Here is a 55,598-nt window from a genome sequence, read left to right as displayed (position 1 = left end):
CCAGGGTGACCGGCTTGACGCCGCTTTCGGCGGCGGCCTTCATCACGGCCACGCCGGTCCGGGTCGAGCCTGTAAAAGACACCTTGGCGATGCCGGGATGCCGGCTGATGGCCTCGCCGGTGACGGGGCCGCTGCCGTGCACCACATTGAAAATGCCGGCCGGTATGCCGGCTTCGACGGCAAGCTGCGCCAGCCGTACGGTGGAAAAGGGCGTCAGCTCGGAAGGCTTGAGCACGATCGCGTTGCCGGCCGCCAGCGCCGGTCCGGCCTTCCAGCTCGCCATGCTGAGCGGAAAGTTCCATGGCGTGATGGCGCCAACCACGCCGTAAGGCTCGGACAGGATCATGCCCAGGTCATTCGACCGCGTTGCCGCGACGTCGCCGCCCAGTTTGTCGGCCCACTCCGAGAAGAAACGGATGCCTTCGGCCACGCTGGCGACATCGCCGCCGACGGCCTGCGATATCGGGCGCGTCGATCCCAGGGCTTCCAGCTTGCCCAGCTCTTCCTGGTGCTTTTCAATCAGATCCGCCCACCGGCGCATGGCCCGTGCGCGTTCGCGCGGCGCTTGCCTGCCCCAGCCGCTGCTGTCCAGGGCATGCCTGGCGCTGGCGACGGCGCGATCCACCGTATCCGCGGTACCCTGCGGCAGGTCGGCGTACGGGATCAGGTCGGAGGGGCGGGCAACCGTCAGATGCTCCCCAGCGTCGTCGACCACCTTGCCGCCAATGTAATGCCCGCGCTCGAACGGCACAGAGTCGGGATCGAAACCGTCAGCCTGTGTCATCGCGCTCACTCCACGATCACATAGATTTTGCGCAGCGTTTCGATGGTCTTCCACGTGCCGATGAATCCGGGCTTCATCACGAAGCTGTCGCCGGCGCGATAGGTAACCGTGTCGCCCCCCTGTTCCGTGAGCTCGACAGCGCCCTCCAGAAGCAGGCAGAACTCATACTTGGAGCCCTTGATGGATTTGGTGGTGCCAGGCGTCGCTTGCCATACGCCGGTGTGGACCTTGCCATCCTTGGCTTCGTCCTGATTCCAGGTGGTGAAGCTGGGGGATCCTTCCAGCAGGATTTCCGCCGCCGCCGTGGATAGGGTGCCTTCGCCAAGGTCCGTCGTACGTATTGTTTTGAGCAGCGACATTTTTTCTCCGGTGGGGTGTGCAAGGCGTCACGGTGCGCGGATGGCGCAAGAGTGCGCGCCTCAAAAGCGTTCACTAAATTGCAGTATAGGTCCTCACTATGTTGAACACAACGAATAGGGATGCGTGGCCCGCTGGCGTTTACCCTGGATCGCTTATGAAGCGGATTTCCCCTGTTGAGCCGCGTTGCGCCCGCTTCATACGCATGCGAATCGCCGTGGCGGATTGAGCGTGCGGTCCGTACCGATGTACTAATATAATGAACGCGCTCCTGGCCACCGGTTCCACCGATCTGGCTTACGGGGCAGTATCGGCAATCGGAAAAACATGGCGCGCCAAACCAACGCTCGTGCTTCATTGGCAAAGGATATGTCCAGGGCGGAAGATGAAAACGCCAAGCGGCTCGGCGACCGGCTGCGGGCGTTGCGCAGCGACCGCGGTTTCTCCACGCTGGAGCTCGCCTCCCGGTCCGGCGTGTCTGCAGGAATGATCAGCCAGATCGAGCGCGGCAATTCGAACCCGTCCATCAAGACGCTGCAACGGCTGCGCAGCGCCCTGGGCATCAGTGTCTGGCAATTTTTCGACGAACCCAAGGCCGATGCGTCCGCCACGCCGCCTTTCGTGCTTCGCCGCGGCCAGCGGCCGATGATGGAGCTGAAGGAATCCGGCCTCGTCAAGGAGCTGCTGTCGCCGCAACCGGCGGGCGATCTGCGTGTCATGTTCATCGATATGTCGCCGGGCAGCGCGACAGAGGACGTTTTCGTCGGCGGGGGGCAAAAGGCCGGATACGTAATCGCCGGCAGCGTCCAGTTATCGGTAGGCGATGTGACCGCCACGCTCGACGTGGGCGACAGCTTTCAATTCAATAGCAATGTCGAGCATTCGTTGGCGAACCCTTCCGATGTCGAGGCCAAGGTGCTCTGGATCATGAGCGGCGTCGATACGCATCTGTAGCGCGGGAAATTCCGGAAGCGGTCGCGGTCCGGCACGTGCGCGAGCCGCTTCCAGCGCGCCCTGGCGAGGGCCTATGCAGCCCCAAGCGGCCGATAAGGATGGTGTTCCATCCAGTGGCGGGCGATATCCACGCGCCGGCACAGCCACACATCGGGATGCGCGGCGATATGCGCGAGGAAGCGGGACAGGGCCGTGGCGCGGAAAGGGTGCCCGGCGACGCGGCAATGCAGGCCGATGGACATCATCTTCGGCTCCGTCGCGCCTTCCTCCCATAGCGCATCGAATTGCTCGCGCAGCACTTCGAAGAAGTCGGAGCCGGTATTCAACCCACCGCGCAGGAACTTGGCATCGTTCATGACCTGCGTATACGGCACCACCAGGTGCGGCCGATCGTTGGCCGTTACCCAATAGGGCAGGTCGTCGTTATAGGCATCGCTGTCGTACAGGAAGCCCCCATGGGCAGCCACGATTTCCCGCGTATGCACCGTGGGCGCGTAGCGGCAATACCAGCCGGCCGGAGGCGCCCCGGCAAGGGCGGCGATTCGGTCGTAGGCGGTATGGATGGCGCGGGTCTCGGCTTCGGCGCTCAGCGTCTGGTGACGTTCCCAGCGCAAGCCGTGGCCGCACACATCGTAGTCGCCGGCCGCCACGCCGTCGCGAATGACGGCGGCGATGGCGGGGTTGCGCTCCAGCGCCAGCGAACAGGCAAAGAATGTGGCGGGCGCGCGGTAGCGCTGCAGGATTTTCCACAGCCGCCAGAAACCCGCACGGCTGCCGTACTCGAACATCGACTCGGCGCCGAGGTCGCGGCCAGGGAAGGCGCGTCCGCCGGTCTCGATGAGCCCGACCTCGCTGTCGGCATCGCCGTCGGGCACCGAGGGTTCGGAGCCTTCCTCGACATTGATCACGATATTGACGGCTACCCGCGCTTGCGCGGGCCATTTCGGGATGGGCGTCGATTTTCCGTATCCGGTCAGATCGCGCACCGGACGATTGCTATTAGCCATGAGCGTGCGGCTCCGCAGGGTTGATGGAAAAGGGCAGGGTGATGGTCTCGGTATCGCTACCGTCCGGAATGCGGCGGACCATCGAGACGAGCGCGGCATCCATGCCGTCACCCATCATGCCGGTATGCCACACACCTGGATGCCAGGCGAACCCCCATCCCGCCGGGATATGGAGGACGGCCAGTTGTCCCGGCTCGGTGGGCGGCTCGCGGCCGGACGCGGTGACGGCGACGAGCCGGTATGCGCTCAGCGGGACGAAGGCCTGCACGGAATGCGGGTGCCGCTCCATGCCGCGGATCGAGCCGGTCGCCTGGCTGGAGCGGGCGCGTATCACCGTGGCCGTGAAGACGCCGTGCCCGGCGGCGCCCGGGTGCTCCAAAGGTATCGGTATGCGGTCGTCGCCCGGCGTGACCGGAAAGATCACGCCGTAGGGGTCCAAGCGGGCGTCCCCATCAGGCCGAACGACGATGTGCTGCAATGGCATGAGGTTCTTTCTCCTTGTCGATGCGCTCGCCCCTGGCCAGTTCGGTTCGCGAGAAGGCCCAGGTCAACAGCGCGCCCAGTATCACGAAGCCCGCGAAGATGGCGCCCGTGGCGGCGAAGCCTCCGGTGACGTCGCGGCTCCAGCCCAGCAGCGGCGGCGCGATGACGCCGCTCAGGTTGGCCAGGGAGTTGATCAGCGCTACCGCGGCAGCGGCGGCCGTACCCGTCAGCAACGAGGTGGGCAGTGTCCACAGCATGGTGTTGGCCGCGTAGACACCGGCCGCGGAGACGATCAGCCCGATCAATGCCGCGGTGTGATTGCCCAGCACGAAGGTGGTGAAGATGAAGCCCGCGCCGGCCAGCGCCAGGGCGGCGCCCAGGTGGCGTATCTTTTCGCCCTTCATGTCGGAATGGCGCGCCCACAGATACATGGCGCACACCCCCGCCAGAAAAGGCAGCACGCTCAGGAACCCAACCGCCGTGTTGGAGTAGCCAAAGCTCTTGATGATCTGCGGCAGGAAAAAGGCAATACCGGTTACGCCGAATACGATGCAGAACAGAATGCCGGCGAGCAGAAGTACGCCGGGCGAGGTAAACGCCTCGGACAGTTTGTATTTCCGTACGGCCTCCAGGTTGCGGCGCTCTTCGGCCAGGATCGTCTCCAGGCGCTCGCGTTCGGACGGCGTCAGCCAGGCTGCCTTGGAAGGCCGGTCGGTCAAAAGCCAAAGGCAGGCAACGCCCAGCACCACGGCGGGCAGCGCCTCGATGATGAACATCCATTTCCAGCCCGCCAGGCCGCCGACGCCGTTCAAGCCGTCCAGGATGTAGCCGGATATGGGGCTGCCGATCAAGCCCGATACGGGAATCGACATCATGAAAATGCTGGTAAAGCGCGCCCGATAGGACTTCGGAAACCAATAACTGATGTACATGACGATGCCGGGGAAGAAGCCGGCTTCCGCCACGCCCAGCAGGAAACGCAGCACATAAAAGCTCTTCTCGCCCTGCACGAAGGCCATGCATGCGGACACGATGCCCCAGGTGATCATGATGCGCGCGATCCAGCGGCGCGGGCCGACCTTGTCCAGGATCAGGTTGCTGGGCACCTCGAACAGGAAGTAGCTGATGAAGAACATGCTGGCGCCGAAGCCATAGACCGCATTGGACAGCCCCAGGTCGGCATTCATCTGCAGGGCCGCGAAAGAGATATTGACCCGGTCCAGGTAGGCCACTACATACAGGATCATGATCAGCGGAATGAGCCGTCGCGCCGCCTTCGCGATCAGCGCCTTGTCGTGGGGCGGGATGGCGTTGCCGCCCGGGGAGTTGTTGCCGTTGTGAACCATGATTGAACCCCTTGGATTATGTGCCGCGCCGATCTGTCTCGACGCCGGGTGGATGCTATGCTCGACCCCTACCCGCAACAAGCCAGATTTCTCGGAATCCGGAATTTTTCTTCTCAAATTTGGAAAGCCGCATGGCCGCCATGGATGACGCCCCGATAGATAAGACACTGATCATCATGGAGGCCGTGGCCGCCTCCCGGCGCCCGCTTTCGGTCACGGAAATTGCGGAGCTGACCGGGCTGGCGATGCCCACCGTGCATCGCCTGGTCGTCCAACTGATCGACCGCAACGTGTTGGCGCGTCATCTTTCGTCCAAGCGCGTCATGCCCGGGGCGCGGCTGACGCGCCTTGGCATCGACGCCGTGCAGACATCGCTGAACGCGGATCAGCCGCACGCCCTCTTGAAGTCCTTGACGATTTCGCTGGGGGAGTTCGCGCAGATCAGCATGGTGGTGGACGGCGAGCTGGTCTGCGTGGATGCCGCGGCGGTCCGCCGGCCGGGCGGCCTGCATCTGGAGCAGGGCAACCGGGGGCCGCTGCATTGCACGTCCATTGGCAAGCTGCATTTGGCGCATATGCCGGAAGAGGCGTTGGCCCAGTGGTTCCGGTCGTCGACCCGCCGCAAGTTCACCAACAAGACGTTGACCGGCGAAGCGCGCCTGCGCGCCCATTTCAACGAGATCCGCGCCCAGGGTTGGGCGTCCTGCAACGAAGAATGGAATGCGGGCGTCGTCGGCGTGGGGGTGCGCATTCCGCTGCGCAGCAATGCGTTTATCGGTTTGTGCGTATCGGCGCCGACGGCCCGTATGAACTACGAGCAAATGGTCGGTAACGTGCCGACCTTGCGCAAATTCGCCGCGGACATCGCCTTGGCGTTCGAGGCATCGAGCGGGGGCTGAGCGGGCGCGGTGCTATCCGATCCCGCCGCATCGGCTACGGCCGCACGACGGCGCCGGTGCGTGAGCCCGTGCTGGCGCCATCGCGCCAGGCCGGCACACCATTGACGAACACGCAGGATATGCCCTTGGCCTGCCGCGTCGGCGATGACCAGGTGGCGGTGTCGGCGATGGTTTCGGCATCGAAGATCACGATGTCGGCATAGTGCCCCGTTTTCAGCAGGCCACGCTCGGGCAGGCGAAAGTAGCCGGCCGTCATCCCGGTCATTTTGTGCACGGCCTCTTCCAGCGTAAACAGTTGCATCTCGCGGCAGTAGTAGCCCAGCACGCGCGGGAATGTTCCCCACAGGCGAGGATGCGGCGCGGGATCGTGCGGAAGGCCGTCCGACCCGATCATCGTGCCGGGATAGGCAAGAATGCGTTCGACGTCCGCCTCGTCCATGATGAAGTAGATCGCCCCGGCCGGCTGCAGGGCGTCCACCGCGGCTTCCTGCGTTACGCCCATGTCTTCCGCGATCTTGTCCAGGTCCCAGCCCGCGTATTGGGGCAGCGCTTCGGACTTGGTGACGATGATGCGGCTGGAGACGGCCAATCGGTCCTTGCGCAGGATGGTCGAGCCGGCGACGTAGGGGTAGGCATCCAGCCGGACCGGCTGGCGTGTCGCGGCTTCGGCGATGTGGGCCAGCGTCTGCACGGAACGGCCGTGGTTCCTGGGGCCGATCAGCTTGTGGTGAGAGACCAGCACGGGCGCCTGGCCCGCGGCACCCACCGCGAAGGCCTCGTCCAGCGCGGCGAAGATCTGGTCGGCTTCGTCGCGGATGTGGCTGGCGTAGATGCCGCCGTAATCCCGCAGCACTTTCGCCACGCCCATCAGTTCTTCCGTGGTGGCCGGCATGGCGGTGGGATAGGCCGTGCCCGTGGACAAACCGATCGCGCCGGCCTCCATCGCTTCGCGCAGCAGCTCCTGCATGTGGGCGATCTCGGCCTCGTTGGCCGGACGGTCCAGGTCGTCCATGGCGGCGGCGCGCAGCGACGTGTGGCCGACCAGGCATGCGGCGTTGACCGCGGCGGGATGGTTGTCCAGCTTTTCCAGGTAGGCGCGGAAGGTGGCGTAGGGGAAGTCGGCCGTGTCCGTGCTTAGCAAATTGATGGGCGCGAGGACTTCCTTGCGCTTGCCCGGCAACCAGGGCGCCTGGCTCAGGCCGCAATTGCCGGTGATGACCGTGGTCACGCCCTGGCTGAGCTTGGCCGGCATTCCGGGGTCCACGATCAGGTAGCGGTCGTCATGCGTGTGGGAGTCGATGAATCCCGGGGCGACGATTTTTCCGGCGGCATCGACAACCTGGTCCGCCGAGACGGCGGCGAGGTTGCCGATGGCCGCGATGCGCTGGCCCGTAATGGCCACGTCGGCGGAATAGCGCGGCGCGCCGGAACCATCGATGATCGTGCCGCCGCGAATCAGGATGTCGTAATGAGGCTGTGCTGCACGGGTCATGGATTTATCCACAAAAAACGCCGCCGGGACTGGAATGCCGACGATTGAAAGGTTTCGGCGACTCGATCAATCGACGCTGACTTTCGCGTTCTTGATCACCTTGGCCCACGTCGGGCGCTCTTCATGGGCGATATCGAACAGCGCCTGACGCGGCTTGATGATCGGTACGTAGGCCAGGGTCTTCAGCTTTTGCTGCACTTCCGGTTCGGCCAGGGCCTTATTGATGGCTGCGTTCAGCCAGTCCAGGATCTTGGGATCGACACCGGCGGGCGCCACGTAGCCTGTCCACGCTACGGCACGGTAGCCTTTCAGGCCCAGTTCGTCCAGCGTGGGCAGGTTGGGCAGCAGGGGATCTCGCGTCGCGCCGGTCACGGCCAGCGGAATGACCTTGCCTTGGTCCATGAACGTCGCGATCGACGAGATGTTATCGAACACCAGGTCGGCTTCACCGCGCAGCACGGCCAGGTCGGCCTCGACCCCGCCCTTGTAGGGCACGTGCATCATCTGCACGCCCGCCATCGTGGCGAACATCGCGGCGCTCAGGTGGCCCGTGGTGCCGTTGCCGCCGGAGGAGTAGACCAGCTTGCCCGGCTCTTTCTTGCCCAGCGCGATCAGCTCGCTGACGCTCTTCACGCCCAGGCCGGGACGCACGGCCAGCACGTTCTGCACGGAGCCGGTCAGGGCGACGGGCGCGAGCTGCTTGTCGGCATCGTAGGGCAGCTTGGCATACAGCGACTGGTTGATGGCCAGCGTCGCCACGTTGGCGAAGCCCAGGGTATAGCCGTCGGCCGGCTGGTTGGCCACGTATTGGGTGCCGATGATGCCCGAGGCGCCCACCTTGTTCTGCACCACGAAATTGCCGCCCGTGTCCTTGCTGAGGACCGACGCGAGCAGGCGGGTCACGATGTCCGGCGTGGTGCCCGTGTTGAACGGTACGACGATGGTGACCGGGCGCTCCGGGTAGGCGGCGTGCGCGGCGACGGGAAGGGCGGCGGTGATGCAGCCGGCGGTGAAGACGCGCGCGATGCGACGCAGGTACGAGGACGGCATGGTGAATTCTTTCCTTGGACTGTTATAGAAGTTTTGGGTGGCGCGCCCCCAACGAATGGCACGCCGGTGAAACACAATGTGCTGCGAAAAAAAACGGCTTAGATCGGGAGACCGGGGTTCAAATGCCCTCCTGCGCGATGCGCGTCAACAGCGGCAGATCGATGTTGCCGCCCGACAGGACGATGAGCGTGTCCTTGCCTTGGGTGGAAATGTGGCCGGCGAGCAAGGCAGCCAACGCCACGGCGCCGCCCGGCTCGACTACAAGGCGCAGCTCTTCCAGCGCGAACCGGATGGCGGCGGCGACTTGCGCGTCGGTCACCGCCACGGCGGCATCCAGGCGGCGGCCGTTGATGGCGTAGGGAAGTTCGGCCGGAATGGCGGCCATCAGCGCGTCGCACAGCGTCTTCGCGCCCGGCGCGTTGGCCTCGCGTTTGCCGCTGGCCAGCGAGCGCACGGTGTCGTCGTAGCCGGCGGGCTCGGCGGCCACCAGGCGGGCTTGCGGCGCCAAGGCCTGCAGGGCCAGCGCGCAGCCGGCGGCCATGCCGCCGCCGCCGCAAGGCGTGGCGAACAGGCCGAGGTTTTCCAATGCGTCCGGCGGCAGATCGCGCAGCGCTTCCAGCGCCAGCGTCCCTTGCGCGGCCAGCACGTCCGGATGATCGCCCGGCGGCACCAGCGTCGCGCCGGTTTCTTCCAGCAGGCGCATGCCTATGGTTTCGCGACTCTCGCGCTCGCGGTCGTACTGCACGACCTGAGCACCGTGGCGGCGAGCCTTCTCTACCTTGTTAGCCGGCGCATCCTCCGGCATGACGATGGTGGCTGGAATGCCGAGCGTGCGCGCGGCCCACGCGACGGCCTGGCCATGGTTGCCGGTCGAATAGGCGACGACGCCGCGGGCGCGCTGCGCCGGGTCCAGGTTGAGCAGGGCGTTGAAGGCGCCGCGGGCCTTGAAGGACCCCGTCACTTGCAGGCTCTCCAGCTTCAGCCAGACCGGCGCGCCCGCCAGCTCGTCCAGCTTGGGCGAGCGCAGCAGCGGGGTACGGCGGACGTAGGGTCCGATGCGGTCAGCAGCGGCCAGCACGTCCTCGTAGCCGGGCACGCGCAGGGTGCCGAGCATTTCGTGTTCGATGGTGGCGGGAAGGGCGGTCAGATTCATGTTCGGTGAAGCGCTTGATGATGGGTACGCGGCTTGGGCCTTTGTCTTCATGCGCGACGGCGCACGTGGGGATGTCGTCCTGCCCTCAGTCCTTGGTCGGTTTCCACACGGGCGGCGCGCTGCTGCCGACCTGCTCCACGATGCGACCGTAGGCCTCGGGCCGGCGATGCTTCTCGAAGTTGAAGACCGTGGAGCGTCCCAGCTCGCACATATCCAGATTGCAGTCCGCGACGATCAGTTCGTCATCCCACGTGGTCGCCATGGCGATGATCTCGCCTTGCGGGTTGACGATGATGGAGTGGCCGAAGAGTTCGAAGCCGTCTTCCTTGCCGGCCTTGGCCACCGCCACGCCGAAGCAGGCGTTCTGGTAGCAGCCGGACTGTATGGCGAGCTGCGAGTGCAGCACGCGCAGGTGGTGCGCCTCGAAGCCGCGATTGTCCTGATTCACGGCCGGTGTGTTGTAGCCCAGGAGGACCAGTTCGACCTGCTGCAGGCCCAGCACGCGCCACGCTTCCGGCCAGCGGCGGTCGTTGCAGATCAGCATGCCCAAATTCACTTCCAGGCCAGCCTTGCCGACCGGGGCGCGCACGACGGGGAAGCCCAGGTTGCCCACCTCGAAATAACGCTTCTCCAGATGCTGCACCTTGCGGTGCGTGGCGAATTCGGCATGGCCGGGCAGATGGACCTTGCGGTACTTGAGGATGACCTCGCCATTGGGCGCGATGATGACGGCGGTGTTGAAGCGGCGTTTGCGCACCACGCCCTGCTCGTCCGCTTCGTGCGCGATTTCCGCGTAGCCCAGGTAGATCGTCAGCCCATAGCGGCGGATCGCATCGAACAGCGGCTGGGTCGCCGCGGAGGGCAGGGTTTGTTCGTACCAGTGGTCGGCCTCGTTCAGATCCTCCGTGTACCAACGCGGGAAGAACGTGGTCAGCGCCAGTTCGGGGAACACGACGACTTCGGCGCCACGCTGATGGGCGCGGTCAAGCAGGCGCAACATGCGGCCTACGGCGACGTCGCGGCCTTCCGACTTCTGGATGGGACCCAACTGGGCAGCGGCGACGGTGACAGTGCGGGACATGAAGGGGTTCCTGATGAGCGTTTCTTGCGTTATCGCCATGAAGAATGGCGCCTCGCCCAACCCCTGTAAATGTAAGGGTTAGCCCTGGTGCAATGCAGCAATTCCGTGGTTGATGATCTATAAATCATTGATAAATAATCGGATTTTTTCGAAGATTGCAGGGTCCCGGGAAAACCCGGGTGTGCTTTTTGTTATAGGACCTGAGCAAATCCGCATGCGGGTGTGATGGCCGGCCCACACCCGTGGCTTCGATCTGGCGCGCCGGCCGGCCGGGTGCCGCGGGCGGGCGCAAGCATCGCCCGCCTGGCCAGGGCACTCCCCGCGGGCTCTACAATCTCGGACCGTTATCCGCTTCCATTTCCCTATGGCTGGACAAGCTCGCCAGGGTGCCGCGCTGAGCCTGCGGCAGATCGAGGTCTTTCACGCGGTGATGCTGACCGGCTCGCTAAGCGAGGCGGGACGCATGCTGTTCGTCACCCAGCCGGCCATCAGCCGCATCCTGGCGTCGGCGGAGAATCGCTTGCGGTATCCCTTGTTCGTGCGGGTGAAGGGGCGCCTGCAGCCGACGCCGGAGGCACGGCGCCTGTTCGCCGAGTGCGAGCGCATCTTCGATCATGTCGGGCGATTCAATGCCCTGGCCACGGGCTTGGGGGCGGGTGCGACGGGAACGCTGAGCCTGGTAAGCAGCCCCAGCTTCAGCGAGTGGCTGATTCCCCGCACCATCCAGCGGTTTCGGGAGAAGTATCCCGGCACGACGATACGTTATCGGCCGCTGGCGTTCGACATGCTGTTGCCGCATATCCTGCTGGGCCATGCGGACTTCGGCATTGCATCCATGTCGCCGCCCGCCAATACCAACGTCACCGCCGAAGAAATAGGCGAAGGGTGGCTGGGTTGTGCGATCCCGCACGGGCATCCGCTGGCGTCCCGCACGCGCATCCGCGCGGAGGATCTGCGCGGGCATTTATTGATCGGGTACGAAGCCGAGACACCTTTCGGCCGCCTGGCCGCGCGTTTCATGAACTCGGGCGAGAGCCCCTTGCAACCCGACATCGAAATCCGCGCCACGCCCGAGGCCCTGGCGCTGGTCCGGCAGGGCGTGGGCGTCGCGTTGATCGAGTCCTTTGGATATCACCCCGACTTCCAGCGCGACTTCGTCCTGCGCCCAACGGATCCCGTCCTGCCTCACAAGATTCAGCTACTTCATGCGGCAAACAGCCCGCTGTCCACGACCGCCCGCCGCTTTGCCACGGCCTTGCGGCAGGTCATCAAGGAAGTGCCGGCGGCGGCGCACTGAATCCGGCCGCCCAGGTCCAGGGGATTGCCCCTTTCAACCGATTCAGATACGAGCGAGCGTATCGGCAAGCAGGGCGATGCCGGGTTCTATGCGTTCCATACCGATCGCCGTGAATCCCAGGCGGAAATGGCGATCGGATGGTTCGGCGTCGAAAAAATTGGGGAAGCCCGGTTCGATGAGGACGCTGCGGCGCGAGGCCGCCCAGGCGAGTTTCTGGGTACTGGTCGACGGCGGCGCGTCCAGCCAGATGGCGCCGGCCCCGTTGGCCTGCGCATAATTGCAATCCGGCAGATGACGCTCGATCGCCTGGCATAACTTTTCGTGCTTGCGCGCGTGTTCGACCCGGTAGCGGCGCAGGTGAGCGTCGTAGTCGCCCTGGGCAAGGAAACGCGCGAGCACCCGCTGGTTGTTCAGGGGAGCATGGCGGCAGATCAGCCGGCGCAGCGCGCGCAATTCGCGGATGAGTTCTTCGTCAGCGACCAGGTAGCCCAAGCGCAATCCCGGCGCCAGGCATTTGGAAAAACTGCTGAGATAGATCACGCGGCCTTGACCGTCGGCGGCCTTCAGGGCCGGTGGCGGATGGCTGGAGAGGTCGAGGTCGGCCTCGTAGTCGTCCTCGATAAGAATCTGGTCGTAGCGGAGGACCTGCCGCCACAGCGCCTGGCGCCGCGATGGGCTCATGGTGACCCCGGTCGGCACCTGGTGGCTTGGGGTGACGTAAATGTAGCCGCATTGAGCCAGGCGTTCGTCGAGCACGATGCCTTCATTGTCGACGGCGTGCAGCGATACGTCCGCGTTCTGCAGCTCGAACACATTCCAGGCGTCGCGGAAGCCCGGATTTTCGATACCCACGCGCACGCCAGGCCCCATCAGCAGCGCGGCCAGCAGATAGAGGGCGTTCTGCGATCCCAACGTGACCAGGATCTCGTCGGCCGAAGCATGGATGCCGCGCTTGGGCAGCACGCGCGTACGCAACTGCGCGATCAGCTCCGGGTCGTCCTGGTCCACCGCGTCGTTGAGCCAGGCGGCGCTGTGCCCGGGTTCCAGGATGGCGCGGCTGGCGCGGCGCCACGCCGCGATGGGAAAACGGTGCGTATCGGCCTGTCCATAGGCGAACGGGTAGTCATAGTCGCGCCAGTTGCTGGGGCGAAGCACGCCCTGGCGCATCTGGGACGACAGGCGCAGCCGGCTGCTCCAGGACGGTGCATGGGTCGGCACGAGGCCGGGAATGGATGCGCCATGGCGGATCACGGCAGGCTCCGCTGACCTGCCGCCGTCGCGATAGTCGTCATGCAGGTAGTAGCCGCTGCGCGGACGGCTTTGCAGGAAACCCTTTTCGACCAGGCTCTCGTACACGACCGCGACGGTATTGCGCGATACCCCGATCTGCCGGCCCAGGTCGCGGCACGAGGGCAGGGGTTCGTCCGCGGGAAAGGTGCCTTTGAGGATGGCGTCCAGCAGCGCTTCGCGGAGCTGCTCCTGCAGGCCGCGCGTGTGCTGCAGATCGAGATGGAAGTAATGATCGATCATCGAAGCCTCCGAAGTGGTGCCTCGTCAGCCAGCAGGCCAGGCTGCACTCCACGGATGAAATGAAGCAACGACCATGCCAGTTTTGGTCGCGGTGTATCTGGCCCATGGCTTGCACGCAACTGTCCTATGGGACACCCGGTAGCTGCCCATAAGATGGTTACGCTGGTCCACGGCCGTTCGGCAACGGCGAGCCCGGAGGCCGGACACGAAGTCCAATGACGAAAAAGGGGAATTCCATGCATAGCACTTCTGAAGCGGCCCTGGCCGCAGTCGGGGGCGGCGTTCGCCGGCGTGCCTTGGCCCGCGCGGCTTGCGCCCTTGCCGCCTGCCTGTTTGCGGTGTCCCTGAATGCACGCGCGGATCTGGCGGACATCGAGAAGCGGGGCACCATGAAGGTCGCGACGGAAGACGATTACGCGCCCTTCAACTTCATCGTCGACGGCAAGGCGGCGGGCTTTCATGCCGACCTGCTCGAAGACCTGCGCAAATACGCGACCAAATTCAAGGTGCAGCAGGACATTCTGCCGTGGACGGGCCTGCTGGCCGCCGTTTCGGCGGGGCAGTACGACCTGGCTTTCACCGGCGCGCTGGTCACGGACGACCGCTTGAAAACGTTCGATTTCACGCCGCCATTCGCCTCGGCCCAGCACTACTACGTGAAACGCGCGGGCGACAACCGGCTCGGCGACGTCGCCAGCCTGAGCGGCAAGACCGTGGGGGTACAGGCGGGGAGCGCCTTGCTGGCGCGCTTGCCGGAGCTGGAGAAGATGCTCGCGAAGACCAACGGCAAGCTGGGCGAGGTCGTGCAATACCAATCCTATCCCGAGGCCTATGCCGATCTGGCCAATGGGCGGCTGGACTACGTCATCAATGCCGTCATCTCCGTGAACGACCTGGTGAAGTCGCGTCCCAAGGTGTTCGTGAAGGGCGTCGCGGTGTCGGGGAACGGGTTCGCCGCGTGGCCGATTCCCAAAGGTAATCCTGAGCTGCTGAAATTCATGACCGGGTTCATGGACCAGATCCGCCAGAGCGGCCGCCTTGCCGAGCTGCAGAAGAAGTGGTTCGGTGAAAGCTTTCCCGATCTGCCCACCGTGCCGATTACCAGCGTGGACCAGTTCCACAAGCTCGCGGGCATGGAATAGGCAGGAGCGAGCGTGGACGCGCAAGCCTGGCGCATGCTGTTCGAAGGAGCCTGGGTGACGGCATGGATCTCCGCCGTCTCCATCTCCATCGGGGTGATCCTGGGATTGGGGCTGGCCTTGTTGCGGCTGGCGCGCATCCCCGTGCTGGATCAGTTGCTCGCCACCTGGATCAGCCTGGCCCGCGCCACGCCGATGGTGACGCTGGCACTGTTCGTGTTCATCGGTCTGGCGGCGGTCAATCTGGGCGTGAGCCGTGAAACCGCGGCCATCCTGACGTTGACCATCAATACGTCGGCCTTCAATGCCGAGATCTGGCGATCGGCCTTCGCGGGTTTCTCGCGGGAACAGAAAGAGGCGGCCCTGGCCTGCGGCATGACGCCCTCGCTGATGTTCCGGCGCATCATGTTGCCGCAGATGGTGGTAAGCAGTATGCCCGGGCTGGTCAACGAGATGTCTTCGCTGGTCAAGAGCACGCCCGCGATCGCCATCATCGGGTTGGTGGACCTGACCCGTGTCACCAACCGCATCGCGGCGGTGACCTACGAGCCTTTGCCGCCGATCCTGGCTGCCGCCGTCATTTATATGGTTTTGATTGCGTTGTTGGTGCGCCTGCAGGCGCTGGCCGAGCGCCGCGCACGCCGTTTGGCGATGTAGAGGAAAGGGCGGCGGAATGAACGACGGGCAGACTCATTGGCGGATCATCTGGGAGGCGCGCGGCGCTTTCGCCGCCGGCTTCGCCAATACCGTGATGCTGGCGGCCACGGCATGCGCGATCGCCTTTATTCTGGGTTGCGCGATGCTTTATCTGTTGGAAGGCCGCGATAACCCGTGGCGGCGCGTGCTGCGTTCCGGGATCGACGGGCTGCGCATGATGCCCTTTCTGATCTTCGTGTACTTGCTGTACTACGGACTGCCGACCCTGGGCGTGCGCCTGCGTGCCTGGGACGCGGGGCTGGTCGGTCTGGCGATCTACCACGGAGCGTACTTTGCCGAGATCCTGCGGGGCGCTCGCCTGGTGATGCCGCCGGGATCGCTGGAGGCGGCCTATGCGCATGGATACCGTCGCGGCAAGGCCTTCCTGCGCATCGTACTGCCGCAGCTTACGTTGAGCACGCGCGGTATCCTGGGCAACCAGTTGATCCTGTGCCTGAAGGACACTTCCTTCTTGAGCATTATTACGGTGCCCGAGCTGACAGCCGCGGCGAATGCCGTGCAGGCGCGGTACTTTATTCCGTTGGAAGCTTTCATTGTCGCTGTTGCCCTTTACTGGTTGCTGGCGATCGGCATAGAGGCCCTGGTCAGGGCGGTACGGCGGCTGGGCGCGCGGCGAGGATTCGAAAATGGGTGAAATTCCGGCGGTTTCCATTCGCAATCTCTCCAAGAGCTTCGATGGCTATGAAGTCTTGCGCGATATCGACCTGACCGTGCAGAAGGGCGAGGTCGTCAGCATCCTGGGCGCGTCGGGCTCGGGAAAATCCACGCTGCTCCGCTGCGTGAACTGGCTGGAGCAGCCGGATCGCGGAGAGATTCATATCGCCGGCGTGCGCATGGGCGTGGACGCCGGCACCGGGCGGCCGCTGCGGCCACGCGAACTGGCGGCGCTGCGCGCGCGCACCGGCATGGTCTTCCAGAGTTTCAACCTGTGGCCGCACCTGACGGTGCTGCAGAACGTCACGGAAGTGCCGGTGCACGTGCAGCGCCTGCCCAAGGCGCAGGTGCGCCAGCGTGCCATGGCCTTGTTGGAAAAGGTGGGCATGGCCGAAAAGGCCGGTCAATATCCGCACACGTTGTCCGGTGGCCAGAAACAGCGCGTGGCCATCGCGCGCGTCCTGGCCATCGAGCCGGAAGTACTGCTGTTCGACGAGCCCACCTCGGCGCTGGACCCGGAACGCGTCGGCGAGGTGCTGGCGGTCATGCGCGACCTGTCGACCGAGGGCTACACCATGATGGTGGTTACCCACGAGATGGACTTCGCCCGCGCGGTTTCCGACCAGGTGGTCTTTCTCGACCAAGGAAAACTGATCGAAAAGTCCGACCCCGATACGTTTTTCACACGCCCGTCGACCGACCGCGTGCGCCGTTTCCTGGAGCGGGACACGGCGGGTACCGCGTGACGGCGATGGACGTTATGGCTATGGCGGAGGACGGGATCCGTTTCTGGATCTTCGAGCTTGCGTGGCTTCCAACATCCGTCCAGACTGCGCGCCATCGTCAAGCCGCGACACTGGCGGGACTACCGGTATCCTTTCGAGTATGGCCAGGTGGCGCAGGACGACACCTTGCCGGTGGAGCATATCGCCCAGCGCATCCTGCCGCGGCGGGGCTTCCCGGCGTGCAGTTGCTGGCCGAGGCCTGAAAGGATACGACCGGAATATGAGTACCACGGAGTTGCTGGCAGCCGCCAGCGCGATTGTTTTCGCCGCGGGAGTCGTGCGGGGCCTGACGGGCTTCGGCTTCGCCGCCCTGTCCGTCGTCGGGCTGGCCTTCCTGTTGCCCGTGCGCGAGGCTGTTCCCGCTGTGTTGTGCCTGGAGGTGTGCGCCAGCCTTGCGCTGCTGCCCAAGTGCTGGCGGCGCGTGGACTGGCAGCTCTCGCGTCCCCTTCTGATGGCGGCGTTGTGCGGCGTGCCGGCCGGGTTGTTCGGCCTGACGCGTTTCGACAGCCATGCGATGACGATCGCGGTCTATGTGCTGATCGGCGTGCTGGCGGTACTTGGCCTGGCGCGCGTGCGCCTGCCCGTCGGCGGCGGGGTGTCCGGTGCCTGGGTGGTCGGCGGCGCCACGGGCGCGCTGCTCGCCGCTTTCTCCGTGGGGGGGCCGCTGGTGGCGGCCTGGATGGCCCATGCGGGGACACGTCCCGACCGCATGCGCGCCACGCTGGTGGTTGTCTTCGGCGCTATCGACCTCGTCAGCGTCGCGGCACTGGCGGCCACGGGCAACCTTGGCGCCGAAACGCCGCTACGGGTGCTGTTGCTGCTGCCCTGTACCTACGCTGGATTGTGGTTGGGCGAAATCCTGTTTGCCCGCGTTGCCGCAGAACGGGTGGTGATATTCGTCCAATGGTTGCTGCTGGCGCTGGCCTCGATCGGGCTGTACAGCGTCCTGGTGGCGTAAGGAAGCATTCGATGCAAACGAAGGGAAAGCAAGATACCGTCTTCATCACCGGCGCGACGTCCGGATTCGGCGCCGCCATGGCCCGCTGCTTTGCCGGCCGCGGCTGGAACGTGATCGCCACCGGCCGGCGCGCGGACCGGCTGCGGGCGCTGGGCGATGAACTCGGCCCGAATGTACACGCGGTGGAAATGGACGTGCGCGACCGCGAAAGCGTGCGCGGCGCCATCGAGTCGCTGCCGGCGGAAATGGGGCGCGTGCGCGCGCTGGTCAATAACGCCGGCCTGGCGTTGGGAACCTCACCGGCCCAGGAGTGTTCGTTGGATGACTGGGACGTCATGGTCGACACCAACATCAAGGGAGTGCTCTATGCCACGCGGCTGCTGCTGCCGCGGCTGATCGAATACGGCGCTGGCGCGGGCATCGTGAATCTGGGCTCGGTCGCCGGAAACTGGCCTTATCCTGGCAGCCATGTCTACGGGGCGGGCAAGGCCTTCGTCAGGCAGTTCTCGCTGAACCTGCGGTGCGACCTGCTGGGTACTGGCGTGCGGGTCACCAACATCGAGCCGGGCCTCAGCGAAAGCGAGTTTTCGCTGGTACGCTTTGCCGGAGACCAGTCCAAATACGACGCGGTCTACCGCGATGCTCATCCGCTGCAGCCGGACGATATCGCGGAGACGGTGTTCTGGGTGCTGAACCGCCCGGCGCACATCAATATCAATAAGCTGGAAATCATGCCTGTCACGCAGGCATGGAGCAATTTCGCGATCAGGCGGGACTAGGCGGGATCGTCGATATTTTCGTAATGACTCGCTTCGCTCCTGCCCCGCACATGTGGCGGATAGTGCAAGGACCCGTTGGCCAGGCTGTTCAACTTGAAGAAGGCGGCGGCCCGATCTTCGGACTGGTTGATGTGCGTATCGGAAATCACGATGAAACGGAATAGCCGCGCGCCTTGGGGAATCAGCGAATTGTTCATATCGATATCGGTTCCGCGTGTCAGAGGATTTCGTCCTTGAGGTAATACCAGCGGTACAGCAGAGCCTGTCCCAGGCGACGAAACGGCGCCAGTGCGTGCACAGGCAGGGGGCTGTCGTAGATGGGCAGCGCGAAGGCGGCGTCCGTGCGTCCGGCGATGCGCTCGGCCATGCGGCGACCGGCATGCGCGGAGAAGCTGACGCCGTTGCCGCCGTAGCCCAGTGCGTAGTACACGTTCTGGCCCGGGTCGGGCTGGGTGATGCGCGGCATCATGTCGTGGCTGACATCGACCCAGCCCCACCAGGAATAGTCGATGTCGATGCCGCGCAGTGCCGGGAACTTGCGGCCCAGGCCGTTGATCAGCAATTGTTCGTGGCGTTCGTGCTGGGCGTCGGCGCCGGTGACGGCGCTTCGGCTGCCGATCTGCACGCGGCGATCCGGCAGCAGCCGGTAGTAGAAACGCAACGTGCGGGTGTCCGTGATGGCCTCGTGCGTCAGGAAGTGGGTGCGCGCCAGTTCATCGTCGGTGAGCGGGCGCGTCACCAGGCTGTTGGACAGGACAGGGTAGTAGCGTCCCGCCAGGCTCGGGTGCAGGCTGGCGGCGGTATAGGCCCCGGTCGCCACGGCGACGGCGCGGGCGCGGACCACGCCGCCCGGCGTGCGCAGCAGATGCCGGCCTCCCTCCGTTCGCCATGCCGTGACCCCGCTGGCAGGGTGCAGCGTCGCGCCGTATTCGCGTGCCATGCGCATGTAGCCGTAGGCGAGCTTCAAGGGGTGCACGCTGATGCCGTCCGGCTCATGGAGCGCGCCGTGGGCTTCTTCGTCGCGCACATAGCGGCCGTGCACGTCCTCGCGGCTTAGCATGTGGGTGTCGTAGCCGAACTGCTCGCGCATGACCTTGCATTCGTTGCGCAGGAACGCCATCTTCTTCGCCCTATGGGCGATGTACAGGTGGCCTCCCGGTTGCGCATCGCAGTCTATCCGGGCGACCAGATCGCTGAACGTAGCGAAGCCTGTCCGGATCTCGGTATCCAGGCGCCGGGCCACGTCCTTGCCCCAGCGTTCGATCCATTGCGAACGGTATAGGCGTCCGCTGGCGTTCTGGCCCTGGCCTCCGTTGCGGCTGGTGCAACCCCAGGCCAGGCGGTTGGCTTCGAGCACGGCGGCTTTGATGCCGTGTTCCCTGGCCAGGAACAGCGCGGTCGCGAGTCCGGTGAAGCCCGAGCCGATCACCGCGACATCGACGTCGCGGTCGCCATCGATCGGGCCGTCGTCGTCCGGCGGGGAGCCGGCCGTACCGACCCAGTAGGTCGGCGCGTAGTCCTGATTATTGCCAGGACCGGGGGACACCAAAGGGTCGTAAGTGGGGTTGTAGGGTTGGCCGGTAGCCGGGCGCGCTGGCATATCCATGTCGAATCCTGCAGAGGCGGCTATTCAGGCGGGCACGGGTGCGGTGCGGGTTTTTCGAAACACGTTCTTGACCAGGATCTTGCCGTCCCGGAACGTGAACAGGTCGACGCCGTCGACTTCGATACGGGAGCCGTCGGCGGCCGTGCCGGTGAATGTCCACTCGGACACGCCGCGGTCTCCGCTGACCCAGTGGCGACCGTTCTCCCACTGCGCGTCCGGGACGTTCTGCCAGGCCGAAGCGAATGCGCGTGCCACGCTGTCGTGGCCTTGATGGCGTGCGCCGCATGCCAGCGGGCCCGCCGCGGTCTCGAAGACACAATCCTTATGCATGAAAGACATCAATGCCGGCAGGTCGTGCCGGTTCCAGGCCGCGCTGAAGGCTTCCAGCATTGCGGTGTCGACGGCGGTGGTCATGGTGCTTGGCTCCTCTCGTTCCGATGACGGTAGGCAGAAGCGTTGCATGTATGGCGGGCCGGCCATAGAGCCAGTTTGCAGCGGCGTTAGGGCCAGATGCGCGCATGCACGTGGGCGGTGCGGCATGCACCGGCTTATGCACTACGGCGCGTCATCGGGCTTGTCGGGTTATCGTCACGGCGTTCCGCCCAGGCCACAGCGAGCTGCTTTCGACCGGTGCGCGACAGGGCGGGGCCGTCGACCCGCGCGGTGTGTTCTACAATGCCGGCCAAGGGTGATCGTGCCGCCGTGGCATGACAGGATTCGCGCTGGTCGGGCCGCCACGCGGCTACGTTGCGGCCGTTATGAACGTCACCTTCGCTATTACCGGTATTTCCACTTTCGCCGATCCATCCATTCCGGGAGGCGCGTAATGTTCCTTGAACGACGCCTCTCCGACACATTCAAAGAATTCATCGCATCGGGCAAGGCCGGCGGCATTGTGCTGATCGTGTGCACGATGACGTCGCTTGTCATCGCGAACTCGGCGATGGGAGCCACATACCTGGAGATGTGGCATTTCCGGCTGGCGGGCCTGAGCATCGAGCATTGGATCAACGATGCGCTGATGGCGGTCTTTTTTCTGCTTATCGGGCTGGAGCTGGAGCGCGAGCTTTATAACGGCGAGTTGTCGGACCTGAAGAACGCCTTGTTGCCCATGCTGGCCGCCGTCGGTGGCATCGCCGTTCCGGCGTTGATCCATCTTGCATTCAACGGCGGCACTCCCATGCAGGCCGGCGCGGGCATTCCCATGGCCACGGACATTGCCTTTGCGCTCGGCGTGCTGGCGCTGCTCGGCGACCGCGTGCCCGCGTCGCTGAAGATCTTCCTGACCGCGCTCGCGGTGATCGACGACCTCTGCGCCATCATCGTGATAGGGGTCTTCTATACGGCCAATCTGTCGGTGCCCTACCTGCTCGGCGCCCTTGCCGTATTCGCCGGCCTGCTTGCCATGAACCGCCTGATGCGGGTAATGGCATTGCTGCCGTATCTGCTCGGCGGCGCGCTGATGTGGTTCCTGATGCTGAAGTCAGGCGTGCATGCGACCATCGCCGGGGTCCTGCTGGCCTTCGCCATCCCTTACTCGGCCAGGCAGGACGACGCGAAATCCCCTTCGCATCGCCTCGAGCATGCATTGCACAAGCCGGTCACCTTCCTGATCCTGCCGATCTTCGCGCTGGCGAACACGGGTATCGTGATCGGCGCCGGGTGGGCGTCCGAACTGCTGAGTTCGAACAGCTTGGGGATCATCCTGGGCCTCGTCGTGGGCAAGCCCGTCGGCATCCTTCTATTCAGCTTCGCGGCGGTGGCTTTCGGCCTGTGCCGCCTGCCGGCCGATATCGCATGGCGTCACGTGGCGGGCGCCGGCGTGCTCGGCGGCATCGGCTTCACGATGTCGATCTTCATCGCCAATCTCGCATTCCCTGGAAGTGCCGAGGTCGTCAATGCATCGAAGATGGCGATTTTGCTGGCTTCGCTGGTTGCCGGCGTGTTGGGGTTTGCGTGCTTGAAGGCGGTGGTCAATACCGGTAAGCCGACATCGACATCGACATCGACATCGTGATGCGGCCATCCGCCCAGATGGGATGTGGTGTCGGTGGCCGTGCGGTTCAGGGGCGCATTGTCCGGACGGAACCGGCCCGCTACCACCCATTGCCATCCCTCTAAAACCCCCGCCAGCGCAGGGTGTTTTAGCGGCCAGATCGTAAATGATAATGGTTCACAGGCGCATTTTAAATTAGAATCCGACTGAGGCAGCGGCATCGGACTCGCGGGTTGCGTTGCTGGCACTCAAGTCAACCTTCTCTCGCCCATGACCTCTCCTTCACGATTCATCGAACCGCCTGCCGTGCGTATGCCTGAAACGCGGTCGCGCACGACCGGACGCCGCCTTTGGTTCGACGTGCACAGCTGGATCGGGCTCAAGCTCTGCATCCTTCTGAGCTTCATTTTCTGTACGGGAACCCTGGCCGTGATCGCCACCGAGATCGATTGGGTGATCGAGCCGGCCATGCGCGTGACCCCGCAGGAAGGGCAGGCCAGCTGGGGTGAAATGGTCGCCGCCGCGCAACAGGCCCATCCCGATCTGCGGCTGCGCAGCCTGAGCGCGCCGCACGCGGAGCGCTTCGCCGCGCAGGCGCTGATGCGCAAGCCGGACGGCGAACTCCTGCGCGTCTGGGTGGATCCCTATACGGGCCAGGTAACGGGCGAGTCCACGTGGTGGAGTGCCCAGCGCTGGCTGCGTGACACCCACCGCAGGTTGATGCTGCCCATTTCCTATGGCCTGCCGCTGGTGGCGGCGCTGTCGGTTCCGCTGCTGCTGACGCTGGTAAGCAGCCTCTTCATCTACAAACGGTGGTGGCGAGGCTTTTTCGTCTGGCCACGCAAGGGCAAGCCTCGCCTGACCTGGGGAGACGTACATCGGTTGATTGGCGTCTGGAGCCTGGGCTTCATGGCAGTGATCGGCGCGACGGGCATGTGGTACCTGATCGAGTCATTGGGTGGCAAGGCCCCGCTTCCCCCCGCAATCGCGCAAATCAAGGGACAGGCGATACATGCAACGCCTACCGCCGGGGACATCGACCGTGCGGTATCCGCCGCGCGCGACGTCTGGCCGGCGCTGCAAGTGACCAATGTCCCCCTGGCGCCGAACGGGAAAACGCTGTTGGTCGAAGGCCTGGCGGAAGGTTGGCTGCTGCGCGAGCGCGCCAATGCGGTCGCCGTGGATATGGGTACCGGCGAGGTCCTCGGCCGCAATGCCGGCACGGAAATGAGCGCGCACCAGCGCATCGCCGAGATGGCGGATCCGCTGCACTTCGGGACGTTCGGCGGGTGGCCCGTGCGCTGGCTATGGTTTGTTTTTGGGCTGATGTTGACCAGCCTGTCGCTGACGGGGGCCTATCTCTACGGAATACGCGCCACCGAAGCGGCACGTGCGGCGCTCAAGCGGGCGGGCGCTGCCGCCAGGCAGTCGTCGTTCTGGACCGCTACCTGGCGCGGCATCGGCATGTGGCGCTGGGCCTGCGGGGGCTTGCTGCTGGTCTGGTTCATTCTGCTGCTGATGGTCGCAACGCGCTAGGCTTTGAGGCGATTGCCTGGACGCCGGAGCGGCGCGCCGGCCGCTCCGCGCCAAGCCGGGTCATTCTGCCGTCAAAAGCCCCGACGCGATGAGCGCGCGATACGTTTCGACCTGGCGATCCAGGAACTTGCCGAAATCCGCTTCGCTCATCCTGGCCGGCACGCCGCCGATATCCTCGATGCGCTTGCGGACCGTGGGATCGTCCAGCGCGGCATTGCTGGCGCCGACCAGGCGCGCTACCACCGCCGGCGGCACATCCCTCGGGGCCATGGTCGCCGTGAACGGCGCGATATCGACTTCGGGCTGCTTCAGTTCCGCCATGGTGGGGACGTCAGGCAGGGACGCCACCCGCTGAGGGAAGACCACGGACAAGGCGCGCAACTGGCCTGCCTTGATCAGCTGCAACGCCGATGGCAGGTCCGTCGCCACGGCGTCCAGCTGGCCACCCAACAAATCCTGCACCGCCGGTCCCGCACCCTTGTAGGCCGCGATGATGAACTGCTGGGACAGTGCCTTCTGCATCTGCAGGATGTTGACGTGACCCGCCGTGCCATTGCCCGGTTGGCCGAACTTCAACGTGCCGGGATGGGCCTTCGCATATGCCACCAAGTCCGCATAGGACTTCAGCGGCGAGTCCGCCTTGGTCACGATCACGCCTGGAACCTGCGTCAGCAAGGCCACCGGCTTCATGTCGTTCAGGCTGTAGCTGGCTGCCTTGGCGGCCAGTTGCCAGCTGGCAACGATGGGGGCGGTGGTGCCGATCATGATGGTATAGCCGTCAGGCGCGGCACGGACCATCTGGGTAGCGCCGATCATCCCGCCGGCGCCGCCCTTGTTTTCCACGATGAAGGATTGGCCCAGCTGCTTGCCGTACGCCTCGGCGAAGATGCGCGCGCTGCTGTCGGCATTGCCGCCCGGCACGAAGGGCACGATCACCCTGACCGGGCGGTTGGGATAGTCGGCGTGCTGGGCCCAGCCGACCAGCGGATGCGCGAGCAGGTTGGCGGCGATGGCTGCAGCGAACAGGTTGCGGCGGTAAGCATGAAAGTTCATCATTTGTCTCCGGTTTAATGAGTTTTGAAAACGGTTGCCTCGACGCATCGAGCTAAGTTGCAATGAGGTGATCCGCACAGAGTTGGTCAAGATTGCCGATGCCCAGCAAAGCCATGTCGCGATGGATCTCGTCGCGCAGAAGGGTGATGGCATGGGCAACGCCTGCCTGCCCGCCGACCGCGGCGGCATAGGCCATCGGCCGTCCCACGAAGACGTGGTCCGCGCCCTGCGCCAGCGCCTTTAGGACATCCGTGCCGCGCCTGATGCCGCTATCCAGCATCAAGGCCATGCGGCCCTTGGCCTTGACCGCTTCAGGCAGCACCACCAGCGGCGGCGCGGTGCCGTCGAGCTGGCGGCCACCGTGGTTGGACAGGATCACGCCATCCGCGCCCGCCTGCTCCGCCCGCATGACGTCGGTGGCGGAGATCAACCCCTTTACCACCAGCTTGCCGCGCCATTGCCGGCGTATCAGCGCCAGGTGTTCCCAGTTCAAGTGATCGCGCAAGCCGAACTGGCGCACCACGCTGCGCGAGATGATGGGCACGCCTCTTCCCGCGCCGGCATTCTCGAAATGCGGCATGCCGTGCCTGGCAAGCGTGCGCCCCAGGGTGCCCAGCAACCAACGCGGACGAAGCAAGCCATCCCAGGCCAACCGCAACCCCGGCCGCAAAGGCGTGGTGAAGCCCACCCGCACATTGTTCTCGCGATTCGCCAGCGTGGCCGTATCGACGGTAATGACCAAGGTCTTGAAGCCGGCCTTTTCCACGCGCTGGAGCAACCCTTCGATGTGCGTCTGGTCCCCCGGGATATAGGCCTGGAACCAGCCGCAGGTCGGCGCCGCCTGCGCAACCCGTTCCATGCGGGTCAGCGACGCGCCGCTCAGTACGTAAGGGATCCCTGCCGCTTCGGCCGCGCGCGCCATGGCGACATCGCCGTCGAACGCGAACATCGCGCAGAGGCCCATGGGGGCGATCCCGAACGGCGCCTGGTATGAATGCCCCATCAAGGTCCGCCCTTGTTCCCGCGCCGACACATCCACCAGCACGGAGGTGCGGAACATCCATTTCCGGAAGGCCGCGAGATTGGCCTGCAAGGTGACGTTGTCCTCGACCCCGCCCTGCAGATAGCCGAAGATCGGCCGCGGCAGCACCCGTTGCGCGGCCGCTTCAAGGTCGCCGAGGGAAAGAATGCCGCGCAGCGCGGGAGGAATATGGCGCCGGGCGTTGGGCGCGGGCCCGAGCTGTTGGCGCGGTGGAGTCGTCGTCATGGGCGTTTCGTATAACCTCTGCAACCCTGCAGGAAGGGGCACATTGGAAAACACACCGGCCCATGCCGGCAATTCGTTACGCCCTGCGTAACATCAGGGATGCCAGGTCGCTCGCAAGGCGGTCGCCGGAACGGCGCCCAGCGCCACGCCCAGCCGCTTGGCGGCATCCACCGTCGTGGGCGCCAGTTTGCGCAGGACGGCGGGCGTCAACCGCTCCACCGGACCGGAGGTGCTGATAGCGCCGAGCACCGTGCCGTGCGCGCCTCGCACCGCCGCTGCCACCGCGGCCGCCCCGGTGGAGCGCTCGGCGCGCGCCCAGTGATAGCCCTGGCGCCGGATGCGTTCATAGAGATCGCCCGGCTCGCCCAGCGCGGCGAGGATGGTCCGCCCAGGGGCGCCAAGATCCAGGGGCAGCAGCTCCCCCGACCGGGGATGGTCGGGGCGCGCATTCGGGCCGTCGCAGCGCATCAGGCAACTGCGCAGATTGCCCTCGTGCACATAGAACGAGGCGCTCTCGCCCGTCTCCAGGGAGAGCTTGCGCAGGATGGGTTCGATGACCGAACCCACGTCGAACTGCGCCTGGTAGCGGGAGCCTATCCAGCCGGCGGCCGGCCCGAGCCGCCACGCACCGTCTTCGCGCTGCACCATGAAGCGGGACAGCGCCAGAGTGCGCGCCAGCCGCAGCGCGGTAGGCTTGTGCATACCCGTGCGGCGGGCGAGTTCGGTCAGGGAGAGGAACACTTCATCGCCGCCGTCGAAGGCCTTGAGCAGGGACATGGCGCGGACGACGGCGTGTACATGCTCCTGGCCGGGGGGCGGGGTGATGTCGGCGGGTCCTTTAAGAGTCGCCTGCCTGGGCGGCTGCGCCGGTGCGGTGGGTGCGTGGCGTTTCGCCATACGGTCCTCCATCTTTCTGTTGTCTGTCTCCAGCGCGCGATGTTACGCCAGCCGTAACGCGTTGCGTTCGCCACGGGAGCCGGTCATCATCCGACGCCCGGGAGGCACTGCGCGATCCTGGGTTGGTCCGGCATTTCGACGAACAGCGCGTGGACCTGGTGCTGAAGAATGCCGACGAACTACGGGACATAGTCCACAAGGAAACGCCGGTCTGGGACCGTAGCATTCAGGATTCGGGTATCCGGTTGAACTGAACGGTGAGCGTGCATGGGACAGGAACAACTCGTCGGTCATGGCCTGGAAGCGGGTCCAGTTCTGTTGGCATCCATAGGTCGCAGCCTTTTTCGCTACCGTCTGGGTGACGAGGGGTTCGTCGAGCAGGGCCGCTTGGAGCTCCCGCTTGCCGTCCAATACGCCTGCTTCCCTCCGGGCCGGCCGGTCGCTTACGTCGCATGCAGCAATGGCGGCGTTGCTGTCCCAGGGGACCGTCACTGCCTGGTCCAGGTGTCGTTGGGCGATACCGGTATGCACATCGTTGCGGAACCGGTGGCGCTGCCGTACCGCCCGCTGCATGCGTCGGTGGACATGGGGCGCAATCGCGTCGCCCTTGCCTATAACCGTCCCGCGGCTGTGACCGTCCATGATCTGGACGATAATGGCGGCCTGGTGCCGCCGTGGCGGCTGTTGGCGGAAGGTGCGGAACGAGTCGGGCACTTCCCGCATCAGGTCATCCCGATGCCCGGCAGCCCGGACTTGCTCCTGACCTGCCGCGGCGACGACGCAAGCACGGCCAGCGAGGAGAATCCAGGTTCGTTGCGAGTACTGCGAGACGAAGGCCAGACGCTTGCGTGCGTACAGGTAGTCGCGCCGAATGCCGGCTTCGGTTTCGGCCCGCGCAACTGCGCTTTCCAACCGCAAGGACACATGTTGTACGCGGTGCTGGAGCGCCAGAATCGTCTGGCGGCATTCCGTTATAGGGAGGGCCTCATCGAGCCGCAACCCAGTTGGGACGTCGGTCTGCTGGATAAGCCCGAGAAGATAAGGCGCCCTCAACTCGGCGGCGCCATCGCGATCCACCCCACCGGCCGATACGCCTACGTAGTCAACCGCGCGCATCCGGTGCCGGATGGCTCAGGCAACGCAGCGCCTTGCGGAGAAAACAGCATCGTCGTCTTCCACCTCGACGTCCGGACCGGCGAGCCGCGGGAAATGCAGCGCTTGGCGCTGAATGGCCTGCACGCCCGCTGCCTTGCGCTTGCTCCCGACGGCAAGGCGCTCGTCGCGGCCTTGCGCCAGACCGGCCGCTATAAGCATGACGACGGCCGCATCGTCGAATGCGCAGCCGGCTTCGTCACCTTCCATATCGCCGACACCGGCCACCTGACGTTTATGCGCCAGGACGTAGTCGACGTGGGCAACGACCAACTGTTCTGGGCCGATTTCGCGCCGATCTGACGGGATTGCACAAGACCGTTATGGTCGATGTCCTCGGCGCGCTGCGCGGGGTTATATACAGGCCCTGACGGCGGTTCTGGCGACTCAGCGTCACGGCGCGATAGCGACCACGAGAGGTACGCTGAAGAAGACACCGGCGCAGAGTAACCGCCGTCCGGAAAATCCAGACCTTAGTAGGTCAGCGGGTAAGGCACCCCGTTTGCATCGACGGATTCGATGCGATCGACAACCGCATCAGCGGCGGTCTTCGCGTCGCTAAGCTGCATGAACGTCTGATCCGTGATTACTCGATAGAATCGGCCCGAATCAGGCTCGCCTTCTTTCTGTGTCGTGATGTCTGCAATTGCGGGGATTTCACCCGACTGGAAAGCGCCGCTATACACAGTCCAACCATCAATCTCACGTGCGCTCATTCTTCTCTCCATCCTATTAAGTCAGAGGGGATCGTAGCATGCGCCCCCAAAACGTCCCCTCTGTTCTGACTCCATTGCCCGCTACCTGACCGAATGGAGACGGCATTCCCCAAACGCTGTAGCGGCAGATAGCGGGATCGCCCGCTCGATCCATGTAGCCGGAGTGTCCGCTCAGCCCTTAAGGAGCTGTCCGCACGCCTTCTTCGCCACTACAACTTCGCCAGGCCCAGGATTGGGCACGTGGCAAGACAACCCTAGTCAGTCCGCACTGATTTTAAGGTTGTGGATCAGCTTGCCCCATTTTTCATATTCCGCCTTCATGTATGAGGCAGCCACAGTGCTGTCACCCGGCAAGCTTTCGCTTCCGAGATCGGCGAGTCGCGCCTTGAAGGATGGATCATTGACTGCGATGCCGATTTCCCGTTGAAGCCGGGCGACGACGTCGGAGGGCATCCCCTTGGGGCCGAGAATGGCATGCCATGCACCGACCTCCAGGCCAGCGTGGGATGTCGCTTCCGCAAGCGTGGGTACATCCGGAAGAGACGGCGATCGCGTGGCGGAAAGCACCGCAAGCGCTCGTACTTTTCCAGCCTTGATCTGAGGCAGGGTGTCCGTGATTACGTTGAACATCATGCTGACGTGCCCCCCGGCTACGTCCGTCATGGCAGGCGCGCCGCCGCGATACGAAACCGGCGTCATTCCCAGCGAAAAGGCACGGTCAAACTGCGCGCCAGCGAGGTGGGAGTTTATTCCGATGCCCGTCGTTGCGTAGGGCATGCCGCGATGACTCCTGGCGTAAGCGATGAACTCGCTTACATCTTTCGCCGGGAAGGCGGGATTCACCACCATAACCAATGGCGCGGTGGCGACCAGAGAAATCGCTTCAAAATCCGTAATCGGGTTGAAGGGCGGTACCTTGTGGAGCGACGGCGTCAGTACTACCGAGGAGGTGGCGTACAACAACGTATAGCCATCCGGCCGGGATCGAGCCACTTCCATTGCAGCGATGCTCGCCCCCGCCCCGGGTTTGTTCTCCACGACCACCGCCACCTTCATTTGTTCTGTCAGATGCTTCGCCAGCAACCGGGCCACCACATCGGAAGATCCGCCTGGTGGAAAGCCGAGCACAAGGCGGATGGGGCGATCCGGATATTGGGGACTATCGGCGCGGACGGTACCGGCGGCCGAGCATAGACCGAGCATTGCAATGCCCAAGAGGCTGCGTCGTTTCATTCGTCTCTCCGTTACCAAGCCGTGGCGCCACTGTCCACGGACAGGATGGTGCCGGTGATGCGAGCCGCTTCTTCCGAGGCCAGGAACAACGCGGCATGTGCGACATCCTCGGGTTGGACAATACCCATCATGTGGGAAGCGACCTGGGGTCGTCGATGTCGATTGCGGGGGTCGAACGTGGGATGATCCGGATTGTTCTCCAGGAACCTCCGCAGCCTTTCGGTGTCTACCGCGCCCGGGGATACGGCGTTGACTCGTATGTTCGACGGGGCATACTCCACGGCCATCGAACGGGTAAGGGAAATAATGGCTCCTTTTGCAGCCGTATAGCAGTCGCGGCCAGCCACGCCCACCATGGCGGTATAGGAAGTTGTGTTTACTATGGCGCCGCCGCCAGAGGTGTGAATCAATGGGATGGCATGGCGCGACGCAAGAATCGTGGAGAAAACGTCCAGACGCATCGCGCGCCAGAATTCGCCAAGCTCCACCGAGGTCACCGGCCCATCCGCGGGAGTAGAGCCTCCGATGTTGTTATAAAGAATGTCCAATCTGCCGAAGCGGGAACGTACTTCGTTTACGCATTGCTTGACCGCGCCCTCGTCTGTCATGTCGCAAGAGATGAACTGCGCCTCGCCGCCGTGTTCGGTGACCTCCTGGCAGACAGCCATCCCGCTATCGTCGTTGATATCCGCGACGGCGACGCGGCCGCCTTCGCTGCAGAATAGCTTTACGGCGGCGGCGCCTATGCCGGACGCCCCGCCGGTGATCAGAATCACCTTGTCCTTCATTCGCATGACTTTTGTCTCCTGTTTTTTTTGGATGAATGGCGGCTGGAAGCCGCTGCGCGCCGAACTGGCCGCTTAACGCAATGGCGATTCCGGGTCGGGCAGCAGTGCGATGGTGGTTTGACTCAGCCATCGGTCGGCGCCGCCAGGTGGCGGCCAGCGCCCGGTTTCCGCTGCCGCCTTCCTTACCAGTGCGCGATGGGCGTAATTCCGGTACGCCCATATCTGCGCAAACTTGAGTTGTTTACCGGATGTGGAGTGCATCACCACGATGGCAGTAGAAAGCTGCGCTCTCCATATGAAGGGCAAACGCCACGCCTCGATGACTTCATCCAGCTTTCCTGCCTGGACAACGTATTCGCGCAGCTCATATACATTGCCGTGGACGTCAGGCAGCGGGATCGGGCTGAATGGCGCCAGCCTGTAGCGATCGGCGCTGAGCGTGGCACCAGTGTCGCCGAGACGCTTCATGAGGCGCGGGTCTTGTGGGTCCGCCTCCGGATCGGTCGCGCCATCCAGGATCCGCAGCAACTTCACTTCGTTGATGTTGCCGAAGTCGGTCGTGAATATGCCGCGGAGATGGGGGTCTTCCTTAGTCGCGGACCGCACATCCGGCATGGCAGCCTTCAGCGCCCCGGGTGGAAAAGCGAGGGATATCATTTCGCAGTTCATGCGGTGTTTCCTAGACGATGAAGGCACTTAGCGCGCCGTCCATCGTGATATTGGATCCGGACATATAGGCGGATAACGGCGATGCGAGAAAAGCCACCAAGGTCGCGACTTCTTCCGGTCGGCCCAGCCGACCGAGCGGAATTGCAGCGATCCGTTCCGCTTGCAACGTGGCCACATCCTTGCCCCGAAGGGCGGCGTCCGCAGCGAGTCCTTCGCCAACACGGTCGGTTTCCACCATTCCCGGATTGATGCCAACGACGCGTACGCCCTTCGGGCCGTAGGCAGACGCCAGGCCGGCCGTCGCCAACATCAATGCGGCATTGGCGGCACCGCCCGCCAAATGCGTGGGCGATGCACGCTTCCCGCCAGCACCGATGACGTTGACAATGACCCCCGTGCCTCGGTCGGCCATTCTGGCGAGGATCGGGTCGATGACATTGATATAGGAGAAGAACTTCGCATCGAGTGCCTCCCTCCATCTGCCGGGACTCAATTCAAAGGGGGAACAGCGGTTCGCGGCGCCGGCGCAGTTGACTAAAACATCGATCGGGCCCAGGGCGCCCTCGCATTCAGCAACGACACGGGCAGCCTCGCTCTCGTTGCGCAGGTCGGCGGCAAGGCAAAGCACATCGTCGCCCAGGAGCGCTGCGGCCCGAGCCAGGCTGTCGGTGGAGCGCGATACGATTGCAACCTGGGCACCTTCGCTACGCAGAACGGCTGCGCAGGCGAGCCCGATTCCTTTGGAACCGCCGGTTACCATTGCGACTTTCGACCTTAGGCTCAAGTCCATGTCTTAACCTTTATGAGGAATAACCGGGAGCGTGGCGATCGATTTCCAACCAATGGGGGCACCGGCCTGACCGGCAACGATCCCGGGTTCCGCTCGAGCGTCCCAATTGATTCCGAGGTAGCGCTGGCCGGTGAAGCCATCCGAGGCCCGTGAACACAGCCATCGCACCGGCGGGAGCATGATCGTGGGTTGGACCAGCGTGTCGCGGGAGAAAGGTGCCTGATCGGGAATCAGTGCAGTGTTCACCACGCCGCCCGGCGTTACGACGTTTACCGTTACACCGGTTTCCTTGAGGTCTTCCGCCATGACGGCGCTGAGCGCCTCCGCCGATGCCTTGCTGGGGCCGTAAGGGGCGTAGCCTCCCCTAAGCATGGTGCCAAGGCTGGTTGTGATATTGATGACGCGTCCCCAGCCGCGCTGCGTCATGCCGGGCACGAGCGAACGGCTGAGGAGAAAGACGGCCGTCGCGTTCACGGCTATTGCGCGGTTCCAGTGTTCGGGGCCGACTTCGTAGAATTTCGGTGGATTGACGTGATAGTCGGGCCGGATCTGCGCCTGTCCGACTCCTGCGTTGTTGATGAGAATATCGACGTGACCGAAACGATCGCATGCGGTTTGGGCGATGGCTGCGGGATCGAAGTCCGCGAGATCCGCGACAATTGGATGCAAAGAGGACGCTTGCCTACCCGCCGCCACACGTAGCTGGTCAAGGCCATCGCGATCGAGATCCACCGCGACGATGCGATATTGATCTGCGAGCAGGCCCAGGACGAGCGCTCTGCCGATACCACTCGCGGCGCCCGTGATCAGTGCGGTCCGACTTTCGTTGGCGTGTTGTCCCGCTTCGGGGTTCATAGGCCGTCCTCCTCCGCGAGTGCTTTCTCGAGCTCCTTGAAGGCTTCCAGTCCTGCGGGCACACCGCAATAGACGGTGGCGTGATGTACGACTTCGGCGATCTCCTGCAGTGTTGCGCCCGTGTTGTGCCGCGCCTTGATGTACAGGCGCAACTCATTGGGACGGTCGAGCGCGATCATCAAAGCGACATTGATCAAGTTTCGCGTTCTGTCATCGAGACCCGGACGCGACCAGACATGTCCCCAGACAGCCTCGGTGATCATTTCCTGGAACGGTTTATTCCACTGGTTCGGCCGGTCGACTGCGGCGTTGACATAGGCATCGCCCAGTATCGACCTACGTTTCTCCATTCCCTTCCTGTACATCTCGCTGGACATCGTGTCACCTCCTTATTGAATTGATCCGGGGAATCACCCCGGTGGAACGCACCGTTGCGGTTGATCGGGCCAACTTGACGGCAGAAGTCGACGGCAATGCAGACTGGCATCTGTGGATCAGCGATCGCTCCTGGCGACCGCCATGTGTGCTTTGATGAACTCCGCACAGTCGCCGAGAGCCCGACGGGCGTCGGGCACGACGCCTGGAAACAGCTGCCACTGATGCACCATTCCGGGCCACACCTGGACGGTTACCGGGACGTCGTCCCGCGCGGCAGCCCCCGCCAGACCTAGGCTATCGTCGAGCAGCAGTTCCCCCGCTCCGACCTGCAAAAGCAGGGGAGGTAATCCATGGAGATCGGCAAACATGGGCGACGCGTCGGGATTGCGTGGGTCCTTGCCGTGCATATACACCTGAGTGACATTCAGCAGCCCATCGCGTTGCAATACCGGATCGCGCGCGGCATTCGTGCGGGTTGAGGCTCCCGACGCGGTCAGGTCCATGATGGGGCTCATGGCCACCATCGATGACGGCAAGGGCTGATTCGCTCCTCGCAGGCGCAAAGCGAGTTCGAGCACCAGATTGCCGCCCGCTGATTCGCCGGCCAGCGCGATGCGTGAGGCCGGATAGCCCTGTTTCCGCAGCCATTCATAGCTGGTTACCGCATCATCGATCTGGGCCGGATAGACCGCTTCGGGCAGGCGGCGGTAGTCGACGAGTAGTACGTCCGCGTCGGCTGCCTTCGCCAAAGTGGTCGCCAGCACGCGATGACTATCACTGGACCCGCTATAGAAGCCTCCGCCATGCAGGTATAGGATTACGCCGCGCGTGGCCGCCTGGCCGCCGTCGTCGGGCGCTATCCACTTCCCGGGCACGCCGTCGGCGTCCACGGTGCGTATCGTGGCGCCCTCCGGCACAGGGAATCGCGCCATCAGCTTTTCGAACGCCGTGCGTCGGTCGATGAAATCCCGAGTGCCGATAAGCGATTGCTGGCGCAAGGCGACGATAGTTGCGATACCTTCGCCATACTTCTCCCCGGGTCCTTGCGCCGCTACATCGGTGGTTTCGAGTGTGAGGGCCGCCATCAAGCCGAGCGTAGACATAATCAACGATCTCATGTTTTTTCGTGGTCGCGATTGCAGATGCCAGGGGTTTAGAACGGCGTATCTTGTGGAAATTGAGCGGGCCGCTTCTGCAGGAACGCATCCATGCCTTCCTTGCCTTCGGGCCCCGCCATGCCAATGAATTCCATCGCCAGTGAAGCGTCGAATATCGGACCCGCCTGCCGCAGCCAGTTGTTCAGGGCGTACTTGGTCCAGCGAACCGCGCCCGGCGCGCCGTCGGCCAGTCTTGATGCGATCTCCACCGCTTTGGCTTCCACCTCGGCATCTTCGAGCGCCATCGATATCAGGTTCATGCGCTCGGCTTCCTCGCCGGAGAAGCTCTCCGCCGTCAGCAGGTAGTATTTAGCCTTCGCCATGCCGCACAAGAGCGGCCATATGATGGTGGCGTGATCACCCGCGGCTACGCCGATCTTCAGGTGTCCGTCCGAAAAGCGGGCATCCTTCGATGCGATGGATATATCCGCCAGGATCACGCATGCCAGACCGGCGCCGACCGCCCAACCCCGGGCGGCGGTGATGATCGGCTTGGAACAATTGATCATTCCGTAGACGATGTCGCGAGCCTCCTTCATGGCCTGCAGGCGTAACGCATACTCCTCCGCGGCCTTGCGCTCGTGGTTCAGATCGCCACCGGCCGAGAAAGTGCGGCCCTCGCCAGTGAGGATAATGGCCGAGACGGTCGGATCGGCATCGGCGTCCTTCCATATGCGCGAAACTTCGCCGTGCATGGTCGCGTCCATCGCGCCCATCTTCATGGGCGACGCAAGCGTGATACGTAGAACGCGGGGATGCGGCCTGTCGAATTTCAATCGTGTATATGCGGCGTAGCAGTCGTTCATGGTCTTTCCCAATAACAAGATGTGGTTGCCCCGGTGCGCCGGGAAGATGTTTCCGCCAGTAGGCCGTGCCTGTGTCTCAGTTTTCCTGCGTCAGCAGCGACAGCCCCAGCCCAGCCCGACGCCACAGCCACGGACTGGGTCGATAACGCATGTCGCCGGTCAGGTTGTTCAGATTGCGCAGTACTTCGAGGATCTCGCCAGCGCCGACGGTATCTCCCAGTCCGAGCGGTCCCTGTGGATATCCCAGCCCGAGCCTCACGGCCAGATCGATGTCCGCTGGTGTACCGATGCGCTGCTGTGCCATGTCACAGGCGATGTTGACGATGCAGGCGAGGATCCGTTGCGCGACGAAGCCGGCGGAGTCGCGGACAACGGTAACGGGCGTGCCATCGGCAGCAAACAGTCCGTGGGCGGCCTCGCGTACCGCCGCGCCCGTCATCGGCGTCGTCATGAGCGTACGGCGCCTGCCGACTTCCAAGGGAAGCAAGGTGTCCAGCGCCACGACACGGGTTGCGTCCAGGCCTTCGGCCAGCGCGGCCGTGGTGGCATCCAACCCCAGCGGCGTGACCAGGATCAGGGCATCTGGCGACGGACGCGATCCCGTCTCCGGGAAGACACCCAGCGTCCCCAGCAGTTGCACGGTCCTGGCATGGCCGCGCGCACTCACGCGGCTTACCCAGACGCTGCGCGGCCGAGTTGCCGGCGCGACTTGCGCGGCAGGCGTGGATTTCTGTCCATTAGGGTAGGCATAGAATCCTGCGCCAGTCTTGCGGCCGAACAGGCGGCCGGCATGGCGCAATGCCGTGAGGGGAGATGGCCGGTAGCGCGCTTCCTGGTAGAACTGGTTGTAGATCGATTCCATGACGGGATGCGACACGTCCAGGCCCGTCAGATCCATCAACTCGAATGGGCCCATGCGGAAGCCGGCCTGCTCGCGCATAATGTCGTCGATATCGGGGAATCCCGCGACGCCTTCCTGCGCCACCTTCAGCCCCTCGATATTCATCCCCCGGCCGGCATGGTTCACGATGAATCCCGGCATGTCCTTGCAGCGTACGGGTACATGGCCGAGGTGGCGAGCCAGGGCCATCAGGCGGTCGCCGGTTTCCGGATCGCCCGATTGCCCATCGACCACCTCCACGACCTTCATCAGTGGGACCGGATTGAAGAAGTGGAAACCGGCAATACGCCCGGGATATCGGGCTATGGCGGCGATGGCCGTAATGGACAACGACGACGTGTTCGAGGCAATGACCGCGTCCTGACCCAGGATCGTCTCCAGCCTTGAGACCAGCTCGCGTTTGACCTCCAGCCGCTCCACGATCGCCTCGATCACCACCTCGCAGTCGCCAAGTGCCTCAATCGCTTCGCACGGCATGACGCGGGCAAGCGCGGCCACACCGTCCGCGGCATTGATCTTTCCTTTTTCCGTCAGCCGTTCAAAGGTTTCCCGTAGGTATTGACGCGCGGCTTCGATCGCGATCGGGTCCTGATCGTGCAGTTTGACAGTCAGGCCAGCCTGCGCCGCGATCTGCGCGATGCCGCGGCCCATGGCGCCTGCGCCGACGATGCCGACTGTGCGTATGGATGTCATGATGCGGAATGCCTTTCCAGCAGACTGTTATGTTCGCCCAGTACCGGTGCACGCCGCACGCGGCAGGCGTGACGGAATTCCTCGTTCAGGGGGACGGGCAGAGCGGATACTTCGGTACCATCCGGTGCGACGACGGCATACTTGAAAAGGCCGCGTTCCTGGAAGTGCGCGGTATGCAGGGCGTCGCGCAGGTCAACCACGCGAGTCACACAGACATCCCGACCCGCGAATCGGTCTTCCCAGTAGGCGGCGGTGTGCGCGGCGATCGCGGTCGCGATCGCCTCGACGGCGGCGGATGGCGGCATCCGGGAAAGCGTAGAGACGTCGAGTCCGATGATCCCGACGAAGGCTTCCCAGAACTTGTCTTCCAGGGGTGCCGCTGCAAGGAAGGCATCGTCGGCGGTGCGGTAGATCTGATAGCGCGGACTACCCCCCGTGACGAGGTTCGTCCCGGTACCGGGCCACACGCCGAGCGCACCGCTGGCGAGTCCCCAGTATTGCAGCGTGAACAGGTTGTCCGCCATTGCGACATCGATGTGCAGACCCCGTCCTGTGCGTTCACGCTGCATCAGCGCGAGCAGGATGTTGATCATCGCCGGATAGGCACCACCGGCGATATCAGCGATGAGCGCAGGCGGGAGCGATGGCGCCCCATCGCCGCCGGAGGTCAGCGCGAGCATGCCGGTCGCGGCGACGTAGTTCAGATCATGGGCGGCTTCCCGGGAGCGGGCGCCTCGCTGGCCAAATCCCGTGATCGAACAATAGATCAGGCGTGGATTGGTCTGCGCCAGCGCGGTGTACCCAAGTCCAAGCCGTTCCATGACGCCCGGCCGGAACTGTTCAATCAGGATGTCGGCTTCCTCGATCGCCGGTGTGAGCTGGGCGAGGGCGGATTCGGACTTCAGGTCGATGGCGATGGACTGCTTTCCGCGGTTCAGCAGCACGAAGTTGGCGCTGTCTTCTCCCAGCTTCGGATCGTACGTCCGCATCTCGTCACCTAGGTCCGGTCGTTCCAGCTTGATCACATCGGCGCCGGCTTCAGCCAACAGCAGCGAACAGAGCGGTCCCGGAAGCAGGGTACTGAAATCCAGCACCTTGACGCCGGCCAATGGTTGCGTCATGGCCGGACCGCATCCGCGCGCGAGCGCTCAGCCGCCACGCGCGCGCGTCGCGCCGGCGCATACGCTTCCTGTCCCAACGCCTCGTACAGAGCCTGCGTGATCTGGAAGTGGTGGTGCAGTCCAGTGCGCTGGAGCAATTCGATGGGACCCTCCGGGTAGCCCAGTCCCAGGCACAGGGTCTTGTCGAGGTCCTGCGCGATGGCGAGCTTTTCGTCGAGGCGCCGCAAGGCCGCATTGAAGTAAGGACGTATCAGGCGGTCGACGATACGGCCGGGGAAGTCGTTGCATACAGCGACCACCAGTCCCGCCGACTGGAACGCGGCCTTGGCCGCTTCGATTGCTTCCACCCGCGTGCCGGGTTGCCTGACCAGCTCAACCAGCGGGCTGGGATCGGCGTCCCCGAGGCGAAAGCGCGCGAACCCGACTACATTCGAGCCCTCCAGTCCCCGATCCTCTCCAGTATGTACACCGAGGCATTCCGTGCCCAGTTCGATTGCAACGAAGCCGGGGATTTGGCGCGTGATGTTTTCTGCATACGCCTTTCCGGCATCGGCGCCCAGATAAACGATGTTCTGCGCGTTGGCCGATGCCTGCTGCAGGAATGCGTGCGGTCCTGGAAACGAACGGCTTTCACCGGCCTGGACGATTTCATAGTTCATATCAGGCTCCGAACATTTTGGTGTTGCCGTACGCGTGAAACCCCGTGCCGGTCTTCTTGCCAAGGCGATTGGCCGCGATCATCCTTCGCACCAGAGGCGGACAAGCGGCACGAGGCTCATGAGTCAGGCTATGCATGGCTTCGCATAGCAGCTTCTGCGTGTCCAGACCGATAAGGTCCAGGAGTTCCAGCGGCCCCATCGGATATCCCAGCGCGGTCTTGATCGCTATGTCGATATCAGCGGGTTCCGATACGCCTTGTTCCACCAGGCGTATGGCATCGTTGTTGAACGGAATCAGGAAGTAGTTAAGGATGAAACCGGGAGTGTCCTGCGTGGCGACTGGCTTCTGCCCCATGGCCTGCGCGAACGCCCACGCCGCCTGGAACGTATCGCCAGAGGTGACCAGCCCTGGTGACATTTCGACGAGCTTCATCAGCTGCGCGGGCAGGCAGAAATGCATGCCGACGAATCGGTCGGGCCTTCCCGAGCCACCCGCGATTTCGCTGATGGATATCGTGGAGGTGTTCGAGGCAAAGATCGTCGGTTCAGGACAGATATCGTTGAGTTTCGCGAAAAGCTGGTGCTTGACGGAGAGGTCCTCGAAGATCGCCTCGATGACGATGTCACAGACGCATAGGTCGTCGATCTGGGTGGTGCCCTCCCACTGTTCGAGCGCCGCCTTCGCCCCACCCGGAGGGAGCTTGCCGCGCTCCTCGGACTTCTGCAGGAAGGCTGCGGTCTGCTCCCTCGCCCGGTCCAGCGCATCCTGCCGGGCGTCAAACACAATAGTTCGGAAGCCCGCGCGCGCCGCGACAATCGCGATGCCGGCGCCCATGGTGCCGGCGCCGGCCACGCCGACAGTTCGAATATTCGTCAAAACGATCTCCTATCTCTTCAAAAAACTCCGGCCAATCAACTGGCGGTGTACCTGGTTGGTGCCTTCCCATATCTGCGTGATCTTGGCATCGCGCATCAGCCGCTCTACCCGATACTCGCTGCAATAGCCGTAGCCACCGAAGAGCTGCACGGCGTCGGTCGTGATACGCATGGCTGCATCGCTGGCACGCTGCTTCAGTAAGGAGGCCTCGATGCCGAAGTCGGTCTCTCCCGCGTCCACCATGGCACCTACGCGCCACAGCCACGCCTCGCACAACGCAAGCTCGGTCGCCAGGTCGGAGAGCATGAATTGGACGCCCTGGAATTCCAGGATCCGCTTGCCCGATTGCCGGCGTTCGTTGATGTAATCGACGGCGTCCTCGAATGCCGCGCGCGCGATACCCAACGCATGCGCCGCCACGGAAGGGCGCGAGCGATTCAGCGAGCCGAACAGAATGCTCAACCCGTCGCCCGGGCTGCCGATCAGATTGGTGCGCGGCACGCGACAGCCGTCGAAGGCCAGACTGGCCGTGCTCGAGGCGCGCATGCCCATCTTGTGTTCGGTGCCGAGTACACGCAGGCCTTCGGTGCCTTTTTCCAGTATCAGTACCGATATCGCGCGTTTGGGATCATCTATTCCGCTCCACTTGCCGAAGACCAGGTAAAGGTCGGCCACGTCGCCGTTGGTGATGAAGGTCTTTCCGCCATCGACGATGATGTGGTCGCCTTCCGCATGGAAGCGCGTGAGCATGCCGGTGGCGTCGGAGCCCGCGGACGGCTCCGTGATGGCCAGCGACGCCAGGCCCCCATTGGCTATCCGGGGGAGCAGTCGAGCCTTCTGCTCCGCGCTTCCGTATTCGATCAGAGGCTTGATCGCATGAAAGTTCGTCGCCCAAATGATGCCCGTGGCCGCGCAGGCTTTGGATATCTCCCGGACACAGGCGAGATAGCTGGTGAACGAAAGTTGCGCGCCACCGTACGACTCCGGCACGAACATGGCGTTCAAGCCAAGCCGATTGATTGCGTTCACGTTCTCCCAGGGAAAAGCGGCGGTGCGGTCATGGCCGGCTGCCCGCGGCGCAATGTGGTCGCAGCACAGGTCCTTCACGCTATCGAGCAGCATCCGTTCTTCGGAAGAGAGAGGCAGCTGCGCGTCCAGCTTCTCGAGCATGTTCATGTCTGTTCCGCCCCGGTCATAACGCGATACCCTGGCCGCCGTCGACGTATAGTGTCTCGCCGGTCAGGAAGTGGCCCGGCAATCGGTACAGCATGGCGACCAGCCTGCCGATGTCCGCAGCTTGCCCATGCTCGCCCCTCGGAATCCGCTTCTTGAGAAAACTTTCCAGAGGACCTTGGTTCAGCGCATCGCGGTTCAAGTCGGTTTCCACGTAGCCGGGAGCGACATTCAGGACGCGTATGCCATCGCGTGCCCACTCGACTGCCAGGCAACGGGACAGCGCGCCTACCGCAGCCTTGGAAGCGCAATAGGCGGCATTCGAACGTACGCCCAGCTTGTCGTAGAAGGAGCCTATATTGACGATCAAGGTGCTCGGGGATGCGCTCAGGTAGGGGTACGCCGCCTGGCTGACGATGTACACCGACGATGTATTGGCGCGCATCACCTGTTCGAAATCGGCCAGCGGGAAGGTGGCCGATGGACCGTGCAGGTGGATGCCAGCGTTGTTCACGAGGCCAACGATCTCCGTGCCGAACAGGTCCGGTATGGCCTTGAAAGTCCGCGCGACCGAACCGGTGTCCGTCACGTCGCAGCGCATCGGCGCCAGACGGTGGCGATCGGCCTCGTCCAGGCTGCTCGGGTCGGGTAAGGCGCCCGATCGGGACAGGCACGCCACGTTGAAGCCGGCGCGGGCCAGTTCGATACTGATCGCGGCGCCTATGCCACGGCTTCCGCCCGTTACGGCGACCGTACCGGCCATGGATTCAGGCATCCTGGAACTCCGGCGCGCGCTTTTCGATGAAGGCCAGCATGCCTTCCACCGAGTCCCTGGTCTGGAACGCCAAAGTGGAAAGATCGGCCTCGATGTCCAGGCCGGAGCCATTCGCGGCATCCATTCCCCGGGACACCGCTTCGCGCGCGAAGCTCGACGCGCAGCGGCTGTATCCGATGAAGTCCGCCATGAATGTCTTGCCGATCTGGACCGGATCGCCATCTGGAACGATACGGTTGACCAGGCCCCAGCGCTCGGCTTCGCTCGCGTCGAGCGTGCGTCCGGACATCACCATTTCCAGCGCACGGGCCTCGCCGACCAGTCGGGGCAGGCGCTGCGTACCCCCATACCCCGGTATAAGGCCCAGCTTGATTTCCGGTAGACCTACGCGTGCTTGCGCTGTCGCAACACGGAAAGTGCAGGCCATGGCAAGTTCCAGTCCACCGCCGAACGCGTGGCCATGAAGGACGGCCACGGAAGGAATCGAGAGCTTCGCCAGTTTGTCGAAGGTATGTTGCCCCAGCCTGGCCCCGGCGCGTTGCTCCATCAAGTTCCGATTCATCAGCTCCTTGATGTCGGCGCCTGCACAGAACGATTTTGGCCCTGCACCGATCACAATCACCGCGCGGGCCGCGGAGGACGCGACCTGGTCCACTGCCGACGATAGCGCCTCTATCATGCTGAACCGCAATGCATTGCGCGCCTCGGGGCGATTCAGGGTGACGACGGCATAGGAGCCATCGAATGACAATTCGATCGACATGCTTATTCTCCCTTGGGGACGAAATCACGGAAATTGACCGGCAGCGGTGCCAGTTCGCCACGCCTTGTCATGTCGGCCAGGTCGCGTTTGAGTACTTTCCCACTGGCAGTGAGCGGAAAGTTGTCCATCGTCAGGAAATACTCGGGCATGTCGAACTTCGACAATCCGCATCGGTCGAGATGAGCGAATATGTCTGCCGGCTCGATCGCGCGGCCTGTGTGGCATACCAGCGCCAGGCATACCTTTTCACCCAGCCGGCGGTCCTGAACGGGATAGGCCGCGGCGCGCCGGACGAACGGATGGCGCATCGCCAATTCTTCGATGCGCGCCGGATAGATGTTGTGCCCGCCGCGGATGATCAGATCCTTCTTGCGCCCGACAATGATCAGGCAACCGTGCTCGTCGATACGGCCGAGGTCGCCGCTCATGAACCAGCCGTGGGCGTTGAAGGAGTTTTCGGTGGCGGATTGATTGTCGAAGTAGCCCAGCATGAGCAGGCCCCCGCGACCGCCGATCTCCCCGACCTCGCCTGGCCCCGCTTCGACGTCGGGGCTGTCCGGCTTCCATAGCCGCGCCTCGTAGCCCTGGCAGGAGCGTCCGCAGGTTGCGACGATGGCGTCGGGCGTGTCAGTGGGTAGCGTGTAGCTGTGCGATCCGTTCTCCGTCATGCCGTAGACGTTTTGTGGCGTAACGCCCAGGTTCAAGAAGGCCTGCGCGATGTCGCGTGGAATGGCGGCGCCGGCCATGTAGAACGTACGCACCGTGCCCAGCGAGGCCAGGCCTCGGGTGCGGAGTTCCTGCACCAAGTCCATCGCATGGGTCGGGACACCCATTACATAGGTGGCGCCCGTCGCAATGATCCAGTCCAGGATCGGCTGCCCGGATCCTGGGCTGGTTATGACCAGCTCCGCGCCGGTCACCAGGGCCTGTTCCAGCGCGACGGTGGCGATGTGATGGCTCATGGGGCTGAGCGTCAGGATCGTGGCCTTATCGGTGTGACCCCAGTCGCTCGCGATCGCTCGTCCATTCGCCAACAGCGTGTTGTCGCTGTGCATCACGCCCTTGGGCATACCGGTAGTGCCGGACGTAAAAGCCAGGTAAACCACCTTGTCGGGATTCGGGTCTGGCTCGTTCTGCATCGTCGCGGCGATACGCGCCGGAAAGGGAGCCGTTCCTGCCGGCAGGGAAGGATAGGCATCGGACTCCAACGTGAATGCGGTACGCAGCGACGATACATCGGCAACGCGGTCGAAGATCGACTTGCTGTCAGCGTCAGCGCCATGACCCGGCGTCGCGAACAGCGCGCGACACTGCACCCGCTGGAGCAGGGTAACGATCTCGTCTACGGTGTGATTCTGGTGCAGGGAAGGGCAGCAGACATAGCCGTTGCGAGAGCAGGCCAGAAGAATGATGGCCGTCTCCACCACGCTCGGCAGCCAGACTCCGACGCGGTCGCCGGGCCTCAACCCGCGTCGGGCCAGGGCGTCCGCCACGCTATCCACCCAATCGACGGCCTCCCGCCAGTTCAGTCTGACACGGGCGTCGCGCAGCGCCCAGGACGTAGGGCGCTCGCAAGCCTGGCGGTGGGCGAGTCCATAGAGGGTGTCGTCCTGCCAGACACCCGACCGATAGTTTGCAAGGGCATTGCTGGGAGTGTGCAGCGTCAGGATGTTCTGCATGGTCTTCACTCGGAATGTTCCTTGGGAGACGCGGTTTCGGTTGCCTAAACAATCCCGGAGGCGACAAGACCGGCGATCTGCGCCGGGGAGCGCCGGAGCGTTTCGCGCAGTACCTGTTCGGTGTCCTGGCCTAGTGTGGGAGGGGGAGTCCGGAGCACGGTGTCTACCCCGCCGAAACGTATGCCTAATCCGACCTGGGGGACGAGCCCGGCGTCACCCTCGGCAGCGAACAACAAACCGTTATCGCGCAGAACTTCGTCCTGGGCCAATTGGTCGATGCTGTTGATGGGACCCGAGGGAATCCGGTGCTGGGCGAAAAGCGCGAGCCAGTGCTGCCGCGGCTGTTCAACCAGCAGTTTCGCAATGGCTTCCACGATGGAGGCACGAGCCAGGCGCCGCTTTGCATTGGTATCGAGATCAGGCTGTTCGCCGTACTCCGGAAGACCCACCGCCGCCCAGAAGCGACGCCAGATCGCGTCATTGCCCAGGCCGAGCGTGATAGGGAAGTTGGCGGTGTCGAATACCTGGTATATGGCGATCACGGAATCCGTCCCGCCAGAACGGTTGGGAGAATCTCCTGAACCGAGGTAGGAGACGATGCGGGGCGACATGAACCGTGTCATGGTAGCCACCATGGACACGTCGACTTGTTTGCCCTTGCCGGAACGATTGCGTTCGACCAGCGCGGCCAGCGTAGCCATGGCGATGTCCTGGCCGGATAACAGGTCGGCCGCCGGTGTGCCGACTTTCTGGGGGGGACGGTCCGCTTCCCCAGTCAGATGCATCACACCGGAGTAGCCTTCGGCAATCAGGTCATAGCAGGGCAGGTCCGCCCCCGCGCCCTGCAAACCGAAGCCGGTGACCGATACATGGATCAGCCTGGGGTTGAGGGCGCCAAGCGTCGCGAAATCCAGGCCCAGCTTCTCCTGGACACGCACGCCTGTGTTGAGCACGACCACATCGGCCTGGGCGGTCAGCTCATGGGCCAAGACGCGGCCTTCGGGACGGCTCAGGTCGATGGTGATGCTGCGCTTGTTGCGATTCATACTGGCAAACCACAGCGATTCGCCGTTCAGGAATGGAGGCCCCCACCCCCGCGTATCGTCGCCCGCGGGAGGGCGCTCGACCTTGATTACGTCTGCTCCGAGGTCCGCGAGTAGCAGCGTGCCATAGGGTCCCGCCACGGAAGTCGTGAAGTCGATGACCCGGATGCCCTCGAGGCAGGAAAGACCCTTGCCGGGAGTCTGTACGGGAAGGGTATGGAGTACGTTCATGTCGTCTCGGTGTTGTGGGTGCAGCACGAGGGGACCGGGTTATTGCGCCTCGATATGCGCGGCCTTGATGATCTCCCCCCATTTCCGGGTTTCGGAAGCCTGGAAGTCGGCAAGCTCCGCCGGTGTCGTCGGGAACGGGTCGAGACCAGCGGATTGCAGGGTCTGCTGCACGGAGCCCTTGCGCAGGGCACTGATGATCAACGCGTTCAGACGGTTCTGCACCGCCGGGGCAAGGTTGGCGGGGCCGTAGGCGGCAAACCAATAGGTGAGCTCATAGCCCTTCACGCCGACTTCGTCCATGGTGGGCACGTCTGGCAGCAACCTGGACCGCGTCTTGCTGGAGACGGCCAGCGCGCGGAGCTTGTTCGCCTTGATGAGGGGCAAGGCCGTCGGTATGTCGGCCATCATCATCTGTACCTCGCCGCCCATCAGATCCTGAAGCGCGGGGGGGTTGCTTTTGTATGGGATTGGCGTCAGCTGGATGCCCGTCATGCTTTTCAGCATTTCAGAGGCAATCTGACTGGATGAAGTCCCGTATGCGTAGGAAATCTTCCCAGGATCGGCCTTGGCCGCCGCGATGAAGCCGTTGGCATCCTTGGCCGATACATTGGAATTCACGACCATCACCAGGCTGCCCTTCGCCAGGCCGCTCAACGGAGAGAAGTCCTTGACCGGGTCATATGGCAACTGCTTGAACAGCCACTGGTTCGCCGCCTGCGTGGTATTTGTGGTGATGAAGACGGTGTAGCCATCGGCGGGCGCGCGCGCAACCGTCGACGCGCCAATGAATCCGTTGGCGCCGGGCCGGTTCTCCACCACGACAGCCTGGCCAGTCTCCTGGGTAATGCTGCTCCCAACGGCGCGTGCGATCAGATCGGTGCTGCTGCCTGCGGTGAACGGAACGACGAAGCGGATGGGGCGATCCGGATACGTGTCCGCGCCGTAGGATGGCGTCCACGCGAACAAGGCGGCCGTGAGGACAAGGATTGAGTTGGCAATTTTCATTATTGGAGTCTCCTGATAATAGTTTTTGAGTTTTGGGGCCCGAGCAAGGGCGGCGGGCTATCTGTCGGGCGAGGGCACCAGCCGTGCGGCGGCGTCCATTTCGTATCCGACGCCGCACAGCACTTCCATCGTGTGTTCGCCGGCCCTGGGCGGCGCGAAGCGGTAATTCGGTGGCGTTGCGGAGAATCCGATGGGGTTCGAGGTCATTACCAGTTCGCCCTCGGTGGGGTGGATATATGACTTGAAGAAACCGGTGGCGGCCAGGTAGTCATCCGTCATCAAATCCGCGAGCGTGTTCACCGGTCCACAGGTGACGTCCTGCTCGCGGAAAATCTCCATCCATTCTTCCGTGGTCTTCGTCAGAAGCTGGTCCGCCAGCGCGCCGTAGAGTTGGTCGATATGTTGCATGCGTGCCGCCATATTCGCGAAGCGGGGATCGGCGGCCAGATCCTTCAGGTTCACGGCACCCAGCAGGCGGCTCCATTGCAAGTCGTTGATTGCCAGGACGCAGATGTAGCCGTCTTTCGTTCGGTACGGACGTCGGTAGGGCGAGAGCATGCGGCTGTAGCCGACTTTGGCATTCGCGTGGCCGAACGCGCCTTCCCATAGATGCTCGAACAGGCAAAACTGCAGCATGGTCTCGTACATCGGCACTTCGACTTTCTGGCCAACGCCACTTCTTTCGCGGTGAAACAGCGCCATGCCAACGGAAGAAGCCAGGACATAGCCGCAGAGCTTGTCTGCGATGACAGTCGGAAAATACCGCGGATGACCCTCGTTGTCGCGATTCAGGTCAGCCAGGCCGCAGGCTCCCTGGATGATGTCGTCGAAGGCGGGGGCATCCCGCTTGGGGCCGTCGCTTCGGAAGCCGGGAGCGGAGGCATATATGATGTTCGGATTGCGCGCGATCACTTTCTCGTAGCTGACGCCGAGCCGTTCCGCCGCACTGGGCCGCATACTGTGTATGAAGACGTCGGCCGTCTCGACGATGCGCATGAGCGCTTCCAGGCCATCGGCCGTTTTGAGGTCCAGCACCACGCTGCGCTTGTTGCGGTTCATGATCAGGTAGAACGCGGACATACCGGGATGTCGCGCCGGGCCGTTGTGGCGGTTTTGGTCGCCATTGGGCGTTTCCACCTTAATGACGTCCGCCCCCATATCCCCGAGAATCTGGGTGCACACCGGACCGAGTACATTGATCGTCAGATCGACGACGCGGATTCCGGCCAAAGGGCCGGTCGCGCGCTTTCCGGGTTCGAAGGGATCGCCAGCTGGCCACTGCATCATGCCTCTCCACCCCGGCCCTTCACCAGGCGCAGGGGGGTATACACCTGCACGATGTCCCCACGCTGATTCACAATGTCGTTGCGCGTGCGGACGAGGCCAAAGCCGGGACGGCTCTTGCTGGCCCGGGATTCCAGGACCTCGCATTCCACGTGTATGGTGTCACCGGCCAGCACGGGCCCCTTGATATCCAGCTCCATGTGCAGGAATGCGAAGCCGGTACCTTGCATGGTGGATTGCACGAGCAGGCCTTCCGCGAAGCTGAAGACCAGCGCGCCCGGCGCGACGCGCCCTTGTATGGCGGATTCCTTGGCCAGGAACTCGATGTTGTTGAATAGGACTTCTTGCTGGCCGGTGCAGCCTATGAAATTCGCGATGTCCGCTTCGAAGACGGTGCGCCCCACCGTCTGGAATTTCCTGCCTACCGGGAGATCGTCCCAATGGAAGCCGAGACCGACCGTCTCGATATTGCGTTGCGTCATGGCGGGATCTCCTTACCCTTTCAGAACATGGCGGAAAGTGTAGGCAGGGATGCCACGCGTAATGCATATGGCTGCATTTACGCCTCTTATGGAGATCCGTGTTTCAATGGGCGCGCCCGTTTCAACCATGGCCGGCTTCGGGCGCCGGCCTGACCAGCCGCAAACGCACCATGCCGCTCCGATCGATCAATCTCCAGCATCGCGTCTACCCGATACGCGGCGTGTTCCGGATAAGCCGGGGAGCCAAGACGCAGGCCGATGCGGTCATAGTCAGCATCGGGGAGGACGGTTACACCGGCAGGGGAGAGTGCATTCCCTATGGTCATTACGGCGAAAGCGTGGCGAGCGTCCTGGCGCAGATCGAGTCGATTGCGCCCTTGATCCGGAAAGGGCTCGATCTGGACGGACTGCAGTCGGTGCTTCCGCCAGGGGCCGCGCGCAATGCGGTCGACTGCGCGCTATGGGACCTTCGCAGCCGCATGGGCGGAGTATCCGTTAGCGCCTATGCAGGCCTGCCCGCGGCGCTTGTCCCGGTGCAGACGGCGTTCACCATCAGCCTCGATACGCCAGAGGCGATGGCGGTGCAGGCCCGCCTACATCGGGACATGCCAATATTGAAACTCAAGCTGGGCGGTGAGGGTGACGACGAAAGGGTCTCTGCCGTGCGGGCTGCGGCGCCGACGGCCCGACTGATCGCCGATGCGAACGAGTCCTGGTCACCGAAGCACCTGGAGCGCTATCTGACGCTGTTCGCATCGCTGGGCATGGAGCTTCTGGAACAACCGTTGCCGGCAGGCAAGGACGACTTTCTCAGAACCTTTACCAGCCCGGTCCCCCTGGCGGCGGACGAATCCTGCCGTGACATGACCTCGATTCCCGGCATTATTGGAAAGTATGAGTATGCCAATATCAAGCTGGACAAGACGGGCGGACTGACAGAGGCGCTTCGCGTCGTACGTGGTGCGCGCGAGGCCGGCATGCGGATTATGGTGGGATGCATGGTCGGCTCGTCGCTGTCCATGGCGCCTGGCATCGTGCTTGCCCAGTATGCGGATATCGTCCATCTCGATGGCCCCTTGCTGTTGGCGGACGATATTAGCCCCGCCTTGCCTTTACAGGGGGCAGTATTGTCTGCCGACCAAGCGGTGTGGGCGGTCTGATACTGGGATGGGCCAGCGCGACGACGAAGCCTAATGGCGATGCAGTCGCGAAAGCGTGCGCAGCGCGATGTCGATGATGCGTCGCACCGTCGGATCGCGTTCTACTTTTCGGTGAACCAGGTACAAGGGCAGGTTGAGATGTTCGTTGATATCCTCGAGATCGATCAGGGATACGCTGCGATCGGCGAACCTCCTGCAGCTTGCGGGCAACAACGCCACGCCAAGTCCTTCACCCACGAATGAAAGAATCGTCGCCATTTCCACCGCTTCCAGCGAGGCTCGCGGCTGATAGCCTGCGGCCGCGCATGCTGCTCGAACGCGGGCGTTGATGGCAGGCGAGCGGTGATCCGGCACCATGAGGAATACTTCATCCTGCAATGCGGAAAGGGGAAGTCGAAGGTTCGCAGCGAGCTTGTGCGTGGCGGGAAGCGCCGCGACCATGCGCTGTTCATGTACCAAGGTCAGGGAAAGATCGGCGAACCCATGCACCGCCTGGCGCACTAGTCCGATGTCCATTTGCCCGTCGGTCAATTGCTTCAGTTGGTCGATAGACGTCGCTTCGGAGAGTTGAAGCGTGACGCGCGCGGCCTGGTCCTGTACGGCCCGGAGAATCGGCGGCAAGACATCGAACGAAGCGGATTGCACGAAACAGATGCGGCACAACCCTTCCTGGCCAGATGCCACGTCAGCCGTGGTTTTCTCGACCTGTTCGACGAGCGCGAGGATTTCGCGGGCACCCTTCGCATAGGCTTCGCCAGCGGGAGTCAGTATCACATGGCGGCTGGTACGACGGAGCAACTCCGCGCCAACGCGTTCCTCCAGCCGCTGCATGGCGATGCTCAATGCCGGCTGGGTCATCCGCAGCTTGTTCGCCGCCACGGTAAAGCTGAGCGTATCGGCAAGCATGGCGAAATAACGTAGCGATTTCAGATCGGTATGCATGTATGGATCCCGGCGCAGGGAAACCGTGTGATGGGGAAACTACCCGCGATAGTGGAAATATACGTGAATTACGACACTCAACGTCCGATATCCGGAGCCTGCGATGCACGCCTATCCACACCTTCTGAAGCCCTACGACTTCGGCTTTCTGAAACTGCGCAACCGCATGATCATGGGTGCCATGCATACCCGTATGGAAACCCTGCACCAGCCGGTTGCCCGATTGGTGCAGTTTTACCGCGAGCGGGCGCGCGGCGAAATCGGGCTTATCCTCACCGGAGGCTATGCGCCCGACCAAGCCGGCCGCATGGAGGATGATGCTCCAGTGCTGGAGCGCGAGCACGAGTTGGCACCTCATCAGGCCATCACCCAGGCGGTGCACGAAGAAGGGGGCAGGATCGTTCTTCAGATTCTGCATGCCGGGAGGTATGCCAGACATGCCTTGTGCGTCGGGCCTACCGCGGAGCGTGCGACCATGAACTCCTACACGCCGCGCGCCTTGACTTCAGACGGCATCTCCGAGACCGTGCGCGCCATCGCCAATACCGCAAGACTGGCCCAGCTGGCGGGCTATGACGGCGTGGAGATCATGGGGTCGGAGGGCTATTTGCTCAACCAGTTCTGCAGCCCGCGCACCAACACGCGCACCGACAGCTTCGGCGGCAATCTCGATAACCGTATTCGCATGCCGCTCGATGTCGTAGAAGCAGTGCGCGCTGCCACCGGGCGGGATTTTTTGCTTGTTTACCGGCTATCCGCCATCGATCTGGTTGAAGGCGGATTGACGGGTGTCCAAACCGCGCGATTTGCGCGACGTCTGGAACAGGCCGGTGTCGATATGCTCAACACCGGCATAGGCTGGCATGAATCGGCCATTCCCACCATCGCGGCGACCGTACCAAGGGCAGCGTGGGATTTCGCGGTTCACCATATCAAGCAGGCGGTCGCGATTCCGGTTATCGCGTCCAACCGCATCAATACGCCCGACACGGGGGAACGCCTGGTTGCTGACGGCGTCGCTGACTTTGTTTCCATGGCGCGCCCGTTGTTGGCAGATCCGGATTTCGCGCTGAAGGTACGGCAAGGGCGGGCTGACCGCATCAATACCTGCATTGCCTGCAACCAAGCCTGCCTGGACCGTATATTCACGAGGCAAACGGCGACCTGCCTGGTCAACCCGCGGGCTGGGCGTGAGCTCGATTTTCCCCGGCACCAGGCAGTATCCCGCCAGCGTCTCGCAGTCGTGGGAGGCGGTGCGGCAGGCATGGCTTGCGCGGTGTACGCAGCCGAACGGGGTCACGATGTCGTCCTGTTCGAGGCAAGCAAGGAGCTCGGTGGTCAACTGAACTTGGCGCGGCGTATACCGGGCAAGGGCGAATTCAACGAGACACTACGCTATTTTCGTGTGAGGCTCACGGAGCTGGGTGTGCGCATAAGGCTGAACACGCGCGTAACCGCGGGAGAACTGCGCGAGGCCGGATACGACAGGGTCGTGCTGGCTACGGGCGTCGTGCCACGCAAGCCCGACATTGACGGTATCGACCATCCCAAAGTCGCCCTGTATGACGAGGTGATCTCCGGTAACCGGGAAGTGGGCAAACGCGTGGCCATTATCGGCGCAGGCGGCATTGCCTTTGACACCGCCGAGTTGCTGCTGGCGGGTCCCAGTGGAGACCCTTCTTTGTCCAGTAATCTATTTCGTCAATATTGGGGCGTCGATGCGTCGCTGCTCAATCGGGGCGGTCTGGCCGCTCCGGAGGAAGTTCTATCCCCGCGTTCGATCCACATCTTCCAGCGCAGCCCAGGGAAATGGGGAACCCAGCTGGGAAAAACCACGGGTTGGATACTGAAGGCCCGCTTGCGGCGCGCGGGTGTCAATGTGGTCTCCGGCGTAACCTATCACAAGATCGACGATAAAGGCCTTACCTATTCGTGCGATGGAGCCTATCGCGTGCTGGCTGTGGACAATGTCATCATCTGCGCCGGCCAGGTGCCTCAGGACGCGTTGAGCAAGGAGCTTGCCGACTGCGGCATCAGCGTGGCGACGATCGGTGGGGCAAGGCTGGCGTCCGAGCTCGATGCTGTGCGGGCAATCCAGGACGCCCTGTACTGCGGAATCGCCGCGCCCGGGGGGTAGGTCGATCCGCGCTTGACGCATAGTATTGGATTTCATCCGCCTTTCACGGAGCAGGCTTCGCGTCGGCCTAGACGAGCTGAGGGACGATCCAGCCGTCCCCTTCCTAATTTATCGCTAAGTTATTGACGCTAAGCTGGTGGCCGTCGAGTAATGGATAAAGATATTCACGTTGTCGGATCCTCGCGCTAGTCCTCCGGTCGGTGGGAGGGCCAGTATCGACATTTCGCTATTTTCAACTGAAGGGACGTAGTGATGCCCATATTTCGAACGATGCCCCCAATCCTGGGAAGCGTGTGTGTGCCGTTCGTCGCCGAACGTCTCCAATTCATCCGCAACTGGTGTCGTGCACCGCGCACGGTGGGCGCCATCCTGCCGTCCGGCTCAGCGCTTGCGCGGGCTATAGTTCTTGGCGTGAATGCCTGTGATGCCCCGGTACTGGAGCTCGGCAGCGGTACCGGCTCATTCACCCGTCCTCTCCTTAAGCGTGGCATACCGTCGCATCAGCTTCACTTGGTGGAGCTCAATCATGACTTCGCGTGCCGCCTGCGCCATGCGTTTCCGGGCACAAAGGTGTACGAATGCGATGCGCGGCGCATGGTGCTTCCAGAGGGCGTGCGCGGCCACATCGGTGCAACGATATCGGGCCTTCCGCTGTTGAACATGTCGGCGAACGCCAGGATGAGGCTGCTGTGCCGCGTATTCTCTCAAATGCGCCCTGGTGGCGCGCTGTACCTGTTTTCCTATGGATGGCTCTGCCCGGTTTCACAGCGGCTGCTGGATCGGTTGGGTCTGCGCGCTGCATGCACTGCCACGGTCATGTGGAATGTGCCGCCAGCTCGAGTATGGAAAATCACGCGCCGTGCACCTTACCGGCATTCCTGACCTCCGCGGCCGCTCCGGCGGCGGCGTTTAATGTTGAACTCGGCCGGCCAAACGGTTGTCATACCGCCCCTGTCCTGGCCGGTTCGCGGTCCGGGCTAGCTAGCATGCGGCCCGCTGTCGAGGCCGCGGTGGCCGGGACGGCGTAAGCGTGAACGTCAATCAACGCGTTTCCAGCCACTGACCCATTGGGTACGGGGTGCGTTGTCTTGCCTCCCTTCCCATGATCGTCAGGCCATGTTCCACGACAGGACGGCTTGTTGATGTCTGATATCCCCGATCTCTCCCTTGCCCAGCGGCGCCTGATCATCACCACACTGGCGCTTTTTCTTTCCTACCTCGCCGTCGCCATGGCCCTGCCCGCGGTGCCCGTCTACGTGACGCGCGACCTCGGCATGAGCAACGCGGCTGGCGGCCTTGCCGTCGGCATCGCCTTTTTTTCTACGATTCTTACACGCAATTTTTCGGGCGGCCTGGCGGATCGACGCGGCAGTCGTTTTGCCATGCTGCGCGGCTTGTTCATCTATGTGGCCGCTTGCCTACTGTGCCTGGCGTCCGCCACGCCGGGCTTGCACGGCGCACTGGCGTATGGCGCGCTTCTCGTTGGCCGACTACTGCTGGGCCTGGGCGAAAGCTTGGTGATCGTGGCCTCGATTAGCTGGGGTATCGGTTTGATGGGATCCGCGAGATCGGGCAAGGTTATGGCGCTGGTAGGCGCCGCGATGTACGGAGCGTTCGCTGTCGGTGGGCCATTGGGCCTGTCGTTGCTCCATGCCACCGGTTTTTCGGGTCTGATGGCGGTATGCGCCGCATTGCCGCTGCTCGGTGCCTGCATGGTACGCGGCCTGCCGGAAGTTCAACCGGAAGCCGGCCGGCGTGACTCGTTCTGGCGCATCCTGGGCCGCATCTGGCTGCCCGGGGCGGCTGTCTGCTTGCAGGGCGTAGGATTCGCCGCGCTCGCCGCCTTCATTTCGTTGTACTTCCTTAGCCGTGGCTGGCCGTATGCAGGCCTTGGATTGACTTGTTTCGGCGGGGGATTCGTGGCAGTGAGGCTGCTGTTCGGGCATCTGCCGGACAAGATCGGGGGTACACCCGTGGCCATGGTTTCGCTGATTGTTGAAGCCGTGGGCCAGTATTTACTGTGGCTTGCCCCCGGCCCAGGCCTGGCCTTGGCAGGGGCCTTGCTGACCGGCTTGGGCTGCTCGATGGTATTCCCCGCGATGGGCTCCGAAGTGGTCAAGGGTATGCCACCGCAGCTGCGTGGCACTGCAGTTGGCGGCTTCGCTGCCTTCCAGGATCTGGCTTATGGCGCAACCGGACCGGTAACGGGTCTGCTAGCGGACCACTTTGGATACGGTGTGGTCTTCCTGATCGGAGGGATCGCAGCGACATTGGGACTGTCAGCTGCGATCATGGCGCATCGCCGCTCTGACCAGCACCACCTTAGTGCCACAGGCGAAGGGTCGTAGTTCCGGGCGGCTGAGCACGACGGCAATCGGGCCCCGGTATGGTGCCGATGTCCAGGCTGGTGCATAAGATTTTCTCGCGCTCGGCCGTCTTTTAGTCGTTTGCCACCCGCCGCCGAGGCTTCTAGACTCGCCGTTGCTCACTGGCCGCCGTCCGGCGCCAGCCCAACCGCGGAGTTCCAACATGCGTATCACCCAGCGATTGCTCGCCCTTGGCGTCGGATTGTGTGCCGCGCTTTCCGCCCTGGTCCTGCCCGGCGCGGCCAGGGCGCAGGACGACTATCCGTCCCGACCCGTTCGCGCCGTCGTGCCTTTTCCGGCGGGCGGCATCAACGACATCATCGGTCGTGAGTTGTTCAATGCGATGTCGGCGACGCTGAAAGGCAACATCGTCATTGAGAACAAGCCGGGCGCCGGGGGCACGATAGGCACCGTTTCGGCGCTCAACAGCCCGGCCGACGGCTATACCTTGTTGCTGGGCGCAGCCAGCACGATGGCGGTGGCGCCGCACCTGTACAAGAGCGCGGGTTACACGTCCAAGGACCTGATCGCGGTCGGCGGTATCGCTTCCGTGCCCAGCGTCGTCATCGTGTCGGCCAATTCTCCTTACAAGAAGTTCGCCGACCTGGTGGCGGCAGACAAGGCCAAGCCGGGGTCGCTGGACTATGGCTCCGCCGGCTTCGGCACCAGCCACCACATGCAGGCCGAGTTGCTGAACATCCGCGCGGGCACGCATTTCCGCCATATCCCGTACAAGGGCGGCGCCCCGGCCACGGTCGACCTGATCGGCGGCCAGATCGCCCTGCTCGTGGATCCCCTGCCCACCACGCTAGGCAACGTCAAGGCCGGTCGCGTGCGGCCTTTGGCCATCACGACGGACGTGCGCTCGGCCGCCTTGCCCGATGTGCCGACCCTGAAGGAACTAGGGGTCGACTACAATGCCAGCACCTGGTTCGGCCTGTTC

Annotated in this window: 55 protein-coding genes (2 of these 55 only partly in view); 17 read left to right on the top strand and 38 right to left on the bottom strand. The window is 63.6% G+C overall.

Annotation, left to right across the window (positions count from 1 at the left end):
* Both CAL28_RS21555 and CAL28_RS21550 read right to left on the bottom strand, forming a co-directional pair.
* A protein-coding gene (locus tag CAL28_RS21555) for an aldehyde dehydrogenase family protein (protein WP_094843234.1) crosses the window boundary here: on the bottom strand, positions 1-784 show its 5' portion. Its footprint begins 713 nt before the window's first position; the window shows 784 of its 1,497 coding nt (coding positions 1-784); it begins with the start codon at positions 782-784; its stop codon lies beyond the left edge, outside the window.
* Between the two features lie 5 nt (positions 785-789).
* Complete coding sequence (locus CAL28_RS21550; RefSeq protein ID WP_094843233.1) at positions 790-1,143, bottom strand: cupin domain-containing protein; 354 nt, start codon at positions 1,141-1,143, stop codon at positions 790-792.
* A 367-nt stretch (positions 1,144-1,510) separates the two neighbouring features.
* Here CAL28_RS21550 and CAL28_RS21545 point away from each other — a divergent pair, with 367 nt between their 5' ends.
* Complete coding sequence (locus tag CAL28_RS21545) at positions 1,511-2,095, top strand: cupin domain-containing protein (RefSeq protein ID WP_176464066.1); 585 nt, start codon at positions 1,511-1,513, stop codon at positions 2,093-2,095.
* Positions 2,096-2,166: 71 nt separating this feature from the next.
* Here CAL28_RS21545 and CAL28_RS21540 read toward each other — a convergent pair whose 3' ends face one another.
* The 3 genes from CAL28_RS21540 to CAL28_RS21530 are packed head-to-tail and all read right to left on the bottom strand — an operon-like array spanning position 2,167 to position 4,931.
* Complete coding sequence (locus CAL28_RS21540) at positions 2,167-3,102, bottom strand: polysaccharide deacetylase family protein (RefSeq protein ID WP_094843231.1); 936 nt, start codon at positions 3,100-3,102, stop codon at positions 2,167-2,169.
* Positions 3,095-3,586 (bottom strand): ureidoglycolate lyase, encoded by a 492-nt coding sequence (locus CAL28_RS21535; protein WP_094843230.1) that lies wholly within the window; start codon positions 3,584-3,586, stop codon positions 3,095-3,097. The genes CAL28_RS21540 and CAL28_RS21535 overlap by 8 nt, the downstream gene beginning before the upstream one ends.
* The gene (locus CAL28_RS21530; RefSeq protein WP_094843229.1) at positions 3,555-4,931 is read right to left on the bottom strand and encodes an MFS transporter; all 1,377 of its coding nucleotides are present in this window, start codon (positions 4,929-4,931) and stop codon (positions 3,555-3,557) included. Before CAL28_RS21530 ends, CAL28_RS21535 begins: the two co-directional genes overlap by 32 nt.
* 131 nt (positions 4,932-5,062) lie before the next feature.
* Between CAL28_RS21530 and CAL28_RS21525 the strand changes: the two genes are divergently transcribed.
* A complete protein-coding gene (locus CAL28_RS21525; protein ID WP_094843228.1) occupies positions 5,063-5,830 on the top strand; it encodes an IclR family transcriptional regulator in 768 nt (255 codons plus the stop codon).
* A 34-nt stretch (positions 5,831-5,864) separates the two neighbouring features.
* Here the strand turns inward: CAL28_RS21525 and CAL28_RS21520 are convergent, their stop codons facing one another.
* The 4 genes from CAL28_RS21520 to CAL28_RS21505 all read right to left on the bottom strand — a co-directional run bounded on the left by CAL28_RS21520 (position 5,865) and on the right by CAL28_RS21505 (position 10,606).
* Positions 5,865-7,322: an N-acyl-D-amino-acid deacylase family protein gene (locus tag CAL28_RS21520; protein ID WP_094843227.1), complete on the bottom strand. Its 1,458-nt coding sequence runs from the start codon at positions 7,320-7,322 to the stop codon at positions 5,865-5,867.
* Between the two features lie 66 nt (positions 7,323-7,388).
* Positions 7,389-8,372: a Bug family tripartite tricarboxylate transporter substrate binding protein gene (locus CAL28_RS21515; protein ID WP_094843226.1), complete on the bottom strand. Its 984-nt coding sequence runs from the start codon at positions 8,370-8,372 to the stop codon at positions 7,389-7,391.
* A gap of 118 nt (positions 8,373-8,490) precedes the next feature.
* Positions 8,491-9,525 (bottom strand): threonine ammonia-lyase, encoded by a 1,035-nt coding sequence (locus CAL28_RS21510; RefSeq protein ID WP_254926194.1) that lies wholly within the window; start codon positions 9,523-9,525, stop codon positions 8,491-8,493.
* A gap of 85 nt (positions 9,526-9,610) precedes the next feature.
* Positions 9,611-10,606, bottom strand: coding sequence for an N-carbamoyl-D-amino-acid hydrolase (locus CAL28_RS21505; RefSeq protein WP_094843225.1), 996 nt, complete (start codon positions 10,604-10,606; stop codon positions 9,611-9,613).
* A gap of 364 nt (positions 10,607-10,970) precedes the next feature.
* Here CAL28_RS21505 and CAL28_RS21500 point away from each other — a divergent pair, with 364 nt between their 5' ends.
* Positions 10,971-11,903, top strand: a complete 933-nt coding sequence (locus CAL28_RS21500) for a LysR family transcriptional regulator (RefSeq protein ID WP_094843224.1) — start codon at positions 10,971-10,973, stop codon at positions 11,901-11,903.
* A 42-nt stretch (positions 11,904-11,945) separates the two neighbouring features.
* Here the strand turns inward: CAL28_RS21500 and pdxR are convergent, their stop codons facing one another.
* Positions 11,946-13,433 carry a MocR-like pyridoxine biosynthesis transcription factor PdxR gene (gene pdxR, locus CAL28_RS21495; protein WP_094843223.1) on the bottom strand — a complete coding sequence of 496 codons (1,488 nt, stop codon included), beginning with the start codon at positions 13,431-13,433 and terminating at the stop codon, positions 11,946-11,948.
* 236 nt (positions 13,434-13,669) lie between these two features.
* On the opposite strand from pdxR, the gene CAL28_RS21490 reads away from it, so the two are divergent.
* The 6 genes from CAL28_RS21490 (at position 13,670) to CAL28_RS21465 (ending at position 18,465) form a co-directional block, all read left to right on the top strand.
* Positions 13,670-14,575 (top strand): transporter substrate-binding domain-containing protein, encoded by a 906-nt coding sequence (locus CAL28_RS21490; RefSeq protein WP_094844779.1) that lies wholly within the window; start codon positions 13,670-13,672, stop codon positions 14,573-14,575.
* 12 nt (positions 14,576-14,587) lie between these two features.
* On the top strand, positions 14,588-15,229 hold the full coding sequence (locus tag CAL28_RS21485; RefSeq protein ID WP_094843222.1) for an amino acid ABC transporter permease: 642 nt from the start codon (positions 14,588-14,590) through the stop codon (positions 15,227-15,229).
* A 16-nt stretch (positions 15,230-15,245) separates the two neighbouring features.
* Entirely contained in the window at positions 15,246-15,923 is a 678-nt protein-coding gene (locus tag CAL28_RS21480; RefSeq protein WP_094843221.1) for an amino acid ABC transporter permease, read from the top strand.
* Positions 15,916-16,689: an amino acid ABC transporter ATP-binding protein gene (locus tag CAL28_RS21475; RefSeq protein ID WP_094843220.1), complete on the top strand. Its 774-nt coding sequence runs from the start codon at positions 15,916-15,918 to the stop codon at positions 16,687-16,689. The genes CAL28_RS21480 and CAL28_RS21475 overlap by 8 nt, the downstream gene beginning before the upstream one ends.
* A gap of 259 nt (positions 16,690-16,948) precedes the next feature.
* Positions 16,949-17,686: a sulfite exporter TauE/SafE family protein gene (locus CAL28_RS21470; RefSeq protein WP_094843219.1), complete on the top strand. Its 738-nt coding sequence runs from the start codon at positions 16,949-16,951 to the stop codon at positions 17,684-17,686.
* Between the two features lie 11 nt (positions 17,687-17,697).
* Positions 17,698-18,465: an SDR family oxidoreductase gene (locus CAL28_RS21465; RefSeq protein ID WP_094843218.1), complete on the top strand. Its 768-nt coding sequence runs from the start codon at positions 17,698-17,700 to the stop codon at positions 18,463-18,465.
* Here CAL28_RS21465 and CAL28_RS21460 read toward each other — a convergent pair.
* From CAL28_RS21460 to CAL28_RS21450, 3 genes are read right to left on the bottom strand one after another with little or no spacing between them, the layout of a single operon-like run.
* Positions 18,462-18,662, bottom strand: coding sequence for a hypothetical protein (locus CAL28_RS21460; RefSeq protein WP_094843217.1), 201 nt, complete (start codon positions 18,660-18,662; stop codon positions 18,462-18,464). The genes CAL28_RS21465 and CAL28_RS21460 overlap by 4 nt on opposite strands.
* A gap of 20 nt (positions 18,663-18,682) precedes the next feature.
* Positions 18,683-20,071: an NAD(P)/FAD-dependent oxidoreductase gene (locus CAL28_RS21455; protein ID WP_440588409.1), complete on the bottom strand. Its 1,389-nt coding sequence runs from the start codon at positions 20,069-20,071 to the stop codon at positions 18,683-18,685.
* Between the two features lie 24 nt (positions 20,072-20,095).
* A complete protein-coding gene (locus tag CAL28_RS21450; protein WP_094843216.1) occupies positions 20,096-20,485 on the bottom strand; it encodes a nuclear transport factor 2 family protein in 390 nt (129 codons plus the stop codon).
* 124 nt (positions 20,486-20,609) lie between these two features.
* Between CAL28_RS21450 and nhaA the strand changes: the two genes are divergently transcribed.
* A complete protein-coding gene (gene nhaA, locus CAL28_RS21445; RefSeq protein WP_369597682.1) occupies positions 20,610-22,088 on the top strand; it encodes a Na+/H+ antiporter NhaA in 1,479 nt (492 codons plus the stop codon).
* A 291-nt stretch (positions 22,089-22,379) separates the two neighbouring features.
* Positions 22,380-23,603, top strand: coding sequence for a PepSY-associated TM helix domain-containing protein (locus CAL28_RS21440; protein WP_217906627.1), 1,224 nt, complete (start codon positions 22,380-22,382; stop codon positions 23,601-23,603).
* Between the two features lie 60 nt (positions 23,604-23,663).
* Here the strand turns inward: CAL28_RS21440 and CAL28_RS21435 are convergent, their stop codons facing one another.
* The 3 genes from CAL28_RS21435 to CAL28_RS21425 form a co-directional block, all read right to left on the bottom strand.
* On the bottom strand, positions 23,664-24,659 hold the full coding sequence (locus CAL28_RS21435; protein ID WP_176464065.1) for a tripartite tricarboxylate transporter substrate binding protein: 996 nt from the start codon (positions 24,657-24,659) through the stop codon (positions 23,664-23,666).
* 49 nt (positions 24,660-24,708) lie between these two features.
* Positions 24,709-25,923, bottom strand: coding sequence for an alpha-hydroxy acid oxidase (locus CAL28_RS21430; protein ID WP_094843213.1), 1,215 nt, complete (start codon positions 25,921-25,923; stop codon positions 24,709-24,711).
* A gap of 93 nt (positions 25,924-26,016) precedes the next feature.
* The gene (locus CAL28_RS21425; protein WP_094844776.1) at positions 26,017-26,820 is read right to left on the bottom strand and encodes an IclR family transcriptional regulator; all 804 of its coding nucleotides are present in this window, start codon (positions 26,818-26,820) and stop codon (positions 26,017-26,019) included.
* A 267-nt stretch (positions 26,821-27,087) separates the two neighbouring features.
* On the opposite strand from CAL28_RS21425, the gene CAL28_RS21420 reads away from it, so the two are divergent.
* The gene (locus CAL28_RS21420) at positions 27,088-28,275 is read left to right on the top strand and encodes a lactonase family protein (RefSeq protein ID WP_094843212.1); all 1,188 of its coding nucleotides are present in this window, start codon (positions 27,088-27,090) and stop codon (positions 28,273-28,275) included.
* Positions 28,276-28,445: 170 nt separating this feature from the next.
* On the opposite strand, the gene CAL28_RS21415 is transcribed toward CAL28_RS21420, so the two are convergent.
* The 21 genes from CAL28_RS21415 to CAL28_RS21315 all read right to left on the bottom strand — a co-directional run bounded on the left by CAL28_RS21415 (position 28,446) and on the right by CAL28_RS21315 (position 48,050).
* Positions 28,446-28,688 (bottom strand): hypothetical protein, encoded by a 243-nt coding sequence (locus CAL28_RS21415; protein WP_094843211.1) that lies wholly within the window; start codon positions 28,686-28,688, stop codon positions 28,446-28,448.
* Positions 28,689-28,946: 258 nt separating this feature from the next.
* A complete protein-coding gene (locus CAL28_RS21410; RefSeq protein ID WP_094843210.1) occupies positions 28,947-29,921 on the bottom strand; it encodes a Bug family tripartite tricarboxylate transporter substrate binding protein in 975 nt (324 codons plus the stop codon).
* 11 nt (positions 29,922-29,932) lie between these two features.
* A complete protein-coding gene (locus CAL28_RS21405) occupies positions 29,933-30,715 on the bottom strand; it encodes an SDR family oxidoreductase (protein ID WP_094843209.1) in 783 nt (260 codons plus the stop codon).
* Positions 30,716-30,781: 66 nt separating this feature from the next.
* Positions 30,782-31,378 carry an NIPSNAP family protein gene (locus CAL28_RS21400; RefSeq protein WP_094843208.1) on the bottom strand — a complete coding sequence of 199 codons (597 nt, stop codon included), beginning with the start codon at positions 31,376-31,378 and terminating at the stop codon, positions 30,782-30,784.
* Positions 31,379-31,388: 10 nt separating this feature from the next.
* The gene (locus CAL28_RS21395; RefSeq protein ID WP_094843207.1) at positions 31,389-32,168 is read right to left on the bottom strand and encodes an SDR family oxidoreductase; all 780 of its coding nucleotides are present in this window, start codon (positions 32,166-32,168) and stop codon (positions 31,389-31,391) included.
* Positions 32,169-32,171: 3 nt separating this feature from the next.
* Positions 32,172-33,023 (bottom strand): SDR family NAD(P)-dependent oxidoreductase, encoded by an 852-nt coding sequence (locus CAL28_RS21390; protein WP_094843206.1) that lies wholly within the window; start codon positions 33,021-33,023, stop codon positions 32,172-32,174.
* Complete coding sequence (locus CAL28_RS21385; protein ID WP_094843205.1) at positions 33,020-33,400, bottom strand: carboxymuconolactone decarboxylase family protein; 381 nt, start codon at positions 33,398-33,400, stop codon at positions 33,020-33,022. Before CAL28_RS21385 ends, CAL28_RS21390 begins: the two co-directional genes overlap by 4 nt.
* 117 nt (positions 33,401-33,517) lie before the next feature.
* The gene (locus tag CAL28_RS21380; RefSeq protein ID WP_094843204.1) at positions 33,518-34,519 is read right to left on the bottom strand and encodes an alpha/beta hydrolase; all 1,002 of its coding nucleotides are present in this window, start codon (positions 34,517-34,519) and stop codon (positions 33,518-33,520) included.
* 35 nt (positions 34,520-34,554) lie between these two features.
* On the bottom strand, positions 34,555-35,364 hold the full coding sequence (locus CAL28_RS21375) for an enoyl-CoA hydratase/isomerase family protein (protein ID WP_094843203.1): 810 nt from the start codon (positions 35,362-35,364) through the stop codon (positions 34,555-34,557).
* A 76-nt stretch (positions 35,365-35,440) separates the two neighbouring features.
* Positions 35,441-36,958 carry a 3-hydroxyacyl-CoA dehydrogenase gene (locus tag CAL28_RS21370; protein WP_094843202.1) on the bottom strand — a complete coding sequence of 506 codons (1,518 nt, stop codon included), beginning with the start codon at positions 36,956-36,958 and terminating at the stop codon, positions 35,441-35,443.
* A complete protein-coding gene (locus tag CAL28_RS21365; protein WP_094843201.1) occupies positions 36,955-38,079 on the bottom strand; it encodes a CaiB/BaiF CoA transferase family protein in 1,125 nt (374 codons plus the stop codon). Before CAL28_RS21365 ends, CAL28_RS21370 begins: the two co-directional genes overlap by 4 nt.
* Entirely contained in the window at positions 38,076-38,738 is a 663-nt protein-coding gene (locus CAL28_RS21360) for a 3-hydroxyacyl-CoA dehydrogenase family protein (protein WP_094843200.1), read from the bottom strand. The genes CAL28_RS21365 and CAL28_RS21360 overlap by 4 nt, the downstream gene beginning before the upstream one ends.
* 1 nt (position 38,739) lies before the next feature.
* Entirely contained in the window at positions 38,740-39,615 is an 876-nt protein-coding gene (locus tag CAL28_RS21355; RefSeq protein WP_094843199.1) for a 3-hydroxyacyl-CoA dehydrogenase family protein, read from the bottom strand.
* 9 nt (positions 39,616-39,624) lie between these two features.
* On the bottom strand, positions 39,625-40,791 hold the full coding sequence (locus CAL28_RS21350) for an acyl-CoA dehydrogenase family protein (RefSeq protein WP_094843198.1): 1,167 nt from the start codon (positions 40,789-40,791) through the stop codon (positions 39,625-39,627).
* A 16-nt stretch (positions 40,792-40,807) separates the two neighbouring features.
* Positions 40,808-41,563, bottom strand: a complete 756-nt coding sequence (locus CAL28_RS21345; RefSeq protein ID WP_094843197.1) for an SDR family NAD(P)-dependent oxidoreductase — start codon at positions 41,561-41,563, stop codon at positions 40,808-40,810.
* Positions 41,556-42,326, bottom strand: a complete 771-nt coding sequence (locus CAL28_RS21340; RefSeq protein WP_094843196.1) for an enoyl-CoA hydratase/isomerase family protein — start codon at positions 42,324-42,326, stop codon at positions 41,556-41,558. The genes CAL28_RS21345 and CAL28_RS21340 overlap by 8 nt, the downstream gene beginning before the upstream one ends.
* A 2-nt stretch (positions 42,327-42,328) precedes the next feature.
* Complete coding sequence (locus CAL28_RS21335) at positions 42,329-44,005, bottom strand: class I adenylate-forming enzyme family protein (RefSeq protein ID WP_094844775.1); 1,677 nt, start codon at positions 44,003-44,005, stop codon at positions 42,329-42,331.
* Positions 44,006-44,049: 44 nt separating this feature from the next.
* A complete protein-coding gene (locus CAL28_RS21330; RefSeq protein ID WP_094843195.1) occupies positions 44,050-45,279 on the bottom strand; it encodes a CaiB/BaiF CoA transferase family protein in 1,230 nt (409 codons plus the stop codon).
* Between the two features lie 39 nt (positions 45,280-45,318).
* On the bottom strand, positions 45,319-46,284 hold the full coding sequence (locus tag CAL28_RS21325) for a Bug family tripartite tricarboxylate transporter substrate binding protein (RefSeq protein ID WP_094843194.1): 966 nt from the start codon (positions 46,282-46,284) through the stop codon (positions 45,319-45,321).
* A gap of 57 nt (positions 46,285-46,341) precedes the next feature.
* Positions 46,342-47,571 (bottom strand): CaiB/BaiF CoA transferase family protein, encoded by a 1,230-nt coding sequence (locus CAL28_RS21320; RefSeq protein WP_254926193.1) that lies wholly within the window; start codon positions 47,569-47,571, stop codon positions 46,342-46,344.
* A complete protein-coding gene (locus CAL28_RS21315) occupies positions 47,568-48,050 on the bottom strand; it encodes a MaoC/PaaZ C-terminal domain-containing protein (RefSeq protein WP_094843192.1) in 483 nt (160 codons plus the stop codon). Before CAL28_RS21315 ends, CAL28_RS21320 begins: the two co-directional genes overlap by 4 nt.
* 98 nt (positions 48,051-48,148) lie before the next feature.
* Here CAL28_RS21315 and dgcA point away from each other — a divergent pair, with 98 nt between their 5' ends.
* Positions 48,149-49,210: an N-acetyl-D-Glu racemase DgcA gene (dgcA, locus tag CAL28_RS21310; RefSeq protein WP_254926192.1), complete on the top strand. Its 1,062-nt coding sequence runs from the start codon at positions 48,149-48,151 to the stop codon at positions 49,208-49,210.
* 30 nt (positions 49,211-49,240) lie between these two features.
* Here dgcA and CAL28_RS21305 read toward each other — a convergent pair whose 3' ends face one another.
* A complete protein-coding gene (locus CAL28_RS21305) occupies positions 49,241-50,152 on the bottom strand; it encodes a LysR family transcriptional regulator (RefSeq protein WP_094843190.1) in 912 nt (303 codons plus the stop codon).
* 103 nt (positions 50,153-50,255) lie between these two features.
* On the opposite strand from CAL28_RS21305, the gene CAL28_RS21300 reads away from it, so the two are divergent.
* From CAL28_RS21300 to CAL28_RS21290, 4 genes are all read left to right on the top strand, one after another.
* Positions 50,256-52,289, top strand: a complete 2,034-nt coding sequence (locus tag CAL28_RS21300; RefSeq protein WP_094843189.1) for an FAD-dependent oxidoreductase — start codon at positions 50,256-50,258, stop codon at positions 52,287-52,289.
* 297 nt (positions 52,290-52,586) lie between these two features.
* Positions 52,587-53,171 carry a class I SAM-dependent methyltransferase gene (locus CAL28_RS29575; RefSeq protein ID WP_176464064.1) on the top strand — a complete coding sequence of 195 codons (585 nt, stop codon included), beginning with the start codon at positions 52,587-52,589 and terminating at the stop codon, positions 53,169-53,171.
* Positions 53,172-53,431: 260 nt separating this feature from the next.
* On the top strand, positions 53,432-54,637 hold the full coding sequence (locus CAL28_RS21295) for an MFS transporter (protein WP_094843188.1): 1,206 nt from the start codon (positions 53,432-53,434) through the stop codon (positions 54,635-54,637).
* A 181-nt stretch (positions 54,638-54,818) separates the two neighbouring features.
* Positions 54,819-55,598: the 5' portion of a Bug family tripartite tricarboxylate transporter substrate binding protein gene (locus CAL28_RS21290; RefSeq protein WP_094843187.1), read on the top strand. The gene runs 207 nt beyond the window's last position; the window shows 780 of its 987 coding nt (coding positions 1-780); it begins with the start codon at positions 54,819-54,821; the stop codon falls past the right edge of the window.

Origin of the sequence: Bordetella genomosp. 11, from assembly GCF_002261215.1 — a bacterium.
In the GTDB taxonomy this organism is placed as follows: Bacteria; Pseudomonadota; Gammaproteobacteria; order Burkholderiales; family Burkholderiaceae_B; genus Bordetella_C.
The sequence above is the reverse complement of the archived record's forward strand: the minus strand, read 5'-3'. Positions and strand labels throughout refer to the sequence as shown.

Excerpts from the sequence above, each read along its gene's own strand:
- CAL28_RS21550 (WP_094843233.1), bottom strand. The coding sequence starts at position 1,143 with ATGTCGCTGCTCAAAACAATACGTACGACGGACCTTGGCGAAGGCACC.
- CAL28_RS21545 (WP_176464066.1), top strand. The coding sequence starts at position 1,511 with ATGTCCAGGGCGGAAGATGAAAACGCCAAGCGGCTCGGCGACCGGCTG.
- CAL28_RS21540 (WP_094843231.1), bottom strand. The coding sequence starts at position 3,102 with ATGGCTAATAGCAATCGTCCGGTGCGCGATCTGACCGGATACGGAAAA.
- CAL28_RS21535 (WP_094843230.1), bottom strand. The coding sequence starts at position 3,586 with ATGCCATTGCAGCACATCGTCGTTCGGCCTGATGGGGACGCCCGCTTG.
- CAL28_RS21530 (WP_094843229.1), bottom strand. The coding sequence starts at position 4,931 with ATGGTTCACAACGGCAACAACTCCCCGGGCGGCAACGCCATCCCGCCC.
- CAL28_RS21525 (WP_094843228.1), top strand. The coding sequence starts at position 5,063 with ATGGCCGCCATGGATGACGCCCCGATAGATAAGACACTGATCATCATG.
- CAL28_RS21520 (WP_094843227.1), bottom strand. The coding sequence starts at position 7,322 with ATGACCCGTGCAGCACAGCCTCATTACGACATCCTGATTCGCGGCGGC.
- CAL28_RS21515 (WP_094843226.1), bottom strand. The coding sequence starts at position 8,372 with ATGCCGTCCTCGTACCTGCGTCGCATCGCGCGCGTCTTCACCGCCGGC.
- CAL28_RS21510 (WP_254926194.1), bottom strand. The coding sequence starts at position 9,525 with ATGAATCTGACCGCCCTTCCCGCCACCATCGAACACGAAATGCTCGGC.
- CAL28_RS21505 (WP_094843225.1), bottom strand. The coding sequence starts at position 10,606 with ATGTCCCGCACTGTCACCGTCGCCGCTGCCCAGTTGGGTCCCATCCAG.
- CAL28_RS21500 (WP_094843224.1), top strand. The coding sequence starts at position 10,971 with ATGGCTGGACAAGCTCGCCAGGGTGCCGCGCTGAGCCTGCGGCAGATC.
- pdxR (WP_094843223.1), bottom strand. The coding sequence starts at position 13,433 with ATGATCGATCATTACTTCCATCTCGATCTGCAGCACACGCGCGGCCTG.
- CAL28_RS21490 (WP_094844779.1), top strand. The coding sequence starts at position 13,670 with ATGCATAGCACTTCTGAAGCGGCCCTGGCCGCAGTCGGGGGCGGCGTT.
- CAL28_RS21480 (WP_094843221.1), top strand. The coding sequence starts at position 15,246 with ATGAACGACGGGCAGACTCATTGGCGGATCATCTGGGAGGCGCGCGGC.
- CAL28_RS21475 (WP_094843220.1), top strand. The coding sequence starts at position 15,916 with ATGGGTGAAATTCCGGCGGTTTCCATTCGCAATCTCTCCAAGAGCTTC.
- CAL28_RS21470 (WP_094843219.1), top strand. The coding sequence starts at position 16,949 with ATGAGTACCACGGAGTTGCTGGCAGCCGCCAGCGCGATTGTTTTCGCC.
- CAL28_RS21465 (WP_094843218.1), top strand. The coding sequence starts at position 17,698 with ATGCAAACGAAGGGAAAGCAAGATACCGTCTTCATCACCGGCGCGACG.
- CAL28_RS21460 (WP_094843217.1), bottom strand. The coding sequence starts at position 18,662 with ATGAACAATTCGCTGATTCCCCAAGGCGCGCGGCTATTCCGTTTCATC.
- CAL28_RS21455 (WP_440588409.1), bottom strand. The coding sequence starts at position 20,071 with ATGGATATGCCAGCGCGCCCGGCTACCGGCCAACCCTACAACCCCACT.
- CAL28_RS21450 (WP_094843216.1), bottom strand. The coding sequence starts at position 20,485 with ATGACCACCGCCGTCGACACCGCAATGCTGGAAGCCTTCAGCGCGGCC.
- nhaA (WP_369597682.1), top strand. The coding sequence starts at position 20,610 with ATGCACCGGCTTATGCACTACGGCGCGTCATCGGGCTTGTCGGGTTAT.
- CAL28_RS21440 (WP_217906627.1), top strand. The coding sequence starts at position 22,380 with ATGCCTGAAACGCGGTCGCGCACGACCGGACGCCGCCTTTGGTTCGAC.
- CAL28_RS21435 (WP_176464065.1), bottom strand. The coding sequence starts at position 24,659 with ATGATGAACTTTCATGCTTACCGCCGCAACCTGTTCGCTGCAGCCATC.
- CAL28_RS21430 (WP_094843213.1), bottom strand. The coding sequence starts at position 25,923 with ATGACGACGACTCCACCGCGCCAACAGCTCGGGCCCGCGCCCAACGCC.
- CAL28_RS21425 (WP_094844776.1), bottom strand. The coding sequence starts at position 26,820 with ATGGCGAAACGCCACGCACCCACCGCACCGGCGCAGCCGCCCAGGCAG.
- CAL28_RS21420 (WP_094843212.1), top strand. The coding sequence starts at position 27,088 with ATGGGACAGGAACAACTCGTCGGTCATGGCCTGGAAGCGGGTCCAGTT.
- CAL28_RS21415 (WP_094843211.1), bottom strand. The coding sequence starts at position 28,688 with ATGAGCGCACGTGAGATTGATGGTTGGACTGTGTATAGCGGCGCTTTC.
- CAL28_RS21410 (WP_094843210.1), bottom strand. The coding sequence starts at position 29,921 with ATGAAACGACGCAGCCTCTTGGGCATTGCAATGCTCGGTCTATGCTCG.
- CAL28_RS21405 (WP_094843209.1), bottom strand. The coding sequence starts at position 30,715 with ATGCGAATGAAGGACAAGGTGATTCTGATCACCGGCGGGGCGTCCGGC.
- CAL28_RS21400 (WP_094843208.1), bottom strand. The coding sequence starts at position 31,378 with ATGAACTGCGAAATGATATCCCTCGCTTTTCCACCCGGGGCGCTGAAG.
- CAL28_RS21395 (WP_094843207.1), bottom strand. The coding sequence starts at position 32,168 with ATGGACTTGAGCCTAAGGTCGAAAGTCGCAATGGTAACCGGCGGTTCC.
- CAL28_RS21390 (WP_094843206.1), bottom strand. The coding sequence starts at position 33,023 with ATGAACCCCGAAGCGGGACAACACGCCAACGAAAGTCGGACCGCACTG.
- CAL28_RS21385 (WP_094843205.1), bottom strand. The coding sequence starts at position 33,400 with ATGTCCAGCGAGATGTACAGGAAGGGAATGGAGAAACGTAGGTCGATA.
- CAL28_RS21380 (WP_094843204.1), bottom strand. The coding sequence starts at position 34,519 with ATGAGATCGTTGATTATGTCTACGCTCGGCTTGATGGCGGCCCTCACA.
- CAL28_RS21375 (WP_094843203.1), bottom strand. The coding sequence starts at position 35,364 with ATGAACGACTGCTACGCCGCATATACACGATTGAAATTCGACAGGCCG.
- CAL28_RS21370 (WP_094843202.1), bottom strand. The coding sequence starts at position 36,958 with ATGACATCCATACGCACAGTCGGCATCGTCGGCGCAGGCGCCATGGGC.
- CAL28_RS21365 (WP_094843201.1), bottom strand. The coding sequence starts at position 38,079 with ATGACGCAACCATTGGCCGGCGTCAAGGTGCTGGATTTCAGTACCCTG.
- CAL28_RS21360 (WP_094843200.1), bottom strand. The coding sequence starts at position 38,738 with ATGAACTATGAAATCGTCCAGGCCGGTGAAAGCCGTTCGTTTCCAGGA.
- CAL28_RS21350 (WP_094843198.1), bottom strand. The coding sequence starts at position 40,791 with ATGAACATGCTCGAGAAGCTGGACGCGCAGCTGCCTCTCTCTTCCGAA.
- CAL28_RS21345 (WP_094843197.1), bottom strand. The coding sequence starts at position 41,563 with ATGCCTGAATCCATGGCCGGTACGGTCGCCGTAACGGGCGGAAGCCGT.
- CAL28_RS21340 (WP_094843196.1), bottom strand. The coding sequence starts at position 42,326 with ATGTCGATCGAATTGTCATTCGATGGCTCCTATGCCGTCGTCACCCTG.
- CAL28_RS21335 (WP_094844775.1), bottom strand. The coding sequence starts at position 44,005 with ATGCAGAACATCCTGACGCTGCACACTCCCAGCAATGCCCTTGCAAAC.
- CAL28_RS21330 (WP_094843195.1), bottom strand. The coding sequence starts at position 45,279 with ATGAACGTACTCCATACCCTTCCCGTACAGACTCCCGGCAAGGGTCTT.
- CAL28_RS21325 (WP_094843194.1), bottom strand. The coding sequence starts at position 46,284 with ATGAAAATTGCCAACTCAATCCTTGTCCTCACGGCCGCCTTGTTCGCG.
- CAL28_RS21320 (WP_254926193.1), bottom strand. The coding sequence starts at position 47,571 with ATGATGCAGTGGCCAGCTGGCGATCCCTTCGAACCCGGAAAGCGCGCG.
- CAL28_RS21315 (WP_094843192.1), bottom strand. The coding sequence starts at position 48,050 with ATGACGCAACGCAATATCGAGACGGTCGGTCTCGGCTTCCATTGGGAC.
- CAL28_RS21305 (WP_094843190.1), bottom strand. The coding sequence starts at position 50,152 with ATGCATACCGATCTGAAATCGCTACGTTATTTCGCCATGCTTGCCGAT.
- CAL28_RS21300 (WP_094843189.1), top strand. The coding sequence starts at position 50,256 with ATGCACGCCTATCCACACCTTCTGAAGCCCTACGACTTCGGCTTTCTG.
- CAL28_RS21295 (WP_094843188.1), top strand. The coding sequence starts at position 53,432 with ATGTCTGATATCCCCGATCTCTCCCTTGCCCAGCGGCGCCTGATCATC.